The organism is Pseudoalteromonas arabiensis, from assembly GCF_001550155.1.
GTDB classification, from domain to species: Bacteria; Pseudomonadota; Gammaproteobacteria; order Enterobacterales; family Alteromonadaceae; genus Pseudoalteromonas; species Pseudoalteromonas arabiensis.
Genome location: NZ_LRUF01000021.1, coordinates 172,021 through 229,691, shown reverse-complemented (window position 1 = coordinate 229,691; position 57,671 = coordinate 172,021). Strand labels below are relative to the sequence as shown.

Below are 57,671 nucleotides of genomic sequence, written 5' to 3'. Positions count from 1 at the left end.
TTTGCTTACTACTTAGCGAAAAATGGCAAGCGTTACTCAGACGGCAGTGCAAATGCGCTGACTCACAAAACATTTGAAGCAATTCAATATTACCTAATGAAAGCGTCAAATGAGTTAGCGAAAGAACGTGGTGCATGTCCAAAATTTAACGAGACTACGTATTCTCAAGGTATTATGCCAACAGATACTTACAAGCGTGACCTTGATCAGTTCTGTGAAGAGCCACTTCACTTAGATTGGGATTCATTACGTGCCAGCATTAAAGAGCACGGTATGCGTAACTCGACGCTGTCTGCACTCATGCCTTCAGAGACATCATCGCAAATCTCTAATGCAACAAATGGTATTGAACCACCACGTGGTCATATCAGTGTTAAAGCAAGTAAAGATGGTATCTTAAAGCAAGTAGTACCAGAGTATGAAAATCTGAAAGATAACTACGAGCTACTGTGGGATATTCCTTCAAACGATGGTTACTTACAACTTGTTGGTATTATGCAAAAATTCGTTGACCAAACGATCTCTGCAAACACGAACTATGATCCATCTAAGTACGAAGGCGGTAAAGTACCTATGAAGGTGCTATTAAAAGATTTACTAACTGCGTATAAACTCGGTGTTAAAACCCTGTACTATCACAACACCCGTGACGGTGCATCTGACTCTCAAGATGAGTTAACACCTGAGGTTGAAGATGACAGTTGTGCAGGCGGCGCTTGTAAAATCTAATTAAATTAATAACATAACAAAGGCGGGCTCATTAGCCCGCTTTGTCCTGACTGTTTTTTGAGAAATCACTATGTCATATACAACTTTTAGTCGAAACCATAATAACCAATTACAAGAACCGATGTTTTTCGGCCAAACAGTAAACGTGTCACGTTACGATCAACAAAAGTACCCTATTTTCGAAAAGCTAATAGAAAAACAATTATCGTTTTTCTGGCGCCCTGAAGAGGTTGACGTAAGTAAAGATCGCTTAGATTTCCAAGCGCTTCCTGATCATGAAAAACACATTTTCTTGAGTAACCTAAAATATCAAACACTACTTGATAGTGTGCAAGGTCGCTCTCCAAATGTTGCCTTACTGCCGATTGTATCAATCCCTGAGCTTGAAACATGGATCGAAACATGGGCATTCAGCGAGACTATTCACAGCCGTTCTTATACGCATATTATTCGTAACGTAACGCAATCTCCTGAGCTTATCTTCGATGATATTGTAAGCAATGAAAAAATCAGTGAGCGCGCTGATGCGGTAACTAAATACTATGATGATTTAATCAACATGGTATCGCTATATAACTTATATGGTGAAGGTAAACATGTTATTAATGGTAAAGAAATCAAAGTAAGCTTATTTGATCTTAAAAAGCAGCTTTACCTTGCTATGATGTCGGTTAACATCCTAGAAGCCATTCGTTTTTACGTAAGTTTTGCGTGTTCATTTGCTTTCGCTGAGCGTGAATTAATGGAAGGTAATGCGAAAATCATCAAGTTAATTGCGCGTGATGAAGCACTGCACTTGTCTGGCACACAGCACATTCTAAACATTATGCAAGATGGTAAGGACGACCCAGAAATGGCGATCGTTGCTGCACAATGCCGCGAAGAAGCGATCCAAATGTTTGTCGAAGCTGCCGAGCAAGAAAAAGATTGGGCAGAATACTTATTCAAAGATGGCTCTATGATTGGTCTAAATAAAGATATCTTATGCCAATACGTTGAATACATCACTAATGCACGTATGACTGCGGTAGGCTTACCTGCTCAGTTTGAAAGTAAGAGCAATCCTATTCCTTGGATCAACTCTTGGTTGGTATCAGACAATGTACAAGTTGCCCCTCAAGAAGCTGAAATTAGCTCTTATCTAGTTGGTCAAATCGACTCTCAAGTTGATGCATCTGACTTTGGTGACTTCGACCTGTAATGAGCACTAACATCACTGCACAGGTTATCCTTGCAGGAACAGACAGCCAGAATGTAGAGTTTGATTCTGGCTGTTCATCTCTCCTTGAATGCCTAGAACAACAAAAAATAGATGTCCCCTACCAATGCCGAGAAGGTTACTGCGGTGCATGCCGTGCAAAATTAGTTGAAGGGAGCGTCAAGTATAATCAAGAGCCGCTTGCTTTTGTGCGAGAAGGCGAAGTTTTACTATGTTGCAGTAAGCCCAATGGTAAGATAACCATTGAGCTTTAGTGCCAAACTAATTGCTTACTCTGATAAAAACCAAGCTTATCTGCAACACTGATTGCATGCTCATCAATAGTGACATCCCACTGTAGGTTTTTGGTTAGGTGTGACGCTAAATCATCGATAAATTGATGATCAAAGGCAATCAAATGTCCATTGCTGATCAGTTCAAGTGAATGCTGATATTCATTCAGCCAATCACCATCCAATGTTGTCACTACCCATAATTCATCCACCCTTTTCGCCACTTTACTGAGAGTGGGAAAATCTGGTTCATCAACGACTAACCAAGTTATATAGTGCTCATCTAATGCTTTGATAGCAACATCAGGCTCCGAACGATCTGATTTTGCATTAAGCACAGCATCCTCATTATATGCAAATACACAATAACTTAATAATTTAAGAACAAAGTGCTGGTAGCTTTCTGAGCGCTCGCACGCAGTAGTAAATACCGTAGAATGATTACGGTGCTGGCGTAAATCAGCGATACTAAATTGTGCCTTGAATACCCTATTTTTATCAGACATAGCTGTTAACCTTTACACGAGTAAGGTGTCTTGAGTATAGCCGATGTATGGTAAATAGCGACAAAACAAAAGTTATACTATAACGTCATTGTTTTGCCATAAATGAGGTGTTATATTATATCAAGATTATTAATAATAAACTCAGAAGTAGGAACGATGAATAAACTTACAGTACTTTCAAGTGCCGTTGCAGCAGCTTTATTTTCACATTCAAGCTTTGCAGCTGTTATCTCAGGTCAAGTTCTAGACGATAAGCAACAACCCATTGCAAATGCCGAAATTCATGTTCACGGTAAATCACAAACAGTGGTGACGGACAAATCAGGTCAATTTAAAATTGATGTAGATAACAAAGGCCAACTCCACATAAGTAAAGACAACTACATTGATAAACGTATAGAAATTTCTGGTGACAGCCAATCTGTTGTCGTCAATCTAACACCGACGTCAGTTGAAACTGTTGTTGTTTATGCATCAGCCCTACATAAAAATAGTTTAGAAATGATCTCACCGGTTAATGTACTTGCTGGTGATAATTTAAAAAACAAAGCCAAGCCAACTTTAGGTGAAACACTAAAAGGCTTACCTGGTGTGAATGCCAGTTATTTTGGCCCAGTTTCATCAAGTCCAATTATTCGTGGCTTAGATGGTCCACGTGTAAAAATCACCCAAAATGGTCTTGATAGCAGCGATGCCTCACGTATAGGCCCAGATCACGCCACATCTAACGACAGCTTAGCTGCTGAACAAATCGAAGTACTTCGCGGCCCGGCTACCCTACTATATGGCTCAGGTGCGATTGGTGGTGTAGTAAACGTCGTTGATAATCGCATCCCTACCGATAGCATCGATACGCTAACCGGCGCTGCACAATACACTCACGATACAGTGTCGAATACCAATACCTACGCCGCTAAGTTAGAAACGGGTAATAACGGATTTAATTTCCATTTTGACGGAACTAAGCGTAAAGGCCACGATTATGAAACCCCTACCTTCGAGCTTCCTGAAGAACACGAAGAACATGAAGGTGAAGAGCATGAAGAGCACGAAACAGCGAACAGCGTAGAAAACACATTTATCGACAGCGAAACGCTGAATTTTGGTACTAGCTATGTAGGTGAACATTTAACGGTAGGCATGTCCTATGGTCGTATTGAAACTGACTATGGTATTCCTGCTCATGAACACCATCATCATGAACATGACGAGCATGAAGAAGGTGAGCATCATGAAGGTGAACAAGAGCATGAAGAATCAGTATTTGCACGCTTAGAACAAGACCGTTGGCAAGGTTACATGAGCTATGCATTGCACGATAACTGGATCGAAAATATTACGCTTCGTGTCGGTTACACTGATTATCAACATGCCGAAATTGAAGGTGGAGAAATCGGCACTGTTTTTCATAACGAAACAACAGAAGCACGTGCCACTGTTGAGCATAAATTAGGACAGTGGCATGGCATAGCAGGCTATCACTTTTATGAGTCTGATTATGATGCAGACGGTGAAGAAGCCTTTACCCCTGCCAGCACCACAACTTCAAACGCATTATTTTTACTCGAAGAAAGACAATTTGGTGACGTTACGGTTGAGCTCGGTGCACGAATCGAAGATTACAAAATTGACTCTGATATCACCATGAGTGAACACCATCACGATCATGAAGATGACCACGAGGAAGAAGCACACGAAGAAGCTGAAATTATCAGCTACAGCGAAGATTTCACAAACCTTAGCTTATCTGCAGGTGCGATTTGGCAATATCAAGAAGGTCAAAGTGTTGCTCTAAGTGTGTCACGTTCAGAGCGTGCACCACTGAGTGCTGAGCTACTATCAAATGGTGTGCACATTGCTACTAGTACCTATGAATTGGGCCTTGGTTATCACATTGAGGATGGTGAAATTCATTTTGAACCTGAAAATATTGATCAAGAAACTGCCACCAATTTTGATTTAAGCTTCCGCCGTTTTATTGGCGATTTTGGTTACACAGTTAATTTCTTCTATAACGATATTGAAAACTACTACTACCAACAAAATACAGGCTTAGTATTTGATGAAGAGCATGGTTTAGAGTCAGCAGCTGATGCTGATGAAGATGCAATGGCGGTTTATCAATTCGCGAGTAAAGATGCAAAACTTTACGGTGTTGAGTTTGATGTTCATTACCAAGTTACACCGAGCGCATTGGTGAAAGTATTTGGTGATTCAACAACTGCGAAATTAAAGGATGGTGAAGGCTATTTACCACGTGTGCCAGCCAATAAACTTGGCTCTGAATTACAATACACATTTGCAGATTGGCAGTTTAGCTTAACAGGTACACATTATTTTGAGCAGTCAGATATCACAGCCTATGAAACAAAAACTGATGGCTATACTTTGTTTGATGCATCTGCTAACTACCAACTCGATTTAGGCCCTGTAGATACACAGCTTTATATTAATATTGATAACTTAACCGATGAGCTAGGTTTCGTACACAGCTCATTTATTAAAGAGAAAGCACCACTACCAGGTCGTAATTTCAGCTTAGGTATTCGCGGTTATTTCTAATTTGACTTAAGTTTTAATCGTTATAAAAAAACCCTTTTACTTTAAAAGTGAAAGGGTTTTTTATTAAGCTTAGAAACTTAAAAATTTAGTTAAAAGGTTTAGCCTTTTTGTTCAATCTTCGCCCATGAATCACGAAGACCTACAGTTTGATTGAATACTAATGTTTCAGCTTTGCTATCACGACAGAAGTAACCCATACGCTCAAACTGGAAGCCCTGCTCTGCTTGTGCGTTGGCAAGTGACGGTTCAACTTTAGCGTTAGCAAGCACCACGAGTGACTCTGGGTTCAAAGTTGCGTTAAAGTCTTCGGCAGCAGCTGGGTTTGGTACGTTAAATAAACGGTCGTATAAACGTACTTCAGCTGTGATAGATTCACTTGCTGATACCCAGTGAATTACACCTTTAACTTTGCGACCATCACTTGGGTTTTTACCCAGAGTTTCTGGATCGTAAGAACAGAAGATAGTAGTAATTTCACCATTTTCATCTTTTTCAACACGCTCAGCTTTAATTACATAAGCACCACGTAAACGTACTTCTTTATCAAGGACCAAACGCTTGAACTTGTTATTTGCTTCTTCACGGAAGTCTTCACGCTCGATATAAAGTTCACGCGTGAAAGGCACATCACGACGACCCATCTCTTCTTTATTCGGGTGATTTGCAACAGATAACGTTTCTACTTTATCTGCGTCATAGTTTTCGATAACAATCTTCACCGGATCAAGAACTGCCATTGCACGTGGTGCATGTTCATTTAGGTCTTCACGGATACATGCTTCTAGCATACCCATTTCAACCATGTTCTCTTGTTTAGTGATACCGATACGAGAACAGAACTCACGTACTGATGCAGGTGTATAACCACGACGACGTAAACCAGCAATCGTTGGCATACGCGGGTCGTCCCACCCTTCAACATGACCATTAACCACTAAGTCGTTTAATTTACGCTTAGACATAATGGTGTACTCAAGATTTAATCGTGAAAACTCGATTTGTTGCGGATGACACTCAAGGCTAATGTTATCCAATACCCAATCGTATAAACGACGGTTATCTTGGAACTCAAGCGTACATAATGAGTGTGTAATGCCCTCTAGCGCATCAGAAATACAATGCGTAAAGTCGTACATTGGGTAAATGCACCACTTGTCACCTGTTTGGTGGTGATGAGCAAAACGGACACGATATATAATCGGATCACGTAATACCATGAATGAGCTTGCCATATCGATTTTTGCACGAAGTACACACTCGCCTTCTTTGAATTCGCCATTACGCATTTTTTCAAATAGCGCTAGGTTTTCTTCAACTGGTGTGTCACGGTATGGGCTGTTTTTACCTGGCTCTTTTAATGTACCACGGTATTCACGCGCTTGATCAGGCGATAAGAAACACACATACGCGAGGCCTTTTTCGATAAGCTCAACCGCATAGCCGTATAACGCATCGAAATAGTTAGATGAATACTTGATTTCACCATCCCACTTAAAACCTAACCACTGCACATCTTCTTTAATCGAATTTACGTAATTGATGTCTTCTTTTTCTGGATTCGTATCATCGAAACGTAAATTACAAAGACCTTGATAATCTTTGGCAATACCAAAGTTTAAGCAAATCGACTTTGCATGACCAATGTGTAAAAAACCGTTTGGTTCTGGTGGAAAACGCGTGTGCGTAGTCGCATGCTTACCGCTTGCGAGATCTTCATCAATACGCGTTCTAATAAAGTTACTTGGGCGATTCTCAATTTCCGCCATAGGAGCATAATCCTCTGAATATTGCATGGTGACAAAACTAATGCATTATTACAAAAACAAACCTTAACATACAGTAGTTGAATCATGTTTATTGAAGATATTAAGTCGATTGTTGAATACATAGTTCACAGACTCGACAAAATCGGTAAAAAAATTGTTCTAACGCAATAAAATGATCATCCAGTAGCGATATAGTCCCGACAGTTTTACTTTTAATAAGGAAAAAAGATGGCTTCGCTCAATCAACATCGAGTCTATATTCCAAGCTCAGCACGTGCAAACCAATATGTGCTAGTTGAATTTAAACCAAACGATGAGTTTTTCGCGCAGTTTAGCTCAGTTAACTGCAGTTATAAGCGTCTTGCAAGGGAATTATTTGCACTATGCGACGAATATGAACTTCACAATGTTCATCTAATCGCAAATGATAAACTACCCGTGGTTCGTTATCACGATGAAGCATATAGCTTAGAAACCGCCAAACAAATTCTGTTTTTTTATAATCCTCAATACCATGAAGCCCACACTATATTTGCTTCGGATGATGAAAAATGTAAAAAGATTCGCTTCTTATTCTTGGCAACCGGTGAAGAAATTAGGGCTAATGCAGCCCAGTTTCATCATAAAGTACAGCGTGTCATTAGCAGCTTACAAGATAAGCTGTTAAGCAACCAATCTTCGCTAAAAATTCGCGATCACCAACACCTTACTTATGACATGTTTGCAAAAGCAAAAGGCCATAAAGAAAGCTACGGTTATAAATTAAGAAGCCTCTACCCTCGTTATCAGTCTCGTCAATGTCACTTACCAAGTGAGCACAGTGAAATGACCTATGCGGGATTCTCAATTCCAGTGACGCGTGCGATAAAAACGCAATTCCAGCATATGCTTAACGAAGCAAACTACACACAATTTTATCAGTATATTTTTGATGCGTTTAAACGCGCATGTGAAAAACGCCAATTAACACTGGGGGCTTTTATCGCTAATGGTACCCGACCTATAGTGCGCAATAGCCATATCGATAATGCGCAAAGCAACAGTGAACTACAAAAATTGACCTTTGATTGCAGCACGAAAGAACCCCAATTACAGCATTACTGGGATGCCAAGAGCTTAGTTGACGTGCTGCATTTCGTGATTGCAGCCGCAGATAAAGATAAGCATGATATTGGTTATGGTCGATTTATGAACCAAGTTCAAAGCGCAATTAATGAAGTGACCGATGAGCTGGCATTCAACCCAACTCGGCAAGATTTACGTGTACGTTTTTATCAGCACATTAACTATCAATATTAGATAAGTACAGTATTGAAAATTGAAGGTGACGCCCATGCGTCACCTTTTGGTTACCTGTTTTTACTCAGCTTAGTGAGGTCCAAACGCAATACCTTAGAACGGCGTTCATGGTTATAAAGCGCTTTTTTCTTTGCCGGCAACTCATCAACTGTCACTATTTCAAAGCTTTGCTCTAAAAACCAGTGAATACTCCGTGTAGTCAGTGCAAATAAATGCGAGTAACCCGCACGCTTGGCTTTATTAATAATAAACCTCAGTAGATAACTGCCGCGATCGGCATCTCGGTACTGAGGGTGAACAGCCAAACTCGCAAACTCCCCTACCTGTTCATCAGCAAACGGATACAAAGCTGCACAGGCAATGATAAGTCCATCACGTTCAATAACTGTAAATTGTTCAATTTCGATTTCTAGCTGTTCACGTGAACGACGCACTAAATAGCCTTGCTGCTCAAGCGGTCTAATAAGGTTAATGATACCGGTTATATCAGAGATAGTTGCGCTACGAAGTTGCTCTGAGCTTTGTGGTGCGATTTGTGTACCAATACCATCTAAAGAGAACAATTCTTGTAATAACGCGCCATCTTCTTTGTAACTAACTAGGTGGCAGCGATGTACACCACCTCGGCAAGCATCAATTGCAGCTTGTAAGAAAACAGTCGCACTTAAACACGAATCAGCTTGGTTGCGGTAATTAGCTAAAACACGTTCCGCTTCGTTTGGCATCAACTCAGCGATTGCTTCGCCATTTTCATCTAAAATACCGGCTTCTTGACAGAAACCGAGCATTTTATCGGCACGCAGTTTTAACGCTACTTGAGTAGCAATTTCTTCTGCGGTTAAATTAAAACTTTCACCGGTAACTGATGCCGCAATCGGCCCTAATAATACAATACCGTTATTATTTAACTGATGGCGAATACCCTCTACGTCAATGCGCCTTACTCTTCCTGAGTGATGATAATCAACCCCTTCATCCACACCTAGTGGCTGTGCGATGACAAAGTTACCGCTTACCACATTCAGAAAAGAGCCTGACATAGGTGTACTACTAAGAGACGTTGATAACCGTGCTGTAATATCAAATTGCATTGCACCCGCAACTTTTTTAATTACATCAAAGGTGGCGTTATCCGTTACGCGTATCTCATTGTGGAACTGACTAGTTATGCCAACTTGCTCAAGTGCTGCATTAAACTGTGGTCGTGCGCCAAACACTAAAACAATTTTAATACCTAGGCTGGTAAGTAATGCAACATCGTTGATAATGCTGCGACAACCAGGCTGATCTATTGCCTCTCCACCAAGCATTACGACAAAAGTTTTGCCTCTGTGGGCATTAACATAGGGTGTTGACTGACGAAATCCATCGACCAATTCAGTGGTACGCACGTAATATTTACCTTGTAAAATCGGATGTTTTTAATAAAAACGAATAAACAAGACATCAGTCTAAAGAATTTATATTCACAAATAAAGCATTATTATTCTTGTTTTGTGAATAAATTTTGACATCGATTGGCCGCAATATATCAGATACAAAAAAGGCTCGCATAAGCGAGCCTTTTTAAGAGATTGAAACTGATTACCAGCCTGTTTTCTCTTTAAGTGCATTACCGATATCAGCTAATGAACGTACAGTTTTTACGCCCGCAGCTTCTAATGCAGCAAACTTCTCATCAGCAGTACCTTTACCGCCTGCAATGATTGCACCAGCGTGACCCATACGCTTACCTGGAGGTGCAGTAACACCCGCAATGTAAGAAACAACAGGTTTAGTCACGTTGTGCTTGATGTACTCAGCAGCTTCTTCTTCTGCAGTACCACCGATTTCACCGATCATAACGATTGCTTCAGTTTGCTCGTCTTTTTCGAACATTTCTAAAACGTCGATGAAGTTAGTGCCTGGGATTGGGTCACCACCGATACCAACACATGTTGATTGGCCGAAACCAGCGTCAGTAGTTTGTTTAACCGCTTCGTAAGTAAGTGTACCAGAACGTGATACGATACCTACTTTACCAGGCTTGTGGATATGACCAGGCATGATACCGATCTTCGTTTCACCCGGAGTGATAACACCTGGGCAGTTAGGACCGATCATACGAACACCAGTTTGGTCAAGCTTAACTTTAACGTCAACCATGTCTAGTGTTGGGATACCTTCAGTGATACAAACGATAAGCTCGATGCCTGCATCGATAGCTTCTAAGATAGCATCTTTACAGAAAGGAGCTGGTACGTAAATAACAGATGCAGTTGCACCTGTTGCTTCTACAGCGTCACGTACTGTGTTGAATACTGGAAGACCTAGGTGCGTTTGACCGCCTTTACCAGGGCTTACACCACCAACCATTTGTGTACCATACTCAAGCGCTTGCTCTGAGTGGAAAGTACCTTGGCCACCTGTGAAACCTTGACAGATAACTTTTGTATCTTTATTGATTAATACAGACATTATTTGCCCTCCGCAGCAGCAACAACTTTTTCAGCTGCGTCTGTTAGTGACTCAGCAGCGATGATGTTAAGATCAGAACTTGCAAGAACTTCACGACCTAGTTCAGCGTTAGTACCTTCTAAACGTACTACTACAGGAACATTTACACCTACTTCTTTAACTGCGCCAATAATACCTTCTGCGATCATGTCACAACGTACGATGCCACCAAAGATGTTAACTAAAACAGCTTTAACGTTGTCGTCAGATAGGATGATCTTGAATGCTTCAGATACACGCTCTTTAGTCGCACCGCCACCAACATCTAGGAAGTTAGCTGGCTTACCACCGTGTAGGTTTACGATGTCCATAGTACCCATTGCTAGGCCTGCACCATTAACCATACAACCAACGTTACCATCTAGTGCAACGTAGTTAAGCTCGAAGCTTGCAGCGTGAGCTTCACGTGCATCTTCTTGTGAAGGATCGTGCATTTCGCGGATTTTAGGTTGACGGTAAAGCGCGTTACCATCTACACCGATTTTACCGTCTAGACAGTGAAGGTTACCTTCGTCTGTGATTACTAGCGGGTTGATTTCTAAAAGAGCGAAATCGAAATCGTTGAACATGTTAGCAAGACCCATGAAGATCTTAACGAACTGTTTCATTTGAGTTGGGTTTAAACCAAGTTTGAAACCTAATTCACGAGCTTGATAAGCTTGAGGACCAACTAGTGGATCGATCTCAGCTTTGTGAATTAATTCTGGCGTTTCTTCTGCAACTTGCTCGATTTCCACACCACCTTCAGTAGATGCCATGAAAACAACTTTACGAGAAGCACGATCTACTACAGCGCCAAGGTATAATTCGTTAGCGATGTCAGTGCAGCTTTCTACAAGGATTTTAGCTACTGGCTGACCATTTTCGTCTGTTTGGTAAGTAACTAAGTTTTTACCTAACCAGTTCGCAGCGAACTCTTTCACTTCGTCGATTGTTTTAACTAGCTTAACACCGCCAGCTTTACCACGGCCACCTGCGTGAACCTGTGTTTTAACAACCCACATATCACCGCCAATTTTCTCAGCAGCTGCTGCAGCTTCTTCAGGTGTATCGCAAGCGTAACCGTGAGAAACTGGTAAACCATATTCGGCAAAAAGTTGTTTTGCCTGATACTCATGCAAATTCATGATGCTTTATCCAATTTTTTATACTAAAAGAGCTGAATATTTATGCAAATAAACAGCTATCCCAAATTGCGCACCTAGTATAAATCCCAAGGCTCGACATGAAAACCCCAGTTAGACCAAAGGCGCAAAAAAAAAGCTGCGAACATGGTTCACAGCTTAGTTTTTATACAACTAGATTAAACATCTAGTAATAATCGAGTTGGATCTTCTAGTAACTCTTTAATTGTCACTAAGAAGCCTACAGATTCTTTACCATCAATTTGGCGGTGATCATAAGATAACGCTAAATACATCATTGGTAAGATTTCAACTTTACCGTTAACAGCCATAGGACGATCTTGGATTTTGTGCATACCTAAGATTGAAGACTGTGGTAAGTTGATGATTGGTGTAGATAGCAATGAACCGAATACACCACCGTTAGTGATAGTGAAGTTACCACCAGTCATATCATCTAAAGATAATTTACCATCACGACCTTTAAGTGCTAACTCGCGAATACCCTTCTCGATTTCAGCAACTGATAGCTTGTCACAGTCTTTAAGAACTGGCGTAACAAGACCACGTGGTGTAGAAACTGCGATGCTGATATCGAAGTAGTTGTGATAAACGATATCATCACCGTCGATAGATGCATTAACTTCAGGGAAACGCTTAAGTGCTTCAGTCACTGCTTTCACGTAGAAAGACATGAAACCTAAACGGATACCGTGGCGCTTTTCGAATACTTCTTGGTACTGCTTACGAAGGTCCATGATTGGCTTCATGTTCACTTCGTTAAATGTAGTTAACATCGCAGTTGAGTTTTTAGCTTCAAGTAGACGATTAGCAATTGTTTTGCGTAAACGTGTCATAGGCACACGTTTTTGTGTACGGTCACCGATAGGCGCAGCTGGTGCAGAAGCTTCAGCTTTTGGTGCAGCAGCAGGTGCTTTTAAGAATTTATCAACATCTTCTTTAGTTACACGGCCATTTTTGCCAGTGCCTTTGATTTTAGATGCATCAAGACCTTTCTCAGCGATTAAACGACGTACTGACGGTGTTAATACGTCAGAGCTGTCATTTGAGTCGCTAGAAGCGGCTGGCGCTTCTTCTTTAGCAGCAGATTTAGCTGGCGCAGCACCGGCTTTAACAGTACCGATTACTTGCTCACCTAGCACGGTTTCACCTTCTGCGTGAATGTGCTCACCCATGATACCGTCATCTTGGGCAACAACTTCAAGAACAACTTTATCAGTTTCGATGTCAACTAAGTTTTGGTCGCGAGTTACCGCTTCGCCTGGTTGTACATGCCATGTAGCAATTGTCGCGTCTGCGACTGATTCTGGAAGTACAGGTACTTTAATGTCCACTTCTTTACCTTCTGATGCTGGTGCTGATTGCGCCGCAGCCGGCGCGTCTTCTTCTGATTTAGCTGGTGCTGATTCTTTAGCAGTGTCATCACTTGCTGGTGCTGCATCTGCATCACCAAGTAAAGCAATTACTTGCTCGCCAAGAACAGTTGCACCTTCTTCTTGTGAAATTTCAGTAATTACACCATCATTTGGTGCAACAACTTCTAAAACAACTTTGTCTGTTTCAATATCTACCAAATTCTGGTCACGGCTTACTTTATCGCCAACACTTACGTGCCAAGTCGCTACGGTAGCATCAGCAACCGACTCAGGAAGTACAGGAACTTTAATTTCTGTGCTCATTGCTTATCCTTTCTTTTCAATAGTAAGCGCATCTGCAACGAGCGCTTGTTGTTCTTTTGTATGCACTGACATGTAACCACATGCAGGCGATGCCGAAGCTTTACGACCAGCGTAAGTCAATTTAGCGCCTTGTGGGATTGCATCAACAAAATGGTGTTGTGAACAATACCACGCACCTTGGTTTTGCGGCTCTTCTTGGCACCACACAAAGTCTTTAACATGCTGGTAACGCTGCATAATTGTATCCATCTCATCATGAGGGAATGGATATAGTTGCTCAACGCGAACAATAGCAATGTTATCTAGTTCTTGCTTACGACGCTCTTGTAGTAGCTCGTAATAAACTTTACCACTACAAAATACAACGCGTTCCACTTTATCAGCTGCAATATCATCGATCTCATCGATCATATTGTGGAACACACCTTCAGATAACTCTTCCAGTGTTGATGTTGCCAGCGGGTGACGAAGTAACGACTTAGGTGTCATAACAATCAATGGACGACGAAGTGGACGTACCGATTGACGACGCAGCATTGCATATACTTGCGCAGGTGTTGAAGGTACACACACTTGCATATTGTGATCAGCACACAATTGCAAGAAACGTTCAAGACGTGCTGAACTATGCTCAGGACCTTGCCCTTCATAACCATGAGGAAGTAAACATGTAAGGCCACATAAACGGCCCCATTTTTGCTCACCTGAGCTTAAGAATTGGTCAAATACAACTTGTGCGCCGTTAGCAAAGTCACCAAACTGTGCTTCCCACATAACAAGTGATGTAGGCTCAGCGGTTGCATAACCGTATTCAAATGCAAGAACTGCTTCTTCAGATAATACAGAATCGTATACTTCAAATGCACCTTGATTCTCACTGATGTTTTGCAGTGGTAAGTAGGTAGATGCATCTTGTTGATTATGAACAACAGCATGACGATGGAAGAACGTACCACGACCAGAGTCTTGGCCAGTTAAACGAATGTCAGTGCCCGCATCAACAAGGGTTGCGTAAGCAAGTGTTTCTGCCATACCCCAATCAAGTGGTTTTTCACCGGCTGCCATTTGCTTACGATCGTCGTAGATTTTCTTAACACGTGATTGCGCTTTGTGGCCTTCAGGGTAGCTAGCAACGATATTACCAAGCTCTTTAAGCTTTTCTACTGAGACTTTTGCGTCATACTCTACATTCCAATCGTGACCAACAAATTTAGCCCAATCAGAAGAGTGTGACGTTTCTGGTTGAATTTCTTCAACAACACAGTTACCACCGTCAAGGCCATTACGGTATTCATCAGCAAGTGCTTTTATTTCTTCTTCTGAGAATGAACCTTCAGACACAAGTTGGTCTGCATAGATAAGACGCGGTACTGGGTGCTTTTTGATTTTTTGGTACATAAGAGGCTGAGTCGCATTTGGCTCATCCGCTTCGTTATGGCCATGGCGGCGATAACATACTAAATCAATCACTACATCACGTTTAAATTGATTTCTGAAATCAAGTGCGATTTGTGTAACAAATGCAACTGCTTCAGGATCGTCAGAGTTAACGTGGAAAATTGGTGCCTGAACCATTTTCGCAATATCAGTACAGTATGGCGTAGAACGTACATCCGACTGTTTTGATGTTGTAAAACCAACTTGGTTATTAACAACAATGCGGATACTACCACCACAACTAAATGCATTAGTTTGCGATAAGTTAAATGTTTCTTGTACAACACCTTGACCTGCAATCGCAGAGTCACCGTGAATAGTGATTGGTAATGCTTTAATCCCTGACTTGTCACCTAGGCGGTCTAAACGCGCACGAACCGAGCCCATAACTACTGGGTTTACGATTTCAAGGTGAGATGGGTTAAACGCAAGTGCCATATGCACATTGCCACCCTTAGTTGCAAAGTCAGATGAGTAACCCATGTGATACTTAACATCACCTGAGCTTAATGTGTCTTTGTGTTTTCCAGCAAACTCATCAAATAGATCAGAAGGGTTTTTACCTAATACGTTTACTAGTACGTTCAAACGACCGCGGTGAGCCATACCAATAACGGCTTCTTTTTGCCCGCTTTCGCCTGCACGATGAATTAGCTCTTTAAGCATAGGTACTAATGCATCACCACCTTCAAGTGAGAAACGTTTAGCACCAGGGAATTTTGCGCCTAAATACTTTTCAAGACCATCAGCAGCTGTTAAACCTTTAAGGATACGCAGCTTTTCATCTTTTGAAAAAGTAGGACGTGATTGCACTGATTCCAAACGCTGTTGTAACCAACGTTTTTCTTCAGTTGAAGTGATGTGCATGTACTCAGCACCAACTGACCCACAATAGGTCGTTTTTAGTGCTTGGTATAACTCACCAAGAGGCATGGTTTCGCGACCTACGGCAAACGAACCCACATTGAATTCACGGTCAAAATCAGCTTCTGATAAATCGTGATATTCCAATTCAAGATCACGAACACGTTCGCGTTGCCAAATACCTAATGGATCTAGGTTGGCATTTTGGTGACCACGGAAACGGAAAGCATTAATAAGTTGTAGCACTTTGACCTGTTTAGGATCGCCAGAGCCACCCTCTGCTACCACTACCTCTCTATGCTTGTTTTTAGCAAGCTGTGCAAATTGTGCACGAACTTCTGAATGTTTAACGTCAACATCCACACCATCAACTTTTGGTAATTGTTCGAACACTTCTCGCCATTCTTCTGGCACAGAAGTCGCATCATCTAAGTACGCTTCATAAAGCTCTTCTACGTAAGCAACGTTACCGCCGTTTAAGTGAGAAGATTCTAGCCATGCCTTCATCACACCTTCGTGCATTTATAAGCCCTTTTCTTTAGCGCAGAAATTAATTGTTATAAAAACAAGGTGGTTAATAAATTAACCACCTTACATATTCAATATCCTTAAACCGAGCGGTTTAAAAGCATTGATTTGATTTGTCCAATCGCTTTGGTCGGATTAAGACCTTTTGGACACACGCTAACACAGTTCATGATACTGTGACAACGGAACACGCTGAACGCATCGTCAAGGTCTGCTAAACGCTCTTCAGTTGCTGTATCGCGGCTATCTGCCAAGAAACGATACGCATGAAGAAGGCCAGCAGGACCAATGAACTTGTCTGGATTCCACCAGAACGAAGGACACGATGTTGAACAACATGCACATAAAATACACTCATACAAGCCATCTAACTTATCACGTTCTTCAATTGATTGAAGACGTTCACCCGCCGCAGGCGTGTCATTAATTAGATAAGGTTTTACCTTTTCGTATTGAGTGTAGAACTGACTCATGTCAATAACAAGGTCACGTACCACTGGTAAACCTGGTAAAGGACGAATTACGATTTTACCTTTGCCACCTTTTAGCAGCGTTGATAAAGGTGTAATACACGCTAAACCGTTTTTACCATTCATGTTGATACCGTCTGAACCACACACACCTTCACGGCATGAACGACGGAATGATAATGTTGGATCTTGCTCTTTTAATTGCATAAGCGCATCCAATACCATCATATCTTGGCCTTCTTGCGTTTCTAGCGAGAAGTCTTGCATACGTGGTGCATTATCAACATCTGGATTGTAACGATAAACCGAAAATTGTACTTGTGCCATCGTCTCGCTCCTAGTATGTACGTGCTTTAGGTGGGAAAGCTTCACGCAGTTTCGGCGCGTAGTTAACTTCACGTTTCGTCATTTCATCTGTAACTGGGTTAAAGATTGAGTGACATAACCAGTTTTCATCATCACGATCTGGGTAGTCAAAACGAGAGTGTGCACCACGGCTTTCTGTACGGAAGTTTGCAGCTACTGCAGTTGAATAAGCTGTTTCCATCAAGTTATCTAGCTCTAAACATTCGATACGTGCAGTATTGAACTCTGTTGACTTGTCGTCAAGACGCGCATACTGAAGACGTTCACGAATTTCTTTAAGCTCTTTAAGACCTGTTGCCATTGCCTCACCTTCACGGAATACCGAGAAGTTAAGTTGCATACACATTTGTAGATCTTTCTTGATTTGTACTGGGTCTTCACCTTGGCCAGCTTTAGAGTTTTCCCAACGGTTAAAGCGTGCAAGTGATGCTTCAAGGTCTGATTCAGACGCATCTTTACCTGCTTCAACACCGTTAAGGTATGTGCCTAAGAAGTTACCAGCTGCGCGGCCGAATACAACTAAGTCAAGTAGCGAGTTACCACCTAGGCGGTTAGCACCGTGTACAGATACACATGCAATCTCACCTACAGCGAATAAACCTTCAACTACTTTCTCTTGGCCGTTTGCATCAATTTGTAATGCTTGACCATTTACGTTAGTTGGAACACCACCCATCATGTAGTGACATGTTGGGATAACTGGAATTGGTTCTTTGGCTGGATCAACGTGTGCGAACGTTTTCGCAAGGTCACATACGCCCGGAAGACGTAAGTTAAGTGTTTCTTCACCTAAGTGGTCAAGCTTAAGCTTGATGTGTGGACCGTAAGGACCATCACAACCACGACCTTCACGGATCTCAGTCATCATTGAACGAGCAACAACGTCACGAGACGCTAAGTCTTTCGCATTTGGCGCGTAACGTTCCATGAAGCGTTCGCCGTCTTTATTTAGAAGGTAACCACCTTCACCACGACAACCTTCAGTTACAAGTACACCAGCGCCGGCGATACCTGTTGGGTGGAACTGCCACATTTCCATATCTTGCATTGCAACACCAGCGCGTGTAGCCATACCAACACCGTCACCAGTGTTGATGTGAGCATTCGTTGTCGATGCGTAGATACGGCCTGCACCACCTGTTGCTAATACAACAGCTTTAGATTTAAAGTAAACAACTTCGCCAGACTCGATGTCGATTGCAGTACAACCAACAACGTGACCGTCACTGTTCTTAACTAAATCTAGTGCATACCACTCAGAAAATACGTTAGTTTTGTTTTTAACGTTTTGTTGGTAAAGACAGTGTAATAACGCGTGACCAGTACGGTCAGCTGCTGCTGCAGTACGTGCAGCCTGTTCACCACCAAAGTTTTTCGACTGACCGCCGAAAGGACGTTGGTAAACACGGCCATTTTCAAAACGAGAAAATGGTAAACCCATGTTTTCTAATTCAGTAATAGCTTCTGGGCCTGTTTTACACATATATTCGATAGCGTCTTGGTCACCGATAAAATCGGAACCTTTAACCGTATCGTACATGTGCCATTCCCAGTTATCTTCATGCGAGTTACCCAAAGCTACCGTAATACCACCCTGTGCAGACACAGTGTGAGAACGTGTAGGGAAAACTTTTGAGATAAGTGCACAGGTTTTGCCTGATTCAGTGATAGCTAGTGCTGCGCGCATACCCGCACCACCTGCACCAATCACTACAGCGTCAAATTCACGAACAGAATAATTCACTTAAACACCCCATAAAACGATTAGACCTATTGCTACGTAAGCAACAGCCATAAGGTTTAATACAAAGCCTAAAACAGCACGTAATTTAGCGCATTTAACATAGTCAGTAAGAACTTGCCAAAGGCCGATACGGGTGTGAACCATAATGCAAACTAGGGTAATTAATGTGAACCCTTTCATTGCTAGGTTTGAAAAAAGGCCTTGCCAGGCTTCGAAAGTGACTTCAGGCGTGCATAAGAAGTAACCAATAATAAAAATAGCGTAAGCGCTAATTATTAAGGCTGTCGCACGAAGCGATACGTAATCTTGTACACCATCACGTTTAAGAGTTGCTTGATTTAAAACCATATCCACACTCCTGCTAGAATTGCAGCTACAACGCCTAAAGCTAATGCAACTTTAGCGCTGAAGTTTCCTGACTCAAGTTCTTCCCAGTGACCCATATCCATAATGATATGACGGATACCACCGATTAAGTGATACGCCAATACAGAAATAGTGCCCCATGCTATGAATTTGGCAATGAATCCGCTGAACAGACCCTTGACGAATTCAAAACCTTCTGCAGAAGAAAGAGACTCAGACCACGCCCAAATGACAAACGTTAAAGCAAAAAATAATGCAACACCGGTGACGCGGTGAAAAATTGATGCTTTAGCCGTTGCCGGCATAGATATAGTTGTTAGATCTAGATTTACAGGTCTTTGCTTTTTCACAGTTACTTGCCCATCTTGCCCACTAGGAGCTCATCTACTTGTTTTTCTAAAACCCATCAAAATGAATTTCGATGGAACTATCTAAGTAAACCGTGTTGATACACAAAAAGTTCACACTTATGCAAAACTCAAATGTAAAAATAAAGTTTACCTACAGACAATACGGTATAAAACCTTGGATAGTATATATAGCCAGAGGTCTTTTTACAATTCTTGTTTAGTAAGAGTCGTTTGCGAATTAGCCAATGGTATAATATTTAATCCTGACAGAATATTTATTATCCATTTGTGCATAATGTTTATAAAAATTGACTTTAACCCCCTCTTTCACGTTAAAATGAAAAGAATGTGCTTAAACAGATTCAGAACATAACAATCAGAGTTGTTATCTTAATAGGAGATAAATAGATGGCGGATAAGAAAGCCACGGTCCATATTGATGGTCTTGATCCAATCGAACTTCCAATTTACCAAGGCACTGCTGGCCAAGACGTAATTGACGTACGTACGTTAGGTTCTCACGGTCACTTTACTTACGATCCAGGTTTCATGTCGACCGGTTCTTGTGAATCTTCAATCACTTACATCGATGGCGGTAAAGGTGTTTTACTACATCGCGGCTACCCAATCGAACAACTTGCTGACGAGTCTAACTACGTTGAGCTATGCTACTTACTATTAAATGGTGAGTTACCAACGAAAGAACAGTACGAAGCATTTGCGCAAGAAATCACGCACAACACAATGCTAGATACTAAGATTGCTAACTTCTTCCAAGGCTTCCGCTTTGATGCTCACCCAATGGCGATGCTATGTGGTGTTGTAGGTGCGCTTTCATCTTTCTACCATGAAGACTTAGACATCACTGATGCAACACAACGTAAAACAAGTGCTATCAAGCTAGTTGCTAAGCTGCCAACAATCGCAGCAATGGCTTACAAATACAATGTAGGTCAGCCATTTGTTTACCCACGTAACGATTTAAGCTTTGCTGAAAACTTCTTACACATGATGTTTTCAGTACCTGCTGAAGAGTACAAAGTTAATCCAGTGCTTGCTAAAGCAATGGATAAAATCTTCATGCTTCACGCTGACCACGAGCAAAACGCGTCGACATCAACGGTACGTTTAGCGGGTTCTTCAGGTGCTAACCCTTACGCGTGTATCGCTGCCGGTATCGCATCTTTATGGGGCCCTGCGCACGGTGGTGCTAACGAAGCATGTCTTAACATGTTAGAAGAAATTGGCTCTGTTGACCGTATCGACGAATATGTTGCTAAAGCAAAAGATAAGTCAGATCCTTTCCGTCTTATGGGCTTTGGTCACCGCGTATACAAAAACTTCGACCCACGTGCCACAGTAATGCGTCAAACATGTCACGAAGTACTTGCTGAGCTTAACATTCAAGATCCACTTCTTGATATCGCAATGAAGCTTGAGCAAATTGCGCTAGAAGACCCATACTTTGTTGAGAAGAAACTTTACCCTAACGTAGATTTCTACTCAGGTATCATCTTAAAAGCAATCGGTATTCCAACAAGCATGTTCACTGTCATCTTTGCAATGTCACGTACTGTTGGTTGGATCTCTCACTGGGATGAGATGCTTTCTCAACCTGGTCACAAGATCAGCCGCCCTCGCCAGCTTTATACTGGTGAAACAAAGCGCGACTACGTATCAACGGACAAGCGTTAATTTTTGCTTAAATGCTTAAAAAAGGCCGCACAGCGGCCTTTTTTATTGCCCTAGACTTGTCTATTTATACAAAATAATTAAAATCGTCGCATTCTCGTTGTAAAAGGGCTTCCATGTTTGATATTGCAAAAATACGTGCTGATTTTCCTCTGCTTAAACAACAAATTAATGGGCAGCCATTAGTCTACTTAGATTCAGCAGCCACATCACACAAGCCGCAAGCTGTCATTGACGCTCTCACGCACTTTTACAGTGCTGAAAACGCCAACGTACATCGTGGTCGTCACACTCTTAGTGACAACGCAACTCGTAAGTATGAACAAGCCCGTAAAAGCCTTGCCAATTATTTTCAGGTAGAAAGTAATGAGCTAGTCTGGACGAAAGGGGCGACTGAGTCGATTAATTTAATTGCGAACGGCTTAACATCTAAACTTAAAGCGGGTGATAAAGTCGCTATTTCAGCTATTGAACATCATGCGAATATTGTGCCTTGGCAACAACTTGTGAAGCGCATTGGCGCTGAATTAATTGTTTTACCAATTACGAGTGATTTGGTCATTGACGCTCAACAGTGCGCGGAGTTTATCGAACAACATAAGCCTAAAGTCGTTGCTATCACGCATGCATCAAACACGCTGGGGAATATCACAGACTTAGCCCCTATCATCCAAGCGTGTAAAAATATTAATGCTATTTCAGTCATTGATGGTGCTCAGGCTGCAATGCATTTACGCCCTAACTTACGAGAAATTGATTGTGATTTTTATGTATTTTCCGCACATAAAATGCTTGGCCCAACAGGCTTAGGTGGCTTATACGGCCGCTTTGAGTTGTTAAATTCACTTGATGCTTACCAAACAGGTGGCGAAATGATTGAAACAGTGAGCTTAACACAAAGCAATTTTCGAGAGGCACCAGGAAAATTTGAAGCAGGAACCCCAAATATTGCGGGTGTCATAGCCTTTACTGAGGCGATTGAATATTTAACCTCGTTAAACTTTCAGCAGATGCGTCAACATGAGCATACAGTTTTCAGTTATGCGATAAAACAATTATCTGCAATTGATGGTATTACCATTTACTCTCAACATCACAATAACATTGGTAACATCAGCTTTAATTACAAAAATGAGCACCCTTTCGATTTAGCGACTTTGTTAGATGGTTTTGGTGTTGCTGTACGAAGTGGTCATCACTGTACCCAACCGATTATGAGCCAATTATCAATTTCGGGGACTGTTAGAGCCAGCTTCGCTTTATACAATACTAAAGAGGATGTTGATGCACTTATCACCGCCCTTAAAAATAGTATTGAATTATTAGATTAAACTTGGATTAAACATGAATTCACCTTTTCAAGCCGTAACAAAAGACATTGAAAATGCAGCAGGCTGGCAACAAAAGTACCGCCAAATAATGCTATTAGGTAAACAGCTACCCGTTATGCCTGAAGCGCTGAAGGTAGATGATGCATTAGTTAAAGGCTGTGAAAGTAAAGTTTGGTTATATATTGACTTTGATCACACGGAGAATAGCCTCGTGTTGGCTGGAGATTCCGATACTCGAATTGTTAAAGGGTTACTGGCATTAATTTTAGCCTTATACAATGGTCTAACGCCGCAGCAAGCAACTCAAATAAATGCGTATGATGAATTTGAACGACTTGGTCTAATTAGCCATTTAAGTCCTTCTCGTGGTAATGGCATCAAAGCCATGGTCGATAAAATTCAAGCCATGGCTGAGCAAAAGCGCTAAAAAACGTTATTTTAAACTACGCTGTTTCTTATCTAGGTATTTTCTAATCGCTTTGGCTGCAACAAAAAAGCCAAAGCTGCCTGTAACCATGGTTGCAGACCCAAAACCATTATTACAGTCCATGTTCATCGAGCCATCTGCGCCTTGTTTTGCTTGGCAAACGTCACCTTCTGAGGTTGGATAGACAAGCTGCTCGGTCGAATAAACGCAATCGACATTAAACTTACGCTTGGGATTGCTACTAAAGTTGTACTGCTTTCGCAAGATATAACGAACTTTTGCAAGAAGTGGATCATGCGTTGTCTTAGCAACATCACCAAAACTGATTTGACTAGGGTCAGTTTGCCCGCCCGCTCCACCGGTTGTGATAACGGGTAATTTTATACGTTTACAATGGGCAATTAGCGCCGCTTTTTCTTTCACTGCATCAATACAATCAATCACATAATCAAAGCCTTGAATATGCTCACGAATATTATCTAGCGTTATAAAGTCATCAATCACATTAATTTTAATATCTGGGTTTATCAGCTCACAACGTGTTTTCATTGCTTCGACTTTTGCTTCACCTACGGTGCCAGTCAAAGCATGAATTTGACGATTAACATTGGTTGCGCATATATCATCTAGGTCTATCAATGTCAGTTGACCAACCCCTGTACGTGCTAACGCCTCAGCAGCCCAACTACCTACGCCACCAATACCGATGACACAAAAATGTGCTTGTTGCAGCCAATCAAATTGTTGATGACCATATAAACGCTTAATACCACCAAAGCGAATGTCTTGTGTTGTTTCTTTCATTTACCAATCCAACGTCCAAGGAGTCTGCCACTCTTTGAATTCGTCTGCGTTAAAAACTTCATTGAGATGTGCGCCTGTTGTATGCGCATATCGATATTCTTTAAGCTGCCCTTTATAACTAAATTGCAATGCATAGGCATGCAAATTAGTTCGCTCGTCCAAGCTTCCAGCGTAAGTGGCATCACCGAGTATAGGGGCACCAATACTTTTCATTGCCACTCTTAATTGATGTGTCTTACCAGAAAATGGTTTTAATAAATATGCACGCAAACCTGGACGAATACTTTTAGAGTAAAAGCGAGTAACCGCTGGGTTTTCTTGGCTTTTTAGTAACTTAAATGCACCTCGACGACTTTTTTGCATATCGCCTTTAATCCAGCCTTGCTTTTTTTTAGGCTTAGTATCGCTAACGGCTATATAAAACTTATTAACCAGATGCGCTGTGAAAAGCGTTGTAAACTCCGCTGCGGTCTGCTTGTTTCTAGCTAAAATAATTAACCCTGAAGTCACTTTATCTAGGCGATGAACAGGAAATAACTTTTCGTTCACTAGTTGCTCTGCAAGCACGACAAAGCCGGCACATTCTTCACTGTGAAAGCTAACACCTGCGGGTTTGTAAAAAACAAAAAAGTCATCTTCACGTGCATGAAGATGAACCCTATTCATTTCAGTCATTGTTACTAGTTGCTCAAAGCGGCTATGACACGCGTAAGATCTTCAGGTGTATCCACACCGGCTTGAGGCTCACACACAGCTCCTGCAATTTTAATTTTATAACCATGATATAAAACACGTAATTGCTCAAGTGACTCAAGTTGTTCTAGACGCGATTCAGGTAGCGCAATATATTGTTGAATAAAGCCTGCGCGATAAGCGTAAATACCAATATGACGCGCATAGTCAGCAAGATTTAGTTTGCTATTATCATCGTTCATCATTGCGTCACGATGGTAAGGAATGGGCGAACGCGAAAAATACAGGGCATTTTGTTCTGTATCACTGACAACTTTGACACAATTGGGATTGAAAATGTCATCTCTATCAGTCATGTTTGCACTTAACGTTGCCATGGGTGCATCTGACTCTGCCAGTAATTTTGCCACTTGAGTTACGTTTTCACTGGCAAGTAATGGCTCATCACCTTGTACATTAACAACAATAGTGTCGCTTGTAAGATTGAGCTTTTCAACTACTTCGGCAAGACGTTCTGTACCCGACTGATGATCTTCTCGTGTCATCAACACATTATCAGTGAAGTCTTTTACAACATCAAACACGGCTTGATGATCGGTAGCAATATACACTGCACTGGCACCCGATGCAGCCGCTTTTTCATAAACATGCTGAATCATCGGTTTACCACATATATCCGCTAAAGGTTTACCGGGTAAACGGCTAGACGCGTAACGTGCAGGGATGACGACTACGAATTCCACTTATCAACCTCTTCTTGGCTTAGTTCACGCGCTTCGTTTTCAAGAAGTACTGGAATATCATCTTTAATCGGATAAGCTAATTTCGCAGCTGTACTAATAAGCTCTTGATTTTCTTTATCAAGGCGCAACTTACCCTTACACACTGGGCAAGCAATAATTTCAAGTAATTTTGTATCAAAGGCCATGGAGGATCCCTTTTTGTTTTAATAATGAATTTAATTTTTCAATAACAGCGGCTGTTGGCCTAGCGTCTACGGGTAAATAATACCAATTTGACTTAGCAAAACTAAAGCATTTTACGGCGTCTTTTTCAGTCATAAACACGGGCTCATTCTCAAATGCTAAAAAGTCAGTTGCTTGATAATTATAATGATCCCGAAAATGATGTGTCGATAATAAATTTATACCTTGTTTTTCAAGGCTCAACTCAAAGCGTACCGGGTTGCCAATGGCGCTGATCGCGTGTCCGTTTGTTGGCGTTTCTGCGACTTGTTCAGACGACGATACTAATCTAAATTGACTTGCATTCAAATCATAACGGTATGCTTTTTCGCCACCATTCTCGACAACTAAATCAACTGACTTTAAGCGTGCTTTCGTTTCTCGAAGTGGGCCTGCCGGTATTAAAAGTCCATTACCAAATTGACGTTCACTATCTACAATACAGCACTCTATATCACGCGCCATTTTATAATGTTGCATACCGTCATCTGAAATAATGATATCGATGTCGTGGTTTTGTAACTGCTCGATACTTGCTTGGCGATCGGGGCCAACCATCACAACACAGCCTAAACGACGTTTAATAAGAACCGGCTCATCACCCGCTTCACTTGTGGCTGTATCGTCAGTGACTAAAAGCGGATAACTTGCTGACTTACCACCATAACCGCGACTGATCACTGCGACCTTCAGTCCCTGTTGTTGCAAATACTGCGCTAACCAAATAACAAACGGCGTTTTACCATTACCACCCACACTAATGTTACCAACAACAATTACTGGCACATGGGCTTTAAACGCTTTGAGTATATTAATTTTATACAGGTATTTTCGCAGCGTTGAAATCAACCAAAAAATAACACTTAGCGGCAAGAGGAAAACAGTTAATAGGCTTGGTTTTTTATACCAGCTTTTTTCAATGACACTCACTACTGCTCACCAAATTGCATTTTACATAAGGCCGAATAAGTACCGTCTTTACTTAAAAGCTCAGAATGCGTGCCTTTTTCGATAACCTGACCATGATCAATTACATAAATACAATCACTGTTTTCTATAGTCGATAAGCGGTGTGCAATCACTATCGATGTTTTCTGTTTCATCAAAGTATCAAGTGCTTGTTGAATTAGTTTTTCGGATTCAGTATCCAGTGCAGATGTAGCCTCATCAAGAATGAGAATAGGCGCATCTTTTAAAATAGCACGTGCAATGGCAATACGTTGACGCTGCCCCCCTGATAGCATCACACCGTTTTCACCAACCATGGTGTTCAAACCTTCTGGTAAATCCTTAACGAACTCCCAAACATGTGCTTGTTTAGCAACGGCCATTAGTTCATCATCTGATAAAACACGATCTAAACCATAACAAATATTATTAGCAATTGTGTCATTGAACAGAACAACCTGTTGCGACACTAAAGCAAACTGTTTACGTAAATCAGTTAGCTTATAATCAGATAAGGGCACCCCATCTAATAATATTTTACTCTCTCCTTCGAGCTCATAATAACGGGGTAAGAGGTTCGAAATTGTTGACTTTCCTGAGCCTGAGCGCCCTACTAATGCAATACTTTCCCCTGCTTTAATTTCGAGTGATAAGTTTTTTAAAACAGGTTCATCTTTTGTAGGATAACGAAAGGTTACGTTTTGAACATCAATGTGCCCAGTTACTTTATCGGCTTTATGCGTTCCTGTGTCTTTTTCTACTTCTTCATCAAGTACTAGAAAAATACTTTGCGCCGCAGAGATACCGCGTTGCAGGTCACTGTTGACATTAGACAACTGTTTTAATGGACGCAGTAGCATCATCATGGATGAAATTAGTAATACGAAATCACCTGAACTAATAGTGTCAATCATCGAAGGCATAGACACGACCCATAAAATCACTGCCATCGCGCTCGCAGCGAGGATCTGAATAACAGAAACACTGAGTGCTTTAGTGGCATCCATTTTAATTCGTTGCTGACGGTTATGGTTATTGATTGCCGAGAATTGTGAAATCTCTTGCTTTTGACCACCAAAACCATGGATCACTTTGTGACCTGAAAGCATTTGTTCTGAGCTTCGTGTAACTTGCCCCATGGCTGATTGAATTTTTTTTGAAATTTTACGAAAACGTTTTGATACGAACGCAACAATCACTGCAACCAAGGGGATAATAACTAAGAATATTAGCGATAATTTCCAGCTGGTATAAAACATGTTGAATAGTAAAAAGACCACAAATGCCCCTTCTCTAACAACAATAAGTAATGCTTTCGTAATTGCTTGTTGAACTTGCTCAGTATCAAAGGTGATTTTTGAAATTAGATCACCGTTTGAATTTTTATCATGAAAAGAAACAGGCAAATGTAAGATATGCTCAAACAATTGCTGACGTAAGCTTCTAACAACTTGTGAGCCTACATAGCTTAAGCAATACGATGACATATAATTAAACATGCCACGACCTAGCACCAATGCAATAACCACAAAGGGGGCATAAGTTAAAACTTGTGTGTTACGGGCATTCAAACCTTCATCAATAAATGGTTTCATTAAATTGATAAACAATGCATCCATTGCTGAGTAACCAATCATGCCGACAATAGCAAAAAATGCAATAAGCTTATAATCACTCACATAACTAATTAAGCGCTTATAAATTTGGGATGTAGTTTGATCCATAACACTCTCTTATTCATAGACTTCGACTATTGTAGCCTTATGGGGGTAAAAACAAAACGTCAATCTTCTTCGAACCAATAACTTTGTGACTTACGCGCAAATTCTAGCTGGTAATCATTTTGATAAAAGGTGATTCGTATATGACCTAGGTTGGCCGTTGTAAATTGAGGTATATGGTGCTGCTGATAACGCTTTACAACCTCAGGATGAGGAAAATTCCACTGCCCTTGATAAGCAGCAGAGTGAATCACAATATCAGGTGCGACTCGCTCTATAAACTCAGAACTTGAAGACGTATTACTACCATGATGTGGACTTACCAACACAGTGCTTTGTATGCGCGTGTTACTTTCAACTAATGCTTGCTCTACTAGTTTAGAAATATCGCCAGTTAATAATACTTGATGATTTTTATTCTCCACCATGACTATACAGGACTGATCATTTTTGTTGGTCGACAATGTGGAATGATTGATAGTTCTAACGCTTAGATTTTCAATCTGAAAAAACACCTTTTCACAGGCCTGCTCAAGGCCATTTGGATGGAATGTACTAAGCGTTTTACCAAAACCAGCAGCCTGCCAACTATCTAACCCTCCTGCATGATCATTATCTCGGTGGCTAACAACCGTTGCTATAACCTCAATATTATGACGTAAAATATAAGGGCGCAGTACTGAGTTTATATAATCAAACCGTCCAAAGTAGCGCGGCCCTAAATCGTAGATTAGTGCTTTTTGATTTGCACTAACCATAACCATGAGTCCATGACCAACATCAAACACATCTAACTTAAATTCACCTTTTGCTGTTAAATGCCAATCAATCAGTGCTAACGCTAATGGAACGAAAACCAGTCGCTTATAAGGTGAGAAAAGTAGGATTACTAAAATGATATAGCACAATAAGAGTAAATTAAAGCTGGGTAAATAAAAGTTTAGCCATCGCCAATCTGAAGGTATTGACGTTAGATATTGGTAGCCTTGATATAAAAATGCATCAAAGAATTGCCATAACAAGCTCAAATCGAACAACATTGATAAAAAGCTGTACGCGACTAATAATGGCATTAATATGATGCCGAGTAACGGCACAGCAATAAGGTTTATGACCAATCCAATGACGCTAATCCCTGCAAAATAATAAAGCGTGATCGGTAACAACCCTAAGAATAAAGCACATTGAATTATGACTAACTGAACCATTCCCCTTGCTAGCTTGAATTTTGGGTAAGAACGGTAGTTCAGTGTTAAAAAAATAATTATGACCGCAATAAAACTAAAGTAGAGTCCAGGATTTAATAAAGAAAAAGGATCAAAAAATAATAAAATGGTTAACGCATATAGAATGGCTCGCCAACGTAGAGGCTGCTTTGCAAAGCTATAAACTATTAAATAACAGGCCAGCATCAACAGTGCTCGTGTTGCAGAGACAATGAAACCACTGAGGTAGACATAAAAAAATGCAAGCAATAGCCCAATAACTACAAATAGCTTATTAAGGTTATTCTGTTGACTATACTTTACAGAAAAAGTACCGAACAAAAACTTACTGGTATAAAAACCAATCGCGAATATTAGACCAATATGTAAACCTGAAATAGCCAGTAAGTGACTTAAACCAAGTTCTTTTAAATGCACTTTATCAGTGTCTTTAATTTTACTTCTGTCGCCGGTTAATAATGCATAATACAGCCACTGCATCCTCATCTTGTCTGTGATAGAAAATATAAAACCACGGTATGACTCACGCGTAGTGGATTTTTGCTGTGATGAGACTAACACGCTTTGACCTACAGAGCGGCCCTCATATAATACACGCTCAGACAATGCGAAGCGCTCTGCATCAAATACATCAAAGTTCTTTACACTCCTAAATGGCTTTAGCTTTAATTTGCTGGTTAATACATCCCCTACGTTAACTTCATTATCACTAATGATACTTAGCATAGCAAAAGGGGTCGCTTTGAAGTTTTTATCCAGGTTTGATAAATCAATAATCTTGGCTTTTACGTAAAACGGAGATTGGCTTGAGTGCATGGATACGATTTCAATTTTAGCATCAACGGTCTCATTTCTCTTCAAGTCCTTGTAAGGAAGACTATAAAAATAGTGGTCGTTAAGAAGTACAACCAAAATAGCGCAAATAAATCCTAACAAAACTGACGAAAAAGGCTTAAAATAAGCACCAGCTAAAACAATAGCAAAACTGAGTATATAAAACGCCGCAGTGTGCAAAGTATAAACGGTTATAAAACAACCGAATATAAATCCACTGCATAACCAAATAGATGTAAATGGTTGCTTTAAATGGCTAAAAAAACGATCCAACGGTTTTTACCCGATCATAACAAGGTAAGAGATCATAAATATTTAAGAATTTTTGGTCGTTTGTTGCATGATGCAAATTTATGGCATCTTAATCGACGCTCAGCCCGTGGGGCATTTGCAGTCGGTTTGTTTTTTGCCTTCATCCCCGTTCCTTTTCAAATGGTTTTAGCTGCCGCACTTGCTATCCCTTTACGCGTTAATTTACCCATCTCGGTTGCGACAGTTTGGATAACCAACCCGCTGACTATGCCACCTATTTTTTATTGCTCCTATATCGTTGGCACGATTGCACTTGCCCAACCACCACAACATTTTCAGTTTGAACCTAGCTGGCAATGGTTTTTAGACAGCCTGACAACAATTGGACCAGCATTCCTTGTTGGCTCACTCATCTGCGCCACAGCTGCAGCTATTATTGGTTATTTTGGAATCGATATGCTGTGGAAACGCTCTGTGCGTAAAGCTTGGCTACATCGACATAAATAAAGTACCCAAATAAACAACAGATGTATAGACAAAAAACCCAGCAAAAGCTGGGTTTTTAATGGTCATTCATTTTATACCAACATGCTTAAGTATTATCGCATGTTGGTATCGGATTATTATTTTCTGAACACGCGGCGCATTGCAGCAAGTGGCAGTAATAGTAAAGTGTACCAAGGGAAGCTTGATGATTGACGCTCATATTCTTCAATCTCTTGCGCAGGGCATTCTTCAACACTACCGCTGGTAGGTGTTAATTTAACGGCTACAGCAACACTTTCATATTCAATATTACCGTCCACGTCTAGCACAACATTACCAAATGTGTCTGTCTTCTCAACCGTTTTGGTTGCAACACCAAAAATCTCATTGTTGTTGTTAATTGCTTTCGCCTCAGCAACAGTATACTTAAAACGGGTCTCGCCATCAGCTTCGTAACAAGGTAGTAAGCTATTTATGTTAACAATTTTGTCTTCACCAATTGTATACATAAAGCCTTCTCGACGGCGACTTGATGAATTGAAAATATCAGTTTCACCTTCACCAACAATCACACCGTTGTCGTTAATGTCGTTTGCTAAAGAACTAGAGCTTGTGAAAAAGTCTGTCGGAAAAACAACGCTATTACTGTTTTTATCGAAATAGAAGAACTTAGTACGGGTAGTGCCTTCAATACGCTTATTGGCATAGCCAACAATGATATTATCATCATTAATTGCGAGCGCCTTACCGCCAACCCAGTCATCATCTTGATTAATAAATTGTTTTACTTCGCCATTTTCAAAGTAAACAGGCATCGAATAACGTCTATCGTCATAACGTACATCAGATGTACCGGCAATCAGGCCATTTTCGTTTACAGCAAATGCATTACTTCTAAAGGCAAAGTCTTCGTCATCTTCTGGTGTGATTGCTAAACCAAAAACCTCAGTGTTGGTAATATTTAGGCTATTATCAAGTGTCCATTTAACTGCGCGTTTATCAAATAAGCCAGTTGAAATGTTTCTATCTAAACTTTCAATACAGTCCGATACTGGTTCGTCTTCACCGTCACAGTTATCGTCAATGTCTTCTTGGCGATCAACAGGAATGCCTGTTGATACACTGCCAACTACAACGTAACCATCACTGGTTTGCACGATATCAGTCGCAATACTTGTACCACCATACTCATTAAACTCGGGTACTAATGGCACTTTTACACCGTCAGGACTGATTACAATACCACGGCTGATAAACTCACGTAAAAAGTGCGTTTCTTCTTCGTCTTCATCCGTTTGCGTAAAGGCTGTTTTTTCGTAAGGCGCACTGCCCCAACCTACCATTACACCATCATCGGTGACTGCGTTTAATAAATTAGTCGTTGAGCGAGTCAAACCGTCATAATCAAGTGACTGTTCATCAAAAAGAACTTGCTCAGAAGCGCCTTCAGGTGTGTATACCGTAGTAAGCGCACTTGATATCTTTTGATACTCGGAATTAGTTAAACGACCAGATCGAGCATCTGTTACAAAAGAGATCATAAACGCATGTGCATCTGCATTGGTATTTACAGCATCGTTATTTTCAATATCATCGAGTGTAAATGTGATCTCTTTGTCGATAAGTTCATAGCTAGCTTTAGTTGCATCGTATGCATTTCTAATCGCGCTATCTTCAAAATCGATATAAGAGATATCAATAGGCAGTCGATAAACACCATTTGCTAAACCAATAATATGACCGTTTTCACTGACATCGGTAACATAGCTGTGTTTTGCACCATCTAATCGACCTAGCTCAGTCAATTGATATGTTGCGCTCATTGCTGAGGTGCTAAGAGTCGCTAATATACTGGCAGCGAGTAATTTATATTTCATTTTAATCCTTACTACTGATTCTTTAAATCTTCGAGTTCTTCCCAGCGCTCAAATGCGGCTTCAAGCTCAGACTCTAACTGGGCTAATTGGTTCAATGCGTCTGTTGTAATTGCAGCGTCTTGCTTAAAAAAGTCAGGGTCATTAACGACAATTTGCTGAGCATCGAGTGCTTTTTCTAGTTGCTCCACTTTACTGGGTAATTCTTCTAATTCAAGTTTTAATTTGTAAGAGAGTTTATTACTTTTCTTTTGTGCTTTTTCTTGCTGACTACTCGCCTCAGGCTTTTCCTGCTTTATCTGCTGTAGCTGCTTTTCTTGTTCTGCTAAATAAGCAGCGTAGGCCTCGTAATCACTATAGCCGCCTACGATATCTGTAATTTTGCCTTGACCTTCAAATGCCCACACAGAACTACAAGTATTATCGATAAACTCACGGTCATGGCTAACAATTAATACCGTACCCTGATATTGATTAATAATATCTTCAAGTAATTCTAGGGTTTCAATATCTAAATCATTGGTCGGTTCATCAAGGACTAAAATATTAGACGGTTTTAGAAATAACTTCGCTAACAACAAACGATTTTTCTCACCACCTGAAAGGGCTTTAACAGGCGTACGCGCTCTTGCCGGTGGAAATAGAAAGTCTTGAAGGTAACCTAATACATGACGAGAGCGACCGCCCATCATCACCTCTTGTTTTCCTTCTGCAACATTATCTTGCACGGTTGCTTCTTCATCTAGTTTTTGACGGTATTGATCAAAATACGCAAACTCGAGATTTACGCCTTGCTTCACACTTCCGCTATCAGCTGCTAAATCACCAAATAAGATTTTTAATAAAGTGGTTTTTCCAATACCATTTGGACCGACAAGGCCAATACGGTCTCCACGCATAACAAGTGTTGAGAAATCCTTCGCAATCACCTTATCCTTAAACGCATGAGCAATGTTTTTCGCTTCGAATACCAGTTTGCCTGAACGATCGGCCGTTTCTATGTTGAAATCGGTTTTACCTACTTGATCAACACGTTGTTTGCGCTCTTTACGTAGGGCTTTAAGTGCACGAACACGGCCCTCGTTGCGGGTTCTACGTGCTTTAATACCTTGGCGGATCCAAGCCTCTTCTTCCGCTAAGCGTTTATCAAATAATGCGTTTTGCGTTTCTTCAACTTTTAAATCATGCGCTTTTTGTTCAAGATAAGCGGCATAGTCACCAGGGTATGAAACCAGCTTGCCGCGGTCTAAATCAAGAATACGGGTCGCCACGGCACGAATAAATGCACGGTCGTGTGATATAAAAACGATGCCGCCTTTAAACTCTTTTAAAAACTGCTCAAGCCAAATAACACTGCTCATATCCAAGTGGTTAGTTGGCTCATCAAGAAGCAGTAAATCAGGTTCACTGACCAAGGCTCTGGCTAGAGCAACTTTACGTAGCCAACCACCCGATAATGATTCAAGCTTGGCTTCTGGGTCTAGCTCTAAACGTGTTAAAATAAGCTGAATACGGGTATCGAAACGCCAACCATCAACCGTTTCTAGCTGATTTGATAAACGCTCTAATTTATTCAGCAGTTTATCGTTATAATCTGTCTGCATTTGATTGCTAACTTGGTGATATTCAATCAGTAAGTTCGCTATATCAGGCATACCTTGAGCAACATAATCAAAAACCGTCCCTTCGGCTCCTTTAGGTGGATCTTGCTCTAGACGCGAAATACGGATACCACCTAATTGGTTTATTTCACCATCATCCAGTGTTACTTGGCCATCGAGCACTTTCAGTAAGGTTGACTTGCCCGCGCCATTTCTACCAACAATACAAACACGTTCACCCGACTCAATGACTGCATCAGCATCATCAAGCAGTGGGTGTGTACCATAAGCAAGTTGTGCCTTGGCTATTCTGATTAAATCCATCGTGATTACTACTCTTATTCTTTGTTATCAGCAATAAACTGCGCCAATGCGACAGTATCAAAAGGCCAAAATAATTTATTGCCTTGGCTGCTTTCAACAACCGGAATACTTGTTTGATAAAGCTCAATTAACTGCTCATTATCCATAATATCTTTTGCTGCAAACGGTATATTTGCAGCACTTAATAGCTCATCTGCCATTTCACACAAATGACAACCATCGGTGTGATACAAGGTAAAATTAGCCATGGGTAATAAGCCAACTATTATGAATTTGCTTATTACGCTTAAAGTCTGGCGACAGTGTTTTCGCTGAAATATTTTCAGCTTTTAAACCTAAGCCCATCAGCCCGACCTCGTCTAAGTTAAAGCCTCGTTTATTGTTAGAAAAAATCAACGTGCCATTCGGACTTAAAATTTTCTTAACCCATGTGAGTAACTTGATATGATCGCGCTGTACATCAAAGGCATCTTTCATACGTTTTGAATTCGAAAACGTCGGAGGGTCTAAAAAGATAAGATCGTATTGGCCCTGTGCATGCTCTAACCATTTTAAACAATCGGCTTGTTCAAAACGGTAACGCGTATTGCTAATACCATTGAGGTCAAAGTTTTCTTGCGCCCACTTTAAGTAGGTTTTAGACATATCTACCGTAGTAATCGCTTTTGCACCGCCAAGAGCTGCGTGAACCGATGCACTGCCAGTATACGCAAACAAGTTTAAAAAACGTTTACCGTGTGCATTTTGTTGAATGTAACGTCGTGCCAAACGGTGATCTAAAAACAATCCTGTATCTAGATAATCAAATAGGTTAACTTTGAACTTAGCACCAAACTCTTCAACCACTTGCGTACGGTTTTGTTTTGATACCTTGGTATATTGCTCTTCGCCTTTTTGTTTTTTACGCACTTTAACAGCGATATTTTCAGGTGCAATGTCTAGCTGCTCAGCCGTTAGGCTAATCACATCTTGCAGACGTTTTTGTGCTGTATTGTCATCAATCTCTTTTGGAGCAGCATATTCAAAAATAACTGCTGAATCATCGTAAACATCAACAGCTACGTTATATTCTGGAATGTCTGCATCGTAAACACGATAACAACTCACTTCATTTTGCTTTAGCCAGTTTTTTAGATTTTGTTTATTTTTCTTTAAGCGGTTTGCAAATGCTGTTGAGCCTTCATAATTGAGCGCTGGCTTGTCTTCTTTACTTAACTCGACTTGTTTGTCGTCAAGTTGATAGAGATTTAGAACAACATCTAACGGACCATTTTTAAATTTATAATGTTTAAGTTTTACCAACTTTAACAATTTAAATAGGCTTTCGTCAGTACCTAGCAAGGCTAGCTTCCAATGATTAAAGTGCTTTTTGAAACCAACACCTAAACCTCGGTGTAAGTTAACTAGCTCTGCCATTGAGCCTAAACGTTCACCATAAGGTAAGTTAGAAATCACCACGCCTGGTAGTTTAGCCACGGATGTTAGCTTACTCGCATCACTTTGCTTAAACTTAATAGTAGTGCCAAGGTCTGCACGCTCAGCATTTTCTTGCGCCTTTGCGATTACACTGCCATCAATGTCATGACCAATAAGCCATAATTTAGGATCAGTAATTTGAGCCGTTAACTCCGCTTTTAATTCTTTGTATTTTTGTAAGCGGAAACTCGGTAAGCGCTCAAATGCAAACCCCTCACGGAATAGCCCTGGCGCTTCATTGCGTGCCATGCTGGCCGCTTCAATCAAAATAGTGCCTGAACCACAACATGGGTCAAATAATGGTTGTTGTACGTTCTCAAGCCAACCACTTCGTTTTACTAGAGCAGCAGCCAAATGTTCTTTGATTGGTGCTTTACCTTGATCTTGACGATAGCCACGCTCCGATAAACGTGGGCCTGAATAATCAATATAAAGGGCAACACCGTGACGATTTAGCCGTGCGACTACTCTAACGTTTGCATTAAATTTATCGACGTTTGGACGTTGCTCGTAAAGATCTGCAAAATAATCAACGATAGCATCTTTAACAACCAGCCCAGAAAACTGCGTGTTTTTCAGATCATGATTCGTACCTGTAAAATCCACTGCGAATGTTTGCTTTGGACCAAACCATTCTTGCCAAGGTTGTAAGCGCGCAAAATTGTAAAGGCTTTCTTTGTCCTTAACACCTTCTTTCTCTTCTATCAGCATCATGATACGCGTCGCAAAACGACTCGATAAACAGATCTTTTGTGCTAATAAACTATCTGCTTCGAAACGTACAGAGCCCACGGTTTGTTTAGAGACTTCGGCACCGAGTTCGGTAAGTTCATCAACAAGTAAATTTTCAATTCCGATAGAAGTAAGTGCGATAAATTGCAAAGTAAAAACCCTTAAATGCTAATTGCGCAGGATTATAGCATAGCTTAGCGAACAAAAACGCCATCAATTAAAGGGATATTATGCTGTTTTGAAGTGTTTTTGCTGGATATAAACAGGATGGATACGATTGTTAAGAACTTTAATAGCTTCAAACTGTTGCAATGACAAGTTTTCATCTAACTGAAAGTGCTCACTTAAGTTGATACATACAGACGCATCTGCTGAATGATCAACAATAAGAAACTCGCCTTCTTGTGCTTGCGAGCACAATTTTACTACAGCCTCAACACTTGGCTCGCTCCCGATATATTCATGGAAAAACCAACTTTTAGCTAGCACAGGCTTTAAATGAAACTTAACAGCTGTCGCATTGAGTGAAATTTGACAAAGCTCTGCTGGATTCCATAACGAGAAGGTTTCAAGATACTGATAGACTTGCTGATAAAATGCAGCATCTTCAAGGCTGAAATTAGGCTCTTCAAGAACAGCATCAGTAAGCTGACGAAGTTTATAGGGCGTGCAGAGTTGCATATTTTGGTCAAGGTCGACCAAAAGGCGATTATTTTTAGAACAAGCAAGCCACTTCCATTGCTTTGATGCTTGTAACATGACTCCTCCTTAAACTAAAAATTCCTCTCTACTTAGCACACTATTATAACGAAAGTAGACCATTAATAAAATGATTTTTTAGAACATTTTATTAATGATCAATTGCTTAGATAACCGATCCTTATAAGCCGTTAAGGATCGTTTTTACCAATTCTGGGCCTTTATAAATAAAGCCAGTATAAACTTGAACAAGGTCTGCTCCTGCTGCAAACTTTTCTTTTGCAGAGTCAGCATCATCGATACCACCCACACCGATAATAGGTAGCTTGCCTTCGGTCAAGCGCTTAAGCTCACTAACCACGTGGGTTGAGCGCTCTCGTACTGGCTGACCAGAGAGGCCGCCCGCTTCATTTGCGTATTGTTGACCTTGTACCAGAGCGCGCTCAAGTGTTGTGTTTGTCGCAATAACACCATCGATCTTATTATTGATCAAAGACTCACTTACTTGCGCAATTTGAACTTCATCCAGATCTGGAGCGATCTTAACAAGCATTGGCACTTGCTTGTTATGCTTAGCAACTAAATCAAGCTGCTCATTTTTTAAACTTTGCAATAAATCATCAAGTGCTTCACCATATTGTAAGTCACGAAGACCTGGGGTATTCGGTGATGAAATATTTACTGTGATGTACGATGCATGCTCAAATACTTTACGCATACAGTGAATATAATCATCTTTACCCTGCTCGTTTGGTGTGTCTTTATTTTTACCAATATTGATACCTAGAATGCCGTCATATTTCGCCGCTTTAACGTTGTTAACGAGATTATCAACGCCCTTATTGTTAAAACCCATACGATTAATAATCGCATTTGAGTCAGGTAAACGGAAAATACGTGGCTTGTCATTACCTGCTTGCGGGCGTGGTGTAACAGTACCAACTTCGACAAAACCAAAGCCCATTTGCGCAAAGGCATCAATACACTCTGCATTTTTATCTAAGCCCGCGGCTAAACCTACTGGATTTTTAAACTCCAGCCCTAAGAAGTTAACGGGTTTATTAGGGACAGTTTGTGACCACATGGCACTCAATGGCGTATCAGCAAATCGGCGTAAGTTATTAAGTGCAAATTCATGAGCCCACTCCGCATCACGGGTAAACATAAAACGGCGAGCTAAATCATAAAACATGGCTTGTTGTTCCTTAGGTAAAAATAAACAAGGTAGCCGCTTAACACGGACCATTGCAAATTAAGGGCAAAAAAATACCCCAGCGAGCTGGGGTATGTATTTTAACGACTTTTCATTTATTTGGAAGTGTCACAGTTGTGGCTTAACAACATTAGTTCACGAAGTGCTACTGAGAACTTCGCAAAATCGTGACTTTGTGATGTTTTAAACTCAGATAACATTTGTTTCCAACGTTGTAATAGTAGATCTTGGTTGTCCATCCACTCATCGATTTGTGCATCAATATCTTTGCTGTCTGCTGCAAAGCTATTAAGTACTACAGCTGATAATGTACGTTGTTGCCAATCAAGCTCTTCACGGTATGACGCACGGGCAAGTGCTTGCCAATGGTTCGCAACCGGTTGATTAGTAATTTGATCCAAGAACCAATGTAAGCCCATACGCGCACCAAGCTTGAAGTAGGTATTAGATACCATATCAATATCGCGATTTGAGTTATTGGCAATTTCTGCTAAATCCATTACGGAGAATAAGCTAGAAAGTGACACTACACGAGTTGCAAGCGCTTTTGGAACACCGCTTTCAATTAATTTATCAGCAGCTTTAACTAGACGCTCACTCTCTTTGTCAACCATGTAGTTGTTTAAGTTATCACTTAAATCAGCAAATGTTGGTGCAAAGAATTCAATTGCTTGCTCAATTGTTTGTGCTTTATTGCGATGACGTAAGAACCAACGTGTTGCACGACGAACCGTACGGCGAAGCTGATAAAGCATTTCTGTTTGTACAGCTGCTGGAATCTTATTATCTAACGCGACAATTGATGACCACGTTTCTGGCATTTGGAACACTTCTTTCGCAATTGAGTAACAAAGTGCGATTTCAGCTTCGTTTGCCCCTGTCTCTTCGTGCATACGAACCATGAAGTTAAGGCCCATATCATTAACGATATTATTAGCAAGTTTCGTTGCGATAATTTCTTTACGAAGTGGGTGGTTATCCATCGCATCGTTGAACTTCTCACGAAGTGGTACTGGGAACGAGTTAACCAACAGCTGACGGTAATATGAGTTCTCAGTAATTTCATCAACAACAAGCGACTCTTTAAGAACCATCTTCGCATAAGAAACAAGTACCGATAGCTCTGGACGAGTTAAATCTTTACCCGCCGCTGCGCGCTCTGCAAGCTCTTCATCTGTTGGGATAAACTCGATTGCACGGTTTAGTTTACCTTCTTTTTCAAGAGCGTGAATAAAGCGTACTTTCTCTTTAAGCGTTGATGCACCTTTAGATTGTGTAATCGACAAAGTATGTGTTTGACGGTAACAATCTTTCAATACCAATTGCGATACTTCATCTGTCATTGAATAAAGCAGTTCATCACGTTGTTTACGTGTTAAGTCACCTTCAGCCACTAAGCCGTTTAGTAAGATCTTAATATTTACTTCGTTATCTGAACACGCAACACCGCCTACGTTATCGATGAAGTCAGTGTTAACACGACCGCCTTTAGCCGCAAATTCGATACGACCTAATTGAGTTGCACCTAAGTTACCGCCCTCACCTAAGATCTTCGCACCAAGCTCTGCGCCATTGATACGAAGTGCATCATTTGCGCGGTCACCCACGTCTGCATCCGTTTCTTTAGAGTTCTTGATGTAAGTACCGATACCACCGTTCCACAGTAAATCGAACTCCATCATTAGCGCAGCTTTGATTAACTCGTTAGGTGTCATGCTCGCTTTCTTAGTGCCAAGCATTTTCTTCATTTCTGGGCTTAAGCTAATTGATTTAGCCGCACGAGAGAATACGCCACCACCTTGCGAAATTAGGTCTTTATTGTAATCTTCCCATGAAGAACGCGGTAAGTTAAATAAACGCTCACGCTCTGGGTAAGATGTTGCCGCATCTGGATTCGGATCAACGAAGATGTGCATGTGGTTGAATGCCACTTGTAAGCGAATATGCTTAGAAAGCAACATACCATTACCAAATACGTCACCCGCCATGTCACCGATAGCAACAACAGTGAAATCAGTTGTTTGACAGTCAATATCCATCTCACGGAAGTGACGTTTAACAGATTCCCAGGCACCTTTAGCCGTGATACCCATTTTCTTATGGTCATAACCTACTGAACCACCTGATGCGAATGCATCACCTAGCCAGAAGTTATATTCATTTGCGATACCATTTGCGATATCAGAGAAGGTTGCAGTCCCTTTATCGGCAGCAACAACTAAATATGGGTCATCTTCATCGTGACGAACAACATCAACTGGTGGAACAATCTCACCGCGTTCAATGTTATCTGTGATATCTAATAAACCACGGATGAAAATTTTGTAACACTCTTGGCCTTCTTTGAAGAACGCTTCACGCTCAGTCGGTAGTTGTTTACATACGAAACCACCTTTTGAACCCACTGGTACAATCACGGTATTTTTAACTTGTTGTGCTTTAACAAGACCCAGTACCTCAGTACGGAAGTCTTCACGACGGTCAGACCAACGTAAGCCACCACGTGCTACTTTACCACCACGTAAATGCACACCTTCAACGCGCGGCGAGTATACGAAAATCTCGAACGCTGGCAGTGGTAATGGCATTTCTGGGATCATTGAAGGCTGAACTTTAAACGATACATATGACTTAAATTGGCCATCAGCTTCTTTTTGGAAGAAGTTCGTTCTTAAGGTTGCATTGATCATATCAACGTATAAACGGATGATACGGTCATCATCAAGGTTCGCTACGTTTTCAAGCTCTAGGTAAACTTGGCTTACAAGCTTCTCAAGCGCCTTTTCACTACCTGGGCTCTTAACTGAGAACTTTTTAGTGAATAAGTTAACGATTTGCGATGCGATATGTGGATAATTTGCAAATGTGCTTTCAATATAAGTTTGCGAGAAAGTCACACCAATTTGACGCATGTATTTAGCATAAGCACGCAGTATAGACGCTTCACGACCTGTTAAACCACCCATTAATACTAATCGGTTAAAACCATCGTTCTCTAAGCGGTTATTCCACACATTTGTTAGTGCAGCACGGAAACGCGCAGACACTTTATCAAAGTCAGCAATACCTTTGTTGTCAATTAGCATGGTGAAATCCATGATCCAATTAACCTTGCCATCTGTCGTTTTAACTGAGTAAGGTGTTTCACCCACTACACGTAAACCAAAATTTTCAAGCATTGGCATAACGTCAGATAAGTGGATTGGCTCATCTTTGTGGAATAAGCTTAAACGAACAACATTTGTATTCGCTTCTTCTTGTGGACGGTAGAACAACATTTCTAATTTGTTTTCGTCGTTAAGAAGTTCAAGCTTTTCAATATCAACAACCGCAGCGCTTGGCAGAACTTGATCTTTATACGAGCTGGCAAAAGCTTGTGCATATTTACGGTTAAGCTCTTTACCGCGTGCTTCACCTGCACTTTCAAGTAACGCAGATTGTAGTCTATCTTCCCAAGTACGGGCAGCTTCAATTAGGTTGTTTTCGATGTCTTTCACGTTATATTCAATATTATTGTCAGTCACACGCACCGTGTAATGTGTACGGGCTAATGTTGACTCAGAGAAGAAAGTGGTAAATTCGACTTTATCGTCAGAATTAAATGCGTTTGCTAAAATACGTTGTGTTTCACGACGTAGTGCGGTGTTATAACGCTCACGTGGCACATACACCATACATGAGAAGAAACGACCATAGGCGTCCTTACGCACAAAAATACGACACATATCGCGCTCTTGTACTTGTAAAACACCCATAGCTACTTCGAGTAGCTCTGTTTCACGTGCTTGAACAAGTTCATCACGTGGGTAGGTCTCTAAAATATTTAATACCGCTTTGTAGGCATGGGTGCCTTTTGCAAAGTCACACATTTCCATAATGCGATTGATTTTGCTTTTAAGAACAGGCACATCAGTCGCGCTGTTGTTATAAAAGCTAGATGAGAATAAACCAAGGAAACGGTCTTCACCAATCACATTACCTTCATCATCAAAACGTTTTATACCTACATAATCAATGTATGCTGGACGATGAACACGAGAAACAGAGTTTGTTTTAGTCAAAATAAGTAAATTACTGCTGCGTGCTTCTTGGCGAGCAACTTCAGGTAATTCAGATAAAAGGCGACTGTGCTCTTCATCGGTGTTTTTCATTAGGCCAAGGCTTGTGCCTTTTTTACCTTTTAACTGATAGTCACCTTGAACAGGAGAAAGCTCATATTCACGGTAGCCCATTAATGTAAAGTTATCTTTTGCTAACCAGTCTAGAAACTCAACCGTTTCAGCAACTTCGTCTTTGTTATTATTATGGTGACGGTTTGGTAAGTCCTTAGTTACAGCAACTAGCTTTTCGCGAATTGGCTGCCAGTCTTCAACAGCAATAGATACATCAACAAGGACAGACTCAAGCTCTTTTTTGAAAGACTCGATTACTTTAGCATCAGTTTGGCGGTCTATTTCAATGAAGAAAACCGTTTTCGTCGAGGTTGATTCCTGCTCAGCTTTTAAACTAGAAATACCCGTGATTTTTTCATTCTTATCACGTTGAATTTTAAGCGGAGAGTGAAGTAGCAGGTGAGAAGCGATATTTTCGCGAGTCATCGCCATACGCACAGAATCAACTAAGAAAGGCATATCTTTAGCGATAATTTCGACAATTGTGTGCGATGACTGCCAGCCATCTTTTGCAACTTCAGGATTGAAGACACGGACAACCGCGTCATCAGAATTATTTTTTTCTAGCGAGTTCCATAGGCTTAGTGCAGCGCCATATAAGTCACTATCGTTGCGATGTGCCAAATCCTCTTTAGACATATTGCTGTACAAGGCTTTGGCGAATTTCTCAACGAGTAACACATTATCAGCGTGAACTTTTTTCTGGATCAGCTTACAGACATTATCTAAGATAACCGAGGCTTGCCCTTCATTTCGTGTCATTGTATGTTCCTTAATCTATACTACTTATTGATTAGTAGAATATTTGTACAGCCATTTATTAGCGTGGAGTCAGGTAAATTCTAACTCTTTTACAGCTAATAAACAGCCTTTTCGATGAAATCATTTTAAGCTTTTCAGCTATTTGGTCATCTATTCACAAAATATAGATATAAATGGCCATTACTGGCCATATTGGAGCACAATTATTCACATTATTTTTTCTGGTCAGTCCAGAGGAAACTACCTATCGCGGGTAAAAGTAATACGGCACCCAACATATTCACTAAGAACATAAAGGTAAGTAGGATCCCCATATCAACTTGGAACTTCAGATCAGAAAAAATCCATGTACTCACACCAATGGCTAAGGTGATACCTGTGAATAACACCGCACTGCCTCGCTCTACCAACGCATTACGATAAGCAACCTCAAGTGCAACGCCTTGTTTAAGCTGCCCCATCATTGATGAAAGAATATAAATGCCGTAGTCAACACCAATACCTACACCTAAAGCAATAACTGGCAATGTTGACACTGTTAAACCAATTTCAAGCTGCACCATCAACGCTTGGGCTAGGGTCGATACGATATACAAAGGTAGTACCACAGCAACAGTGGCTTTCACACTCCTAAAGCTAATTAAGCATAGCAAGATGACGGCACCGTAAACGTAAAGCATCATGGGAAGTTGTGCCGCTGAAACTGATTCATTAGTTGCTGCCATCACACCCACTGGACCTGAGGCGAGCTTAAACTTCAATTTATCGGTTTCCTCTTTAGCCGCAAACTCTTTTACTTTAGCAACCACATGGTCAATCGTTTCGGCTTTGTGATCTTCTAAGAAGAAAATCACAGGCATAACAGAGCAGTTACCATCAAGTAAGCCTGAGCTTGTTTCAACTCTTGCAGTTGATTGTACTAAGCTTGCTGTATTACGCGGTAAGCTTTGCCACTTTAAATTACCTTCATTAAAACCTGCGTTCACTGACTGCGCGACAGAACTTAAACTCACTGCCGATTGCACACCAGGCACATTTTCCATTTGCCATTGGAAACGGCTGATACGTTCCATCACATCATGTTCTGTACACGCAGCAGGATATGCTTCAACAATGACTTTTAAAATATCGGATGAAATGGTGTATTTATCTGAAATCAAGAAAGTATCTTGGTTGTATCGCGCATCTTGATGAAGCGATGGCGCACCAGCGTGTAAATCACCAATACGCATTTTATCTGCTTGCCAGTAACCAAAAGCAAAAAGTATCACTGTAAGTACGATAATTAACCGTGCCGTTTTAGGGTCTGTTGCTTTAACCAGTATCTCACGTAAATTATCTAAAATATTTGGCTTATCTGAGTGTGTACCAGATTGGATACGCACTGAACCCTCAAACTTCATGTATGATGCCCAGACAGGAAGCAAAATTAAGTTCGTGAAAATAATTACCGCCACACCTAAGCTCGCTGTGATCGCAAGTTCACGAATAATACCGATATCAATAGTGAGTAACGTTAAGAAACCAACTGTATCTGATAATAGTGCAATACCACCAGGAATTAATAGAGCCCTAAAACTTGCTTGGCAACAAACTCGCGTGCTGCTGCCACCGCATACTTTCTTGCCAATATCGTTAATCATTTGCACACCATGGCTCACACCAATTGCAAACACTAAAAACGGCACCAGAATAGACATAGGATCTAAACCAAAACCAAGCGATGACAATAAGCCAAGCTGCCAAATCACCGCAATAATAGAGCAAGCAATCGGTAAAATAGTGAGTTTTAGGCTATGGCAGAATAGCCAAACCATTACGAACGTAAAGACTATTGCAATAGCGAAAAATAACAGTACGCCTTTGGCACCCTCTGCGACATCTCCCGCCATTTTCGCAAAACCAATAATATGAATACTGACTTTATCCGTGCTCAGTGGTTCACGTACTTGCGTTTCTAACTTTTTAGCAAACGCTAAGGTGTCGAGCTTTTCTTGTGTTTGTGGATCAGTTTCCAACAATTGAGCTGTTACCATCGCGCATGAATAGTCGCTGGCAATCATACGACCAACGACTTTGGCTTTTTCAATGTTCTCTTTTACAACGGCAAGTCCACGTTTATCCGCAGTAAAATTAGCCGGAATAATTGGCCCCCCGGCAAAACCATCTTCAACGACTTCAACAAAACGGGCACTGGGGGCAAAAATTGAATTGACTAATGGGCGGTTTACGCCAGGAATAAAATAAAGTTGATCATGAACAGCTTTTAACTGAGTAAAAAATTCCTCATTAAAAATATCACCATCCGCATCACAAACAGAAATTAAAATACTGTTTGCCCCACCAAATTGTTTTTCATGCTTGGTGTAGACTTTCATGTAGTCATGATTAAGAGGAATATTTTTATTAAATGACGCATCTAATTGAATCTGCGTTGCTTTAAAAAGTAAAAAACAAGTGATTAATGCAAAAGAGATAATCGCAAATAAACGATGACGGAATACCGCCTTTTCTAAAAAATCTAAAAAACCACGCATTACGGATTCAACTCCTTCACTTTAATACCATCTTCTGAAGCCATAATGAGTTTATTTTGAAATACAACACCATCAAGTAAAGACTTGCCATCATCCATTTGTTCTTCAGTTAGTTCATCATTTTTAACATGAAAAATGACACCGCTATTGGCAAACAGCAGCCATTCGTTATTGTAGTTAATTGCGCTGTTTACTGTTGCGAAGTTGTCTGTGTGGATTTGTTGCCACTGCTCAGAGCCTGTTTGACGCGTAAAAATATTCCCTCTCAAACCTGCAACTAAGTCTTCTCCTTGAGATTGATCTGCAGTTGACGCAAACGTAAAGAAAGACCCCATATATATTTCTTCTAGGCGTTGCCAGGTGCCACCGTTATCAAAACTTTCAGCCATTAACCCCATTTCACCAACCAATATTAAACGGTTATTGGTTTTCACAATACGGTTAAAATGTGGAAGAATCGAAGCTGTCTCATACTCGTAGCCTTCTGGGTCACTCTTTTTTAGTTCATTGAGATATGCACGGTCTTCTTCAAAAAGTAAGCTATCTAAAAATCGTTTTTGCCATTTCTGGCCACCATCATGAGTCTCAAAAAACATGCCGTATGCACCCACCGCATAGCCATGCTTTTCAGAGGTAAAAAGTATATCTAAGCAAGGTTTATCCATATCCGGAAGTGCTTGCTGGAGTTGCCATGTTTTGCCCGCATCCGTGGTGTTAATAATAGTGGCATCATGACCACATGCCCATCCTAGGTTGTTATTATAGAAGTCGACAGCGGTGAGTAAAACTTGCGTTGGAACACTGGCTTGCTGCCATGATTGTGCATCGGTACTGGTGATTACCACACCGTGCTTTCCAACAGCCACTAATTGATCATCAATTAGTTCAATATCTGTGAGGAGTGTTTTGTCTGCATTAACAGCACTAATAGCATGTTCTAGTTGGGGCATGTCCTGAGAAAAACATGAAGCACTATAAGCAAGACAAGCATAAAGCAAATACTTCATAAAGGTAAATCGCCTTCGAAAAGATAAATGAGTAAGCCATAAGTCACGTGATAAACCAATTGTGCCTAGTTGACTAATATGAATTGCAAAAGGCACCTGACAAAACAGGTGCCTATTTGGATTAACGGCCTTCGCGGCGAAGTGCGCTTGACGTAAATTCGTTATCGTTAAATGATTGTGAGAAGTCATACATCTTCTCTTGGTTATCTAAACCAATTGCCAAATAACGACGTGAATTAAGATCATGGTAAACTTCTAAGGTACTCCAGTGAGTTGGTACTTCATAGTAGTTTAGGCCATGGGCCATTGCCACACGATACATTTGGTCACGATTATCATATATATCTGCTACGTGAACTTGCCAGCTGTCTTCATCAATATAGAACACACGTTTTTTATAAATGTGACGTGTACCCTCTTTTAAGTTAGCTTCGACAACCCAAACACGGTGCTTCTCATAGCGAACATATTCAGGGTTAATATGACCTGCTTGCAAGATATCATCGTATTCAAGCTTATCGCTGTGCAGTTTGTAGCTGTTATATGGAATATAAAGCTCCTGCTTACCTTTTAACGTCCAGTTATAACGGTTTGGTGAACCATTAAACATATCAAAATCATCGGTAGTACGTAAACTATCTGCTGCAGTACCTGGTGCATCATATGCCACGTTTGGCGCACGACGAACACGACGCTGACCAGAGTTATAAGTCCACGCTTGACGAGGTGTTAAAATTTGGTCCATGGTTTCATGAACAAGTAATGCAGTACCAGCAAGACGCGCAGGTTCTGTTACTTTTTGCTTAAACTTGAATAGGATGTTTGATTCTTGAAGTTTTTCAGGTGTCGCTTTTGGATCTGAATACTCAACTAATAGTTGCTCATCAAAGCCAACATAATTATATGAACCTGATGCTGTTGGTGCAGCTTGTCCACCAAAACGTTCAATTGATAAACCTCTAAAACGTAATAGATGATTCCAGATAGCCTCTAAGCCGTCCTTAGGAATAGGAAACGGAACACCAACCGCCGTGTTTTTAATACCATTACCACCTTCAACCAACTCAGCTGTCGTTGCATATTTTTTAGTTGCATCATAAACAAACTGAGGATAAGAAGCGCTACGGCGAGTTTGATAAATATTCATTTTGAACGTATCAGGGTATGTTTTGAATAGTTCAATTTGACCAGGGCTTAGGTATTCTTTGTATTTATCTACGTTTGACTTATCAATGGTAAATAAAACTTTATCTTCAGCGTATGGGTCTGGGTGGTGCATTCCCGCTTTATAACTAGCAAGAGGAGTTGTAATTCCGCCAGTCCAAGCTGGAATAGAACCATCTTTATTTGCCGCTTTCTCTGCACCGATTGGTGTTAAATCATTACCTAAACGTGCTGCTTCATCAGCGGTAATTTTTGCAAGTACACTTGAGCTTGCGAAAACACTGCAAAAAGCTGCAGCAATGAGGGTAGGTTTTCTAATAATCATAATTTACCCTTAAATTGAATATTTGATATTGAAAGAAACATAATCGCGGTCAGAGAATGTATTCGTCGCGCCACCACCCCAGAATGAGTTGTAGCTAAAGTCGAACGACCACGCATTTTGATAGTTGAAGTTCATAGTTACACCGAGTGATTTACGGTCTTCAACAAATAAGAACATTGGGTCTGGTGTAATACCATTCACGTCATGTGAAAATACAAAACGAGGTGAAAAGTTCACACCGTTAAAGATATTGAAATAATCACCCTTTGCGATTAAACGGTAGCCCCATGCTGATGCAGTTGGGAAAGGGTTTGTCTCTGGGCCATTAGAAAGACCTAAGTGCAATGTAGAATAATCGTCAGCCAATGGACCTTGGATAACGCCACTACGCCCTGTACCTGCCACGTTTAAACGAAGCTCATCATATTCCGGCATATTATTAATTCGTACACCACCAATTTCACCGACCACAGCCCAGCTATCAGCACCTAAAGATGGACCAAATAAATGAGTCGCCGTGAATTGCAATTGCGCAGTATTACGTAAAATAAAGCCTTGTGCTAATTCGCCAGGGCCTACAACGCTTGTCGCATCACCTGGACTCATTTGTGAGATACCAGCAAAATCAGGGCGGATACCTGCAACAGCTAATTGCTCAGGCATACCGGCATAAAGTAATTCTACGTCATCAATTTGCAAAGGCTCATCTTGACGGAAGGCAAACTCACCCGCAAATGCGGTTTCGCCTAACGAAGTATTAAAGCTTAAACCGTAAAGCTTAATATCTTCAGGGTATTCTAATTGACCCTTAGTAAATGCTTGTAAGCCTGTTACATTATCTTCAGTAATTTCAGTGCTAAGTAACATACCAATATCAGACGCGATTGCTGCGCTTGTAAAATTAGAAACTTGACCTGATATTACCGGACGACGGCTATGATAGTTGATGTGATATAACGCAACTTCAGTATCATTTAGCTCAGGTAAAAACATACCTAAACGTAAACCATATTGACCACCATCATCAGGCTCACTCTTACCTGCGTTGCCCTTACCTTTTAACGCCACTTTAGTTGGGTAAGCTAAGTACAGCTGTGCCATCATCGCTTGGCCTTGCGCTGATGTAGGATCGATTCCTTGCGAGCGCACAATGTCATCCAAACTATTTAAGCTTTCTGTTAAGAATGCTAAATCAATGTCAGGGTTTGAGGTGAAACCAAGTTGGATATTTTGTTGGTAACCATTCTCTGATGCAAAATCATTGGTTGAGAAGTAAGTACCCGCAGCAGGAAGACGTGTCTCGTGCCACTCGTACTGATAAAACCCTTCTAAAGTAAGATTATCGGTAATACCGAGTGATGCCCAAAGCATACCCACAGGGATAAACGCTTCTTTAAGCTCAGCACCTGGTGCTTTAAGGCGGTCAATATCAACCGGGTTGACATTAATACCATGAGAGATCAGTGTACTTTCACCCCAGTTTACGACTTGTTGACCTAAACGGATAGATAGCGGGTTACGCCCTTCATTTAAATCGAAGTTAGCCCAAACGTAGGCATCTAAAAGTCGTAGGTCAGCACACACTTGTTCTTTAGTATCGTCATCATCACATGGATCAACTTTTTGCCCAGAAGTTGGATTGTTGTAGGCGAAATCACCATCCATCAAAGCAAAATCATAGAAATACATGAAGCGCGTGAAGAAGCCATAGTTATCTTTGCTAATTGATAACTCATGGTTGCCTTTTAATAGCTTTGAAAACGAATCGCCACTATCGAAGTTTAAGTTACCAGCATCACCATTATTTGAATATGCACCTGGTTGGTTCCAAACATCTGCAGACGAGTAGATAGGATTTAAAGCTGAGTGATAACCGGTCCAATCAAATGACGGGTTATTACTTTTACCTATATGTTGAAAGTCGCGATCTTCAACACGAATGCTCTGTCCATAAGAAAAACTAGAGTCAAAACGGACGTCAAAATCCCCTAACTCAAAAGTTGCCGCGTGCAAAGCAGTGCTTGAAAGCCCAAGGGTTGCTGCCGCAAGCCCCAAAGCTATTTTGTTTTTAACAAAAAGCGAGCGTTTTATCATTGTGTTCATCCCCCTGTAACGGGTTGTTTTGTGATCAAATTGTTGTTTTTAGTATCTTTCTAACGATAGAAGCGAAATAGTAAAAATACAATATAGAACGCGTTCAATCGGTTAATATTTATTTAATTATGTGACGTTTACGTATTGGTAAGACGTCATACCAGATAATTTATACACGTAAATTAACAATAGAACAAACCGAATTAACAAAAATATAATAAATTTAGTTAATTGGGGACAGCAAAGTACGGTTAATTTTAGAACAAAACACCGTACTTTAAAGAAAAGTTATAAATTAGATTTCATGCTTTCAGCTGACTTTCTCAAGTTTAAGGAATCTGTTTTGCTCAGTGAGTATCAGCCTAAAGCGCCCTCTTATTCCTATCGAAGAAATAAAAGGACGCAAATGTTCAGCATCAAAACGAACTGTTTTACCACCATCTTCCGTCACTTGGACTGATTTATATTTACCATGATAATAATCTAAACATTTAGAGTAACTCAGGTAGAGCGAAAAATAGTATTCGTTCATTAACTAGCAAGTGCCTTCTCTACTTTTTCATATAAGTCGTCACTTAAACCATCCAATGACGCTAGCCGAGTAAGTTGTGCCTTCATCGCCGTTGAACGATTGTCGTCATAGCGACGCCATGACATGAAAGGAGTCAACATTCTTGACGCATTCTGCGGATTAATTTCATTAAGCTTAACCAATAGATCACCCAATAACTGATAGCCCTTGCCATCTGCACGATGAAATTGCGTAATATTAAAATGACTAAAACTACCCACTAATGCTCGAACACGGTTAGGGTTGCCAAAATCAAAGCTTGGATGCTCATATAAGCCTTTAATTTTATCGATACAGGCATCAGTATCATTCATCGCCTGTAAGGCAAACCACTTATCCATTACCAGTACATCATGACGCCACTTGGCATCAAATTCACTCAATAAACGCTCGCCAAGAGAATGATTTGCTTTCACCACAGCACCGAGTGACGCAAGCACATTTGTCATATTCGCGCTATTTGCAGCTTCAATGATTAGCTCATTGATAGCTGGATCAGGTGTTTTAGCTAAGTAATGCAAACAAACTTGTTTCAATGCTCGCACCGCAACAGCGTCTGCAGAGGTTGACCCATCATCTTCAAGTGATTGATAACAAATCTTAAAAGACTCTGAAAGACTCGATGCAATTTGTTTTTCAAAGGCATTTAATACATTAATAATGTTATCAACCGGAATAACTTTGTATTCAGCAGCCAAGGTATCGTAGCTTGGTAATTTAAGTAATTCAGCAATCAAGGCTAAATCACCTTCACGCTTAGTAATAAGCGTATCGAATGTATTAATAACCGACGGCGATAACTCGTTATTACCCGACGAGATCGCTGTTTTAATTTCATTGGTCAAAAGACGTTGTTGCGCATCCCAGCGAGAGAAGTCACTACGAGCAAACCGCATTATATGCAGTAAATCCTCAGCCGAGCTTGATTGATTGACAATACAAGGGGCAGAGAAATCTTCCAATAGAACAGCTACAGGTTGTTCAGCTACTCCTTCAAAAACAAATTGTTGCTTCTGTTTAGTCACATTCAATACTGAATCATGGGCTTGATCATTAACTACCAGCGGTAATGACTCCCCCGCCGGATTCAATAATTCAATAGCAAATGGAATATGCAACAGCTCATTCTCAGGTTGATTGTCTGGTGCGAATTGCTCAATGGTTAGAGTAAACGTTTGTTTTTCGCTATTGTACTGTTGCTCAACATTCAGTTTTGGAGTGCCAGCTTGGCTGTACCAACGTTTAAATTGGCTTAAATCAATGTCTGACGCATCACTCATTGCAGCGACAAAGTCATCACAGGTCACAGCTTGTCCGTCATGACGCTCGAAATAAAGTGACATGCCTTGCTGGAACTTCTCTTCGCCCAATAGGGTGTGCATCATGCGAATTACTTCAGCGCCTTTGTCATAAACGGTGACAGTGTAGAAATTATTCATTTCAATCACTTTTTCAGGACGAATTGGGTGCGCCATAGGCCCTGCATCTTCGCTGAACTGGTGAGTACGCATAACCTTAACCGCGTCAATTCGGTTAAGTGCTCGTGAGCCTAAATCACTACTAAATTCTTGGTCACGAAAGACCGTTAAGCCTTCTTTTAATGATAGCTGGAACCAATCTCGACACGTTACACGATTACCGGTCCAGTTATGAAAATACTCATGACCAACGATAGACTCAATGGTATGGTAATCTTTATCTGTTGCCGTCTCTTGGTTGGCTAGTACGCATTTGCTATTAAAGATATTTAAACCTTTATTTTCCATCGCACCCATATTAAAAAAGTCGACAGCAACAATCATGTAAATATCTAGGTCATACTCAAGATTAAAACGCTCTTCATCCCACTGCATTGACTTTTTAAGTGAAGACATTGCATGCGGGGTTTTAGCTAAATTTCCTTTATCGACAAATAATGCCAGCTCTACGTTACGACCAGACTTAGTTGTGTAGTGGTCACGTAATACATCAAAGTCCCCTGCTACTAACGCGAACAAGTAACTTGGTTTTTTGAATGGGTCTTGCCATTTTACAAAATGACGGCCGTCATCCAATGTGCCAGCGTCAATCTGATTGCCATTTGATAATAAATGAGTGTATTTCTGGTCAGCGATAATTGTGACATCGAAGCTTGCTAAAATATCAGGGCGATCCATGTAATACGTGATTTTTCTGAATCCTTGTGCTTCACATTGCGTGCAATACGCACCGCCGGATAAATACAACCCTTCAAGTGATGTATTTGTTTGTGGATCAATATGATTTTCTATTTCAAGCGTAAAGTTGTCAGGTAAATGATGGATAATCAGCTTTTCATCTTCAAGTGTATAATCATCGTATTTTTCGTTATTTACAGATAATGAAATAAGCACCAAATCCACACCATCTAATATTAGATCGGCCTCGGTATTATCCGTACGACTCATCGTCATTGTCGATTGCACTGTGGTTTTTAATGGTGCTAATTCGAAGCGTAAATCGATATGGTGAATTGAAAATTGTGGGGCTTGGTAATCTTTTAGATATTGAGCTTGAGGTTTATTCGTTACAGACATAAAAGGCTCCAAATGGCCCTACTAATGTAGGGCCTTACGTTATTATTCAACAGTGCTAGGTTTTGCATGTTTTGGGGTAATGCGTAAAATCTTAATTCCCAAATAAGCATAAATGACCGCTAGTAACGGATTAATTAAATTAAAGAAAGCATACAGAGCATAATCAAATGGATTGATTAATAAAACACTTTGCATATACGCACCACAAGTATTCCAAGGGATCAATGGACTAGTTATCGTTCCGCCATCTTCTAATGTGCGTGATAAGTTAACCGGCTTTAAGCCACGTTTTTCATACTCTTCTTTAAACATACGGCCAGGCACAACAATGGCAATGTATTGATCAGCCGCTACCGCATTTGTACCAATACACGTAGCAATCGTTGCGGTAATAAGCGAACCAGTACTCTTCGCAATTTTTAAAATGCTCTTTACGAACATATCTAGTAAGCCCGTTTTTTCCATAATGGCACCAAACATAAGCGCAGTCATAATTAACCACGTAGTCGTTAACATGCCAGCCATACCACCACCACTGAGCAATGAATCCATTTTTTCATCACCAGTATCGATACTAAAGCCATCGAAAAAAGTGGTCCATACTAATTTAAAGTAGCCAATAATTTGCCCTTGTGATGCATCAATTTGGCTGCTAATTAAATCTGACTGAAATAGCATGGCCCAAACAGCACCAAGCACAGCACCGATTGATATAGCAGGGAAAGCTGGCATTTTTCGAATAGCTAAAAATAATAGCACCACCAAGGGCACTAACATTTCAAAACCTATGTTGAAGTTTTGTTCCAGCAAGTTGACTATTTCTTCGATACGCCCCGCCTCAGCTGAGCCACCGGCATTGAAGCCCATAAAGATAAAAATAATTAAAGCGATAATAAAGCTTGGCACCGTTGTCCAAAGCATATGGTGAATATGGTCGAATAAATCGGCACCGGCTACTGCAGGTGCTAAGTTTGTGGTTTCTGAAAGCGGGCTTAACTTATCACCAAAATAGGCACCTGAGATAACCGCACCCGCCGTGACAACTTGTTCAAGACCAAGACCAGTTGCAACACCTAATAACGCCACACCAATGGTCGCAGCAGTGGTCCATGAACTACCAATACTCATCGCGACAATGCCACAAATTAAACAACTGGCAGCATAAAACCAACTTGGATTAATGATCTGAAGACCATAATAAATAAGGGTGGGTACAGTACCAGATAATAACCAAGTACCAATTAAGGCACCAACCATAAGCAAGATAATGATTGCACCAAGGGACAAAGTGATCCCTTCGATCATGGCTTGTTCAAGTTTTTTCCATGTATAGCCATTTTTTAAACCAATTAACGCCGCTGTAAAAGTAGCAAACAATAACGCAATTTGGTTAGGACCTGATGACGAATTATCACCAAACAAATAAACAGCAGCACCTAAAAGGCACACAAGCACAGTAATTGGGATCAAAGCATCTAAAAAACTAGCCTGCTTGATCGGCTTTTCTTCAATAGAATTCAAAAGATAGTCTCCTACACGTCTTATGTGGCGTGTTTAATTATTATTGTAAGCTTGACGCAAAACTTCAGTGGCTTTTTTGACAGCCAGATTGGCCAATTATAACAAGCTGACCTGTTTTAGGTAGCAAAAAAGGCGCCTAAGCGCCTTTTTATTAATCATAAGTAAGTATTTATTTTTTCGCGATACGGCCGTACTTGATGTAATCTTGCGTGATTAATGCCGCTTCTTCCAAAAATGGGTCAAGATCATCTAAGATGTCAGGTAAATCGTCTAAGTTTTCTACCGGCTTTTCACCTAGACGAACTAAACGTTCATTAGCACGCTCAAGTGCTCGTTCTTCACCTTCATCTTTCTCTTTAATACGCGCGGCTTCAACAAGTGAAATTGTTTTACGATCTTTCTCTTGTTGGTAACGCTTAATGTCATCAAATACGTAACCAAACTCTGGCTCGCTTGCAATACGTGTATCATGTAACTTATTCACATACGCAATTGCAGGCTCTAGGTTATCAACAGAGTTGTATTTAGCACGAATGATACTATCCCACGGTAACGCGTTGTCTTGCTGGCTTTCGCCCCAATCAGCTGGGTCGATTGCCGATGGGAATGATACATCGGGTATCACACCTTTATGCTGAGTACTACCACCATTAATACGATAGAATTTAGCAATTGTGTACTGTACGCTACCTAATGGGTGATCATATAAGTCATAAGCACGACCAAGTGGTTTGTGCTGTTGTACTGTACCTTTACCAAAGGTTTGCTCACCAATGACAATTGCACGACCGTAGTCTTGCATTGCAGCTGCGAATATTTCAGATGCTGAAGCGCTGTAACGGTCAACTAAAACGGTTAATGGACCATCATAGAAAGTGACACCATCGCGGTCTTTTTGCTCTTCAATTCGATTATTTAAAGTGTGGATTTGTACCACAGGTCCTTGATCAATAAATAAACCTGACAACTGAGTTGCTTCGTATAAAGAACCACCACCGTTTTGACGCAAATCGATGATAATACCATCAACCTTAGCTTCTTTTAACTTAGCTATTTCAACTTTTACGTCTTGCGATAAGTTATTGTAGAAACCTGGTATTTCAATCACACCAATTTTACTGGTTAAGTCTGAATATTTAGCTTCAAATACTTCTGATTTAGCTGCGCGGTCTTCAAGGCGAATTTTATCACGCGTAATCTCAACAACTTTAGGTGTACCGTGGGCGTCTGCACCTTTTAAATATTGCAAACGAACTTTAGTCCCTTTAGGGCCTTTGATTAAGTCAACCACGTCATCAAGACGCCAACCAATCACATCAACAAACTCTTCGCCATCTTGAGCTACACCAATAATTCGGTCATCGGCTTTGATTTGTTCTGATTTATCCGCAGGGCCTCCTGGCACTAAACTACGAATAACCGTGTAATCTTCATCATAGCTAAGAACGGCACCTATACCTTCCAGTTCAAGGTCCATATCCATCTTAAACTGTTCAGCACGACGTGGAGATAAGTAAGAAGTATGTGCTTCGATGCTACGTGCAAATGAATTCATCACGATTTGGAAAGCATCTTCACTATTTGTTTGCACTAAGCGTTTTTGCGCATTGTGGTAACGCTTGGTAAGAACGTCTTTAATTCCTTGCCAATCTTTACCCGTCATTTTTAAACGTAACGCATCATATTTAACGCGTTGACGCCAAAGTTCATCAAGTTCAGCTTGGCTTGTAGCCCAATTAGCATCTTCACGGTCAAACACGTACTCATCTTCTTTATCAAACTTCATTTCCTTTTCTAGAAGCGATAAAGAATAGTCGTAACGTTCAAAACGACGTTTGAGGCTCAGGTTAAAAATATCAAATGCAAA

The 57,671-nt window shown here is 40.7% G+C and carries 42 protein-coding genes (2 of these 42 only partly in view); 9 read left to right on the top strand and 33 right to left on the bottom strand.

All coding sequences use genetic code 11. The annotated features are described in order from the left end of the window. From nrdA to yfaE, 3 genes are all read left to right on the top strand, one after another. Nucleotides 1-729, top strand: the 3' end of a protein-coding gene (nrdA, locus tag PAARA_RS10665) for a class 1a ribonucleoside-diphosphate reductase subunit alpha (protein ID WP_062569019.1). The gene continues 1,557 nt to the left of window position 1, outside the view; 729 of the gene's 2,286 nt are visible here — the last part of the coding sequence; the start codon falls outside the window, past its left edge; the stop codon is at nt 727-729. A 70-nt stretch (nt 730-799) separates the two neighbouring features. Further along, nucleotides 800-1,930: a class Ia ribonucleoside-diphosphate reductase subunit beta gene (gene nrdB, locus PAARA_RS10660; RefSeq protein ID WP_062569018.1), complete on the top strand. Its 1,131-nt coding sequence runs from the start codon at nt 800-802 to the stop codon at nt 1,928-1,930. Then, nucleotides 1,930-2,202, top strand: coding sequence for a class I ribonucleotide reductase maintenance protein YfaE (gene yfaE, locus PAARA_RS10655; RefSeq protein WP_062569017.1), 273 nt, complete (start codon nt 1,930-1,932; stop codon nt 2,200-2,202). Before nrdB ends, yfaE begins: the two co-directional genes overlap by 1 nt. Here the strand turns inward: yfaE and PAARA_RS10650 are convergent. Then, nucleotides 2,199-2,726 carry a YaeQ family protein gene (locus PAARA_RS10650; RefSeq protein WP_062569016.1) on the bottom strand — a complete coding sequence of 176 codons (528 nt, stop codon included), beginning with the start codon at nt 2,724-2,726 and terminating at the stop codon, nt 2,199-2,201. The two genes, yfaE and PAARA_RS10650, sit on opposite strands and share 4 nt — an antisense overlap. A gap of 156 nt (nt 2,727-2,882) precedes the next feature. Here PAARA_RS10650 and PAARA_RS10645 point away from each other — a divergent pair, with 156 nt between their 5' ends. Beyond that, nucleotides 2,883-5,288 (top strand): TonB-dependent receptor, encoded by a 2,406-nt coding sequence (locus PAARA_RS10645; protein ID WP_062569015.1) that lies wholly within the window; start codon nt 2,883-2,885, stop codon nt 5,286-5,288. Between the two features lie 98 nt (nt 5,289-5,386). Here PAARA_RS10645 and glnS read toward each other — a convergent pair whose 3' ends face one another. Then, nucleotides 5,387-7,054: a glutamine--tRNA ligase gene (gene glnS, locus PAARA_RS10640; protein ID WP_062569014.1), complete on the bottom strand. Its 1,668-nt coding sequence runs from the start codon at nt 7,052-7,054 to the stop codon at nt 5,387-5,389. A gap of 228 nt (nt 7,055-7,282) precedes the next feature. Here glnS and PAARA_RS10635 point away from each other — a divergent pair, with 228 nt between their 5' ends. Further along, complete coding sequence (locus PAARA_RS10635) at nt 7,283-8,353, top strand: DUF3083 family protein (RefSeq protein ID WP_062569013.1); 1,071 nt, start codon at nt 7,283-7,285, stop codon at nt 8,351-8,353. 50 nt (nt 8,354-8,403) lie between these two features. Here PAARA_RS10635 and argA read toward each other — a convergent pair whose 3' ends face one another. The 9 genes from argA to sdhC all read right to left on the bottom strand — a co-directional run bounded on the left by argA (nt 8,404) and on the right by sdhC (nt 19,798). Beyond that, nucleotides 8,404-9,744, bottom strand: coding sequence for an amino-acid N-acetyltransferase (gene argA / locus PAARA_RS10630; protein ID WP_062569012.1), 1,341 nt, complete (start codon nt 9,742-9,744; stop codon nt 8,404-8,406). A gap of 193 nt (nt 9,745-9,937) precedes the next feature. Further along, complete coding sequence (gene sucD, locus PAARA_RS10625; RefSeq protein ID WP_062569011.1) at nt 9,938-10,810, bottom strand: succinate--CoA ligase subunit alpha; 873 nt, start codon at nt 10,808-10,810, stop codon at nt 9,938-9,940. Continuing rightward, complete coding sequence (gene sucC / locus PAARA_RS10620; protein WP_062569010.1) at nt 10,810-11,976, bottom strand: ADP-forming succinate--CoA ligase subunit beta; 1,167 nt, start codon at nt 11,974-11,976, stop codon at nt 10,810-10,812. The genes sucD and sucC overlap by 1 nt, the downstream gene beginning before the upstream one ends. 176 nt (nt 11,977-12,152) lie before the next feature. Next, nucleotides 12,153-13,673 carry a 2-oxoglutarate dehydrogenase complex dihydrolipoyllysine-residue succinyltransferase gene (odhB, locus tag PAARA_RS10615; protein WP_062569009.1) on the bottom strand — a complete coding sequence of 507 codons (1,521 nt, stop codon included), beginning with the start codon at nt 13,671-13,673 and terminating at the stop codon, nt 12,153-12,155. 3 nt (nt 13,674-13,676) lie between these two features. After that, nucleotides 13,677-16,496: a 2-oxoglutarate dehydrogenase E1 component gene (locus tag PAARA_RS10610; RefSeq protein ID WP_062569008.1), complete on the bottom strand. Its 2,820-nt coding sequence runs from the start codon at nt 16,494-16,496 to the stop codon at nt 13,677-13,679. 86 nt (nt 16,497-16,582) lie between these two features. Beyond that, nucleotides 16,583-17,299: a succinate dehydrogenase iron-sulfur subunit gene (locus PAARA_RS10605; RefSeq protein WP_062569007.1), complete on the bottom strand. Its 717-nt coding sequence runs from the start codon at nt 17,297-17,299 to the stop codon at nt 16,583-16,585. Between the two features lie 10 nt (nt 17,300-17,309). Continuing rightward, nucleotides 17,310-19,082: a succinate dehydrogenase flavoprotein subunit gene (gene sdhA, locus PAARA_RS10600; protein ID WP_062569006.1), complete on the bottom strand. Its 1,773-nt coding sequence runs from the start codon at nt 19,080-19,082 to the stop codon at nt 17,310-17,312. Further along, nucleotides 19,083-19,430: a succinate dehydrogenase, hydrophobic membrane anchor protein gene (sdhD, locus tag PAARA_RS10595; protein WP_062569005.1), complete on the bottom strand. Its 348-nt coding sequence runs from the start codon at nt 19,428-19,430 to the stop codon at nt 19,083-19,085. Further along, the gene (gene sdhC / locus PAARA_RS10590) at nt 19,421-19,798 is read right to left on the bottom strand and encodes a succinate dehydrogenase, cytochrome b556 subunit (protein ID WP_082401567.1); all 378 of its coding nucleotides are present in this window, start codon (nt 19,796-19,798) and stop codon (nt 19,421-19,423) included. Before sdhC ends, sdhD begins: the two co-directional genes overlap by 10 nt. A 408-nt stretch (nt 19,799-20,206) precedes the next feature. Here sdhC and PAARA_RS10585 point away from each other — a divergent pair, with 408 nt between their 5' ends. The 3 genes from PAARA_RS10585 to PAARA_RS10575 all read left to right on the top strand — a co-directional run bounded on the left by PAARA_RS10585 (nt 20,207) and on the right by PAARA_RS10575 (nt 23,248). After that, a complete protein-coding gene (locus tag PAARA_RS10585) occupies nt 20,207-21,493 on the top strand; it encodes a citrate synthase (RefSeq protein WP_062569004.1) in 1,287 nt (428 codons plus the stop codon). Nucleotides 21,494-21,606: 113 nt separating this feature from the next. Then, nucleotides 21,607-22,821: an aminotransferase class V-fold PLP-dependent enzyme gene (locus PAARA_RS10580; RefSeq protein ID WP_062569003.1), complete on the top strand. Its 1,215-nt coding sequence runs from the start codon at nt 21,607-21,609 to the stop codon at nt 22,819-22,821. 13 nt (nt 22,822-22,834) lie between these two features. After that, on the top strand, nt 22,835-23,248 hold the full coding sequence (locus PAARA_RS10575; RefSeq protein WP_062569002.1) for a SufE family protein: 414 nt from the start codon (nt 22,835-22,837) through the stop codon (nt 23,246-23,248). Between the two features lie 6 nt (nt 23,249-23,254). Here the strand turns inward: PAARA_RS10575 and tcdA are convergent, their stop codons facing one another. From tcdA to PAARA_RS10540, 7 genes are read right to left on the bottom strand one after another with little or no spacing between them, the layout of a single operon-like run. Then, nucleotides 23,255-24,052, bottom strand: coding sequence for a tRNA cyclic N6-threonylcarbamoyladenosine(37) synthase TcdA (tcdA, locus tag PAARA_RS10570; RefSeq protein WP_062569001.1), 798 nt, complete (start codon nt 24,050-24,052; stop codon nt 23,255-23,257). Beyond that, a complete protein-coding gene (locus PAARA_RS10565; protein ID WP_405128666.1) occupies nt 24,053-24,718 on the bottom strand; it encodes a TIGR01621 family pseudouridine synthase in 666 nt (221 codons plus the stop codon). 14 nt (nt 24,719-24,732) lie between these two features. Beyond that, nucleotides 24,733-25,488 (bottom strand): 3-deoxy-manno-octulosonate cytidylyltransferase, encoded by a 756-nt coding sequence (gene kdsB, locus PAARA_RS10560; protein ID WP_062568999.1) that lies wholly within the window; start codon nt 25,486-25,488, stop codon nt 24,733-24,735. After that, nucleotides 25,476-25,673, bottom strand: a complete 198-nt coding sequence (locus PAARA_RS10555; protein WP_036968654.1) for a Trm112 family protein — start codon at nt 25,671-25,673, stop codon at nt 25,476-25,478. The genes kdsB and PAARA_RS10555 overlap by 13 nt, the downstream gene beginning before the upstream one ends. Beyond that, a complete protein-coding gene (gene lpxK, locus PAARA_RS10550) occupies nt 25,663-26,640 on the bottom strand; it encodes a tetraacyldisaccharide 4'-kinase (RefSeq protein WP_062568998.1) in 978 nt (325 codons plus the stop codon). Before lpxK ends, PAARA_RS10555 begins: the two co-directional genes overlap by 11 nt. Next, nucleotides 26,640-28,382: a lipid A export permease/ATP-binding protein MsbA gene (gene msbA, locus PAARA_RS10545; protein WP_062568997.1), complete on the bottom strand. Its 1,743-nt coding sequence runs from the start codon at nt 28,380-28,382 to the stop codon at nt 26,640-26,642. The genes lpxK and msbA overlap by 1 nt, the downstream gene beginning before the upstream one ends. A gap of 59 nt (nt 28,383-28,441) precedes the next feature. Next, nucleotides 28,442-30,466, bottom strand: a complete 2,025-nt coding sequence (locus PAARA_RS10540) for a DNA internalization-related competence protein ComEC/Rec2 (protein ID WP_157066193.1) — start codon at nt 30,464-30,466, stop codon at nt 28,442-28,444. Between the two features lie 225 nt (nt 30,467-30,691). Here PAARA_RS10540 and PAARA_RS10535 point away from each other — a divergent pair, with 225 nt between their 5' ends. Next, nucleotides 30,692-31,198 (top strand): DUF2062 domain-containing protein, encoded by a 507-nt coding sequence (locus PAARA_RS10535; protein ID WP_062568995.1) that lies wholly within the window; start codon nt 30,692-30,694, stop codon nt 31,196-31,198. A gap of 116 nt (nt 31,199-31,314) precedes the next feature. Here the strand turns inward: PAARA_RS10535 and PAARA_RS10530 are convergent, their stop codons facing one another. From PAARA_RS10530 to prc, 15 genes are all read right to left on the bottom strand, one after another. Further along, a complete protein-coding gene (locus PAARA_RS10530; RefSeq protein ID WP_062568994.1) occupies nt 31,315-33,054 on the bottom strand; it encodes a DUF3466 family protein in 1,740 nt (579 codons plus the stop codon). Nucleotides 33,055-33,065: 11 nt separating this feature from the next. Further along, the gene (gene uup, locus PAARA_RS10525; protein ID WP_062568993.1) at nt 33,066-34,976 is read right to left on the bottom strand and encodes an ATP-binding cassette ATPase Uup; all 1,911 of its coding nucleotides are present in this window, start codon (nt 34,974-34,976) and stop codon (nt 33,066-33,068) included. 14 nt (nt 34,977-34,990) lie between these two features. Then, a complete protein-coding gene (locus PAARA_RS10520; RefSeq protein ID WP_062568992.1) occupies nt 34,991-35,224 on the bottom strand; it encodes a glutaredoxin family protein in 234 nt (77 codons plus the stop codon). Further along, on the bottom strand, nt 35,217-37,334 hold the full coding sequence (gene rlmKL / locus PAARA_RS10515) for a bifunctional 23S rRNA (guanine(2069)-N(7))-methyltransferase RlmK/23S rRNA (guanine(2445)-N(2))-methyltransferase RlmL (protein ID WP_062568991.1): 2,118 nt from the start codon (nt 37,332-37,334) through the stop codon (nt 35,217-35,219). Before rlmKL ends, PAARA_RS10520 begins: the two co-directional genes overlap by 8 nt. 78 nt (nt 37,335-37,412) lie before the next feature. Beyond that, nucleotides 37,413-37,943: a cell division protein ZapC domain-containing protein gene (locus tag PAARA_RS10510; protein WP_062568990.1), complete on the bottom strand. Its 531-nt coding sequence runs from the start codon at nt 37,941-37,943 to the stop codon at nt 37,413-37,415. A gap of 121 nt (nt 37,944-38,064) precedes the next feature. Next, nucleotides 38,065-39,075 carry a quinone-dependent dihydroorotate dehydrogenase gene (gene pyrD / locus PAARA_RS10505; RefSeq protein ID WP_062568989.1) on the bottom strand — a complete coding sequence of 337 codons (1,011 nt, stop codon included), beginning with the start codon at nt 39,073-39,075 and terminating at the stop codon, nt 38,065-38,067. A gap of 116 nt (nt 39,076-39,191) precedes the next feature. Then, nucleotides 39,192-44,030: an NAD-glutamate dehydrogenase gene (locus PAARA_RS10500; RefSeq protein ID WP_062568988.1), complete on the bottom strand. Its 4,839-nt coding sequence runs from the start codon at nt 44,028-44,030 to the stop codon at nt 39,192-39,194. 212 nt (nt 44,031-44,242) lie between these two features. Further along, on the bottom strand, nt 44,243-46,567 hold the full coding sequence (locus PAARA_RS10495; RefSeq protein WP_062568987.1) for an efflux RND transporter permease subunit: 2,325 nt from the start codon (nt 46,565-46,567) through the stop codon (nt 44,243-44,245). After that, the gene (locus PAARA_RS10490) at nt 46,567-47,574 is read right to left on the bottom strand and encodes a YCF48-related protein (RefSeq protein ID WP_062568986.1); all 1,008 of its coding nucleotides are present in this window, start codon (nt 47,572-47,574) and stop codon (nt 46,567-46,569) included. The genes PAARA_RS10495 and PAARA_RS10490 overlap by 1 nt, the downstream gene beginning before the upstream one ends. 121 nt (nt 47,575-47,695) lie before the next feature. After that, nucleotides 47,696-49,060, bottom strand: coding sequence for a DUF1329 domain-containing protein (locus PAARA_RS10485; RefSeq protein ID WP_062569400.1), 1,365 nt, complete (start codon nt 49,058-49,060; stop codon nt 47,696-47,698). 12 nt (nt 49,061-49,072) lie between these two features. Next, a complete protein-coding gene (locus tag PAARA_RS10480) occupies nt 49,073-51,157 on the bottom strand; it encodes a DUF1302 domain-containing protein (RefSeq protein ID WP_062568985.1) in 2,085 nt (694 codons plus the stop codon). Nucleotides 51,158-51,467: 310 nt separating this feature from the next. Next, nucleotides 51,468-51,689, bottom strand: coding sequence for a DUF2835 domain-containing protein (locus tag PAARA_RS10475; RefSeq protein WP_062568984.1), 222 nt, complete (start codon nt 51,687-51,689; stop codon nt 51,468-51,470). Then, nucleotides 51,689-54,283 carry an aminopeptidase N gene (gene pepN / locus PAARA_RS10470; RefSeq protein WP_062568983.1) on the bottom strand — a complete coding sequence of 865 codons (2,595 nt, stop codon included), beginning with the start codon at nt 54,281-54,283 and terminating at the stop codon, nt 51,689-51,691. The genes PAARA_RS10475 and pepN overlap by 1 nt, the downstream gene beginning before the upstream one ends. A 42-nt stretch (nt 54,284-54,325) precedes the next feature. After that, entirely contained in the window at nt 54,326-55,804 is a 1,479-nt protein-coding gene (nhaC, locus tag PAARA_RS10465) for a Na+/H+ antiporter NhaC (protein WP_062568982.1), read from the bottom strand. A gap of 169 nt (nt 55,805-55,973) precedes the next feature. Next, nucleotides 55,974-57,671: the 3' portion of a carboxy terminal-processing peptidase gene (prc, locus tag PAARA_RS10460; RefSeq protein ID WP_062568981.1), read on the bottom strand. It continues 327 nt past the right edge of the window; the window shows 1,698 of its 2,025 coding nt (coding positions 328-2,025); its start codon lies beyond the right edge, outside the window; the stop codon is at nt 55,974-55,976.

Bases quoted from the DNA above. Each gene is read 5' to 3' on its own strand.
- PAARA_RS10500 (WP_062568988.1), bottom strand. From the start codon at position 44,030: ATGACACGAAATGAAGGGCAAGCCTCGGTTATCTTAGATAATGTCTGT.
- PAARA_RS10585 (WP_062569004.1), top strand. From the start codon at position 20,207: ATGGCGGATAAGAAAGCCACGGTCCATATTGATGGTCTTGATCCAATC.
- odhB (WP_062569009.1), bottom strand. From the start codon at position 13,673: ATGAGCACAGAAATTAAAGTTCCTGTACTTCCTGAGTCGGTTGCTGAT.
- PAARA_RS10475 (WP_062568984.1), bottom strand. From the start codon at position 51,689: ATGAACGAATACTATTTTTCGCTCTACCTGAGTTACTCTAAATGTTTA.
- PAARA_RS10495 (WP_062568987.1), bottom strand. From the start codon at position 46,567: ATGCGTGGTTTTTTAGATTTTTTAGAAAAGGCGGTATTCCGTCATCGT.
- yfaE (WP_062569017.1), top strand. From the start codon at position 1,930: ATGAGCACTAACATCACTGCACAGGTTATCCTTGCAGGAACAGACAGC.
- PAARA_RS10635 (WP_062569013.1), top strand. From the start codon at position 7,283: ATGGCTTCGCTCAATCAACATCGAGTCTATATTCCAAGCTCAGCACGT.
- msbA (WP_062568997.1), bottom strand. From the start codon at position 28,382: ATGGATCAAACTACATCCCAAATTTATAAGCGCTTAATTAGTTATGTG.
- pyrD (WP_062568989.1), bottom strand. From the start codon at position 39,075: ATGTTTTATGATTTAGCTCGCCGTTTTATGTTTACCCGTGATGCGGAG.
- pepN (WP_062568983.1), bottom strand. From the start codon at position 54,283: ATGTCTGTAACGAATAAACCTCAAGCTCAATATCTAAAAGATTACCAA.
- PAARA_RS10610 (WP_062569008.1), bottom strand. From the start codon at position 16,496: ATGCACGAAGGTGTGATGAAGGCATGGCTAGAATCTTCTCACTTAAAC.
- PAARA_RS10645 (WP_062569015.1), top strand. From the start codon at position 2,883: ATGAATAAACTTACAGTACTTTCAAGTGCCGTTGCAGCAGCTTTATTT.
- PAARA_RS10650 (WP_062569016.1), bottom strand. From the start codon at position 2,726: ATGTCTGATAAAAATAGGGTATTCAAGGCACAATTTAGTATCGCTGAT.
- glnS (WP_062569014.1), bottom strand. From the start codon at position 7,054: ATGGCGGAAATTGAGAATCGCCCAAGTAACTTTATTAGAACGCGTATT.
- PAARA_RS10480 (WP_062568985.1), bottom strand. From the start codon at position 51,157: ATGATAAAACGCTCGCTTTTTGTTAAAAACAAAATAGCTTTGGGGCTT.
- PAARA_RS10575 (WP_062569002.1), top strand. From the start codon at position 22,835: ATGAATTCACCTTTTCAAGCCGTAACAAAAGACATTGAAAATGCAGCA.
- PAARA_RS10530 (WP_062568994.1), bottom strand. From the start codon at position 33,054: ATGAAATATAAATTACTCGCTGCCAGTATATTAGCGACTCTTAGCACC.
- PAARA_RS10510 (WP_062568990.1), bottom strand. From the start codon at position 37,943: ATGTTACAAGCATCAAAGCAATGGAAGTGGCTTGCTTGTTCTAAAAAT.
- tcdA (WP_062569001.1), bottom strand. From the start codon at position 24,052: ATGAAAGAAACAACACAAGACATTCGCTTTGGTGGTATTAAGCGTTTA.
- sucC (WP_062569010.1), bottom strand. From the start codon at position 11,976: ATGAATTTGCATGAGTATCAGGCAAAACAACTTTTTGCCGAATATGGT.
- PAARA_RS10555 (WP_036968654.1), bottom strand. From the start codon at position 25,673: ATGGCCTTTGATACAAAATTACTTGAAATTATTGCTTGCCCAGTGTGT.
- PAARA_RS10580 (WP_062569003.1), top strand. From the start codon at position 21,607: ATGTTTGATATTGCAAAAATACGTGCTGATTTTCCTCTGCTTAAACAA.
- uup (WP_062568993.1), bottom strand. From the start codon at position 34,976: ATGGATTTAATCAGAATAGCCAAGGCACAACTTGCTTATGGTACACAC.
- nrdB (WP_062569018.1), top strand. From the start codon at position 800: ATGTCATATACAACTTTTAGTCGAAACCATAATAACCAATTACAAGAA.
- PAARA_RS10605 (WP_062569007.1), bottom strand. From the start codon at position 17,299: ATGGCACAAGTACAATTTTCGGTTTATCGTTACAATCCAGATGTTGAT.
- sucD (WP_062569011.1), bottom strand. From the start codon at position 10,810: ATGTCTGTATTAATCAATAAAGATACAAAAGTTATCTGTCAAGGTTTC.
- PAARA_RS10565 (WP_405128666.1), bottom strand. From the start codon at position 24,718: ATGAATAGGGTTCATCTTCATGCACGTGAAGATGACTTTTTTGTTTTT.
- PAARA_RS10535 (WP_062568995.1), top strand. From the start codon at position 30,692: ATGGCTAAAAAAACGATCCAACGGTTTTTACCCGATCATAACAAGGTA.
- PAARA_RS10490 (WP_062568986.1), bottom strand. From the start codon at position 47,574: ATGAAGTATTTGCTTTATGCTTGTCTTGCTTATAGTGCTTCATGTTTT.
- sdhD (WP_062569005.1), bottom strand. From the start codon at position 19,430: ATGGTTTTAAATCAAGCAACTCTTAAACGTGATGGTGTACAAGATTAC.
- PAARA_RS10520 (WP_062568992.1), bottom strand. From the start codon at position 35,224: ATGGCTAATTTTACCTTGTATCACACCGATGGTTGTCATTTGTGTGAA.